The 55,848-nt window shown below is 64.8% G+C and carries 56 protein-coding genes and 1 pseudogene (2 of these 57 only partly in view); 35 read left to right on the top strand and 22 right to left on the bottom strand.

Annotation, left to right across the window (positions count from 1 at the left end; genetic code table 11):
- On the top strand, positions 1-65 hold the 3' end of the coding sequence (nth, locus tag JN302_RS01520) for an endonuclease III (RefSeq protein WP_202331357.1). 736 nt of this gene lie to the left of the window's left edge; the window shows 65 of its 801 coding nt (coding positions 737-801); the start codon falls outside the window, past its left edge; the stop codon is at positions 63-65.
- Here nth and JN302_RS01525 read toward each other — a convergent pair.
- Positions 59-511 carry a DUF2214 family protein gene (locus JN302_RS01525; RefSeq protein WP_202331358.1) on the bottom strand — a complete coding sequence of 151 codons (453 nt, stop codon included), beginning with the start codon at positions 509-511 and terminating at the stop codon, positions 59-61. The genes nth and JN302_RS01525 overlap by 7 nt on opposite strands.
- Positions 512-651: 140 nt before the next feature.
- Here JN302_RS01525 and JN302_RS01530 point away from each other — a divergent pair, with 140 nt between their 5' ends.
- Positions 652-885, top strand: a complete 234-nt coding sequence (locus JN302_RS01530) for a YdeI/OmpD-associated family protein (RefSeq protein WP_202331359.1) — start codon at positions 652-654, stop codon at positions 883-885.
- On the opposite strand, the gene JN302_RS01535 is transcribed toward JN302_RS01530, so the two are convergent.
- The gene (locus JN302_RS01535) at positions 886-1,608 is read right to left on the bottom strand and encodes a sulfate transporter family protein (protein ID WP_202331360.1); all 723 of its coding nucleotides are present in this window, start codon (positions 1,606-1,608) and stop codon (positions 886-888) included.
- A 316-nt stretch (positions 1,609-1,924) separates the two neighbouring features.
- Here JN302_RS01535 and JN302_RS01540 point away from each other — a divergent pair, with 316 nt between their 5' ends.
- Positions 1,925-2,917, top strand: coding sequence for an adenosine kinase (locus JN302_RS01540; RefSeq protein ID WP_202309791.1), 993 nt, complete (start codon positions 1,925-1,927; stop codon positions 2,915-2,917).
- On the opposite strand, the gene JN302_RS01545 is transcribed toward JN302_RS01540, so the two are convergent.
- From JN302_RS01545 to hrcA, 5 genes are all read right to left on the bottom strand, one after another.
- Entirely contained in the window at positions 2,914-3,549 is a 636-nt protein-coding gene (locus JN302_RS01545) for a trimeric intracellular cation channel family protein (protein ID WP_202309792.1), read from the bottom strand. The two genes, JN302_RS01540 and JN302_RS01545, sit on opposite strands and share 4 nt — an antisense overlap.
- Positions 3,550-3,646: 97 nt before the next feature.
- Positions 3,647-4,123, bottom strand: a complete 477-nt coding sequence (locus tag JN302_RS01550) for a GNAT family N-acetyltransferase (RefSeq protein ID WP_244846156.1) — start codon at positions 4,121-4,123, stop codon at positions 3,647-3,649.
- Positions 4,124-4,246: 123 nt separating this feature from the next.
- Entirely contained in the window at positions 4,247-4,888 is a 642-nt protein-coding gene (gene grpE / locus JN302_RS01555; protein WP_202331362.1) for a nucleotide exchange factor GrpE, read from the bottom strand.
- Between the two features lie 210 nt (positions 4,889-5,098).
- Positions 5,099-5,395, bottom strand: a complete 297-nt coding sequence (locus JN302_RS01560) for a putative quinol monooxygenase (RefSeq protein WP_202331363.1) — start codon at positions 5,393-5,395, stop codon at positions 5,099-5,101.
- Between the two features lie 15 nt (positions 5,396-5,410).
- A complete protein-coding gene (gene hrcA / locus JN302_RS01565) occupies positions 5,411-6,481 on the bottom strand; it encodes a heat-inducible transcriptional repressor HrcA (RefSeq protein WP_202331364.1) in 1,071 nt (356 codons plus the stop codon).
- Positions 6,482-6,642: 161 nt separating this feature from the next.
- Between hrcA and rph the strand changes: the two genes are divergently transcribed.
- The 9 genes from rph to JN302_RS01610 all read left to right on the top strand — a co-directional run bounded on the left by rph (position 6,643) and on the right by JN302_RS01610 (position 12,645).
- On the top strand, positions 6,643-7,359 hold the full coding sequence (gene rph / locus JN302_RS01570) for a ribonuclease PH (RefSeq protein ID WP_202331365.1): 717 nt from the start codon (positions 6,643-6,645) through the stop codon (positions 7,357-7,359).
- A gap of 13 nt (positions 7,360-7,372) precedes the next feature.
- Entirely contained in the window at positions 7,373-7,783 is a 411-nt protein-coding gene (locus tag JN302_RS01575; RefSeq protein WP_202331366.1) for a VOC family protein, read from the top strand.
- Positions 7,783-8,430, top strand: coding sequence for an RdgB/HAM1 family non-canonical purine NTP pyrophosphatase (gene rdgB / locus JN302_RS01580; RefSeq protein WP_202331367.1), 648 nt, complete (start codon positions 7,783-7,785; stop codon positions 8,428-8,430). The genes JN302_RS01575 and rdgB overlap by 1 nt, the downstream gene beginning before the upstream one ends.
- Positions 8,427-9,590: a radical SAM family heme chaperone HemW gene (hemW, locus tag JN302_RS01585; protein ID WP_202331368.1), complete on the top strand. Its 1,164-nt coding sequence runs from the start codon at positions 8,427-8,429 to the stop codon at positions 9,588-9,590. Before rdgB ends, hemW begins: the two co-directional genes overlap by 4 nt.
- Positions 9,591-9,682: 92 nt before the next feature.
- Positions 9,683-9,958, top strand: a complete 276-nt coding sequence (locus JN302_RS01590; protein WP_202309803.1) for a type II toxin-antitoxin system Phd/YefM family antitoxin — start codon at positions 9,683-9,685, stop codon at positions 9,956-9,958.
- The gene (locus tag JN302_RS01595; protein WP_202309804.1) at positions 9,955-10,377 is read left to right on the top strand and encodes a type II toxin-antitoxin system VapC family toxin; all 423 of its coding nucleotides are present in this window, start codon (positions 9,955-9,957) and stop codon (positions 10,375-10,377) included. Before JN302_RS01590 ends, JN302_RS01595 begins: the two co-directional genes overlap by 4 nt.
- 112 nt (positions 10,378-10,489) lie before the next feature.
- Positions 10,490-11,389, top strand: a complete 900-nt coding sequence (rsmI, locus tag JN302_RS01600; protein WP_202331369.1) for a 16S rRNA (cytidine(1402)-2'-O)-methyltransferase — start codon at positions 10,490-10,492, stop codon at positions 11,387-11,389.
- Entirely contained in the window at positions 11,379-11,744 is a 366-nt protein-coding gene (locus JN302_RS01605) for a YraN family protein (RefSeq protein ID WP_202331370.1), read from the top strand. The genes rsmI and JN302_RS01605 overlap by 11 nt, the downstream gene beginning before the upstream one ends.
- A 76-nt stretch (positions 11,745-11,820) precedes the next feature.
- Entirely contained in the window at positions 11,821-12,645 is an 825-nt protein-coding gene (locus tag JN302_RS01610; protein WP_202331371.1) for a cyclase family protein, read from the top strand.
- A gap of 82 nt (positions 12,646-12,727) precedes the next feature.
- On the opposite strand, the pseudogene JN302_RS01615 reads toward JN302_RS01610, so the two are convergent.
- Positions 12,728-14,098, bottom strand: a pseudogene (locus tag JN302_RS01615) (cytochrome P450).
- A gap of 234 nt (positions 14,099-14,332) precedes the next feature.
- On the opposite strand from JN302_RS01615, the gene JN302_RS01620 reads away from it, so the two are divergent.
- Positions 14,333-14,902: an NADPH-dependent FMN reductase gene (locus JN302_RS01620; RefSeq protein WP_202331372.1), complete on the top strand. Its 570-nt coding sequence runs from the start codon at positions 14,333-14,335 to the stop codon at positions 14,900-14,902.
- A gap of 29 nt (positions 14,903-14,931) precedes the next feature.
- Here JN302_RS01620 and JN302_RS01625 read toward each other — a convergent pair whose 3' ends face one another.
- Genes JN302_RS01625 through JN302_RS01655 form a run of 7 tightly spaced genes read right to left on the bottom strand, consistent with a single transcriptional unit; the run spans position 14,932 to position 21,533 of the window.
- Complete coding sequence (locus JN302_RS01625; RefSeq protein WP_202331373.1) at positions 14,932-15,264, bottom strand: hypothetical protein; 333 nt, start codon at positions 15,262-15,264, stop codon at positions 14,932-14,934.
- Positions 15,265-15,290: 26 nt separating this feature from the next.
- Positions 15,291-16,049 carry an alpha/beta fold hydrolase gene (locus tag JN302_RS01630; protein ID WP_202331374.1) on the bottom strand — a complete coding sequence of 253 codons (759 nt, stop codon included), beginning with the start codon at positions 16,047-16,049 and terminating at the stop codon, positions 15,291-15,293.
- Positions 16,042-17,046 (bottom strand): ABC transporter ATP-binding protein, encoded by a 1,005-nt coding sequence (locus tag JN302_RS01635; RefSeq protein ID WP_202331375.1) that lies wholly within the window; start codon positions 17,044-17,046, stop codon positions 16,042-16,044. Before JN302_RS01635 ends, JN302_RS01630 begins: the two co-directional genes overlap by 8 nt.
- On the bottom strand, positions 17,043-18,080 hold the full coding sequence (locus JN302_RS01640; RefSeq protein ID WP_244846157.1) for an ABC transporter ATP-binding protein: 1,038 nt from the start codon (positions 18,078-18,080) through the stop codon (positions 17,043-17,045). The genes JN302_RS01635 and JN302_RS01640 overlap by 4 nt, the downstream gene beginning before the upstream one ends.
- Entirely contained in the window at positions 18,077-18,952 is an 876-nt protein-coding gene (locus JN302_RS01645; RefSeq protein ID WP_244846158.1) for an ABC transporter permease, read from the bottom strand. The genes JN302_RS01640 and JN302_RS01645 overlap by 4 nt, the downstream gene beginning before the upstream one ends.
- Before the next feature lie 3 nt (positions 18,953-18,955).
- Positions 18,956-19,897 carry an ABC transporter permease gene (locus JN302_RS01650; protein WP_202331376.1) on the bottom strand — a complete coding sequence of 314 codons (942 nt, stop codon included), beginning with the start codon at positions 19,895-19,897 and terminating at the stop codon, positions 18,956-18,958.
- A 55-nt stretch (positions 19,898-19,952) separates the two neighbouring features.
- Positions 19,953-21,533 (bottom strand): ABC transporter substrate-binding protein, encoded by a 1,581-nt coding sequence (locus JN302_RS01655; RefSeq protein WP_202331377.1) that lies wholly within the window; start codon positions 21,531-21,533, stop codon positions 19,953-19,955.
- A 265-nt stretch (positions 21,534-21,798) separates the two neighbouring features.
- Here JN302_RS01655 and JN302_RS01660 point away from each other — a divergent pair, with 265 nt between their 5' ends.
- Positions 21,799-22,800 carry a LacI family DNA-binding transcriptional regulator gene (locus JN302_RS01660; protein WP_202331378.1) on the top strand — a complete coding sequence of 334 codons (1,002 nt, stop codon included), beginning with the start codon at positions 21,799-21,801 and terminating at the stop codon, positions 22,798-22,800.
- 102 nt (positions 22,801-22,902) lie between these two features.
- Here the strand turns inward: JN302_RS01660 and JN302_RS01665 are convergent, their stop codons facing one another.
- Positions 22,903-25,104, bottom strand: a complete 2,202-nt coding sequence (locus tag JN302_RS01665; protein WP_202331379.1) for a xanthine dehydrogenase family protein molybdopterin-binding subunit — start codon at positions 25,102-25,104, stop codon at positions 22,903-22,905.
- A gap of 14 nt (positions 25,105-25,118) precedes the next feature.
- Positions 25,119-25,580 (bottom strand): (2Fe-2S)-binding protein, encoded by a 462-nt coding sequence (locus tag JN302_RS01670; protein ID WP_202309812.1) that lies wholly within the window; start codon positions 25,578-25,580, stop codon positions 25,119-25,121.
- Positions 25,581-25,675: 95 nt separating this feature from the next.
- Here JN302_RS01670 and JN302_RS01675 point away from each other — a divergent pair, with 95 nt between their 5' ends.
- Entirely contained in the window at positions 25,676-26,647 is a 972-nt protein-coding gene (locus JN302_RS01675) for a LysR family transcriptional regulator (RefSeq protein ID WP_202331381.1), read from the top strand.
- A 178-nt stretch (positions 26,648-26,825) separates the two neighbouring features.
- Positions 26,826-29,273, top strand: a complete 2,448-nt coding sequence (gene gyrB, locus JN302_RS01680) for a DNA topoisomerase (ATP-hydrolyzing) subunit B (protein ID WP_202309814.1) — start codon at positions 26,826-26,828, stop codon at positions 29,271-29,273.
- Positions 29,274-29,323: 50 nt separating this feature from the next.
- On the opposite strand, the gene JN302_RS01685 is transcribed toward gyrB, so the two are convergent.
- Together JN302_RS01685 and JN302_RS01690 are read right to left on the bottom strand one after the other, a co-directional pair.
- Positions 29,324-30,067 carry a nucleotidyl transferase AbiEii/AbiGii toxin family protein gene (locus JN302_RS01685; RefSeq protein WP_202331382.1) on the bottom strand — a complete coding sequence of 248 codons (744 nt, stop codon included), beginning with the start codon at positions 30,065-30,067 and terminating at the stop codon, positions 29,324-29,326.
- 83 nt (positions 30,068-30,150) lie between these two features.
- Positions 30,151-30,411 carry a hypothetical protein gene (locus JN302_RS01690; protein ID WP_342215908.1) on the bottom strand — a complete coding sequence of 87 codons (261 nt, stop codon included), beginning with the start codon at positions 30,409-30,411 and terminating at the stop codon, positions 30,151-30,153.
- A 181-nt stretch (positions 30,412-30,592) separates the two neighbouring features.
- Here JN302_RS01690 and JN302_RS01695 point away from each other — a divergent pair, with 181 nt between their 5' ends.
- Positions 30,593-30,940, top strand: a complete 348-nt coding sequence (locus JN302_RS01695) for a hypothetical protein (RefSeq protein WP_202331383.1) — start codon at positions 30,593-30,595, stop codon at positions 30,938-30,940.
- On the opposite strand, the gene JN302_RS01700 is transcribed toward JN302_RS01695, so the two are convergent.
- Positions 30,933-31,699, bottom strand: a protein-coding gene (locus JN302_RS01700) for an IS5 family transposase (protein WP_446720670.1) whose coding sequence is annotated in 2 segments (ribosomal slippage) — positions 30,933-31,357 and positions 31,357-31,699 — 768 coding nt in all. Because the reading frame shifts where the segments join, the coding sequence is not laid out codon by codon here. The genes JN302_RS01695 and JN302_RS01700 overlap by 8 nt on opposite strands.
- 174 nt (positions 31,700-31,873) lie before the next feature.
- Here JN302_RS01700 and JN302_RS01705 point away from each other — a divergent pair.
- The 9 genes from JN302_RS01705 (at position 31,874) to JN302_RS01745 (ending at position 42,772) form a co-directional block, all read left to right on the top strand.
- On the top strand, positions 31,874-34,156 hold the full coding sequence (locus JN302_RS01705) for a LuxR C-terminal-related transcriptional regulator (protein WP_202331384.1): 2,283 nt from the start codon (positions 31,874-31,876) through the stop codon (positions 34,154-34,156).
- A 114-nt stretch (positions 34,157-34,270) separates the two neighbouring features.
- Positions 34,271-35,191, top strand: a complete 921-nt coding sequence (locus JN302_RS01710) for a TauD/TfdA dioxygenase family protein (protein ID WP_202331385.1) — start codon at positions 34,271-34,273, stop codon at positions 35,189-35,191.
- A gap of 82 nt (positions 35,192-35,273) precedes the next feature.
- Positions 35,274-36,335 carry a 3-keto-5-aminohexanoate cleavage protein gene (locus JN302_RS01715; protein ID WP_202331386.1) on the top strand — a complete coding sequence of 354 codons (1,062 nt, stop codon included), beginning with the start codon at positions 35,274-35,276 and terminating at the stop codon, positions 36,333-36,335.
- Positions 36,336-36,341: 6 nt separating this feature from the next.
- A complete protein-coding gene (locus JN302_RS01720) occupies positions 36,342-36,938 on the top strand; it encodes an RBBP9/YdeN family alpha/beta hydrolase (protein ID WP_202331387.1) in 597 nt (198 codons plus the stop codon).
- Positions 36,938-37,909 (top strand): quinone oxidoreductase family protein, encoded by a 972-nt coding sequence (locus JN302_RS01725; RefSeq protein WP_202309820.1) that lies wholly within the window; start codon positions 36,938-36,940, stop codon positions 37,907-37,909. Before JN302_RS01720 ends, JN302_RS01725 begins: the two co-directional genes overlap by 1 nt.
- Before the next feature lie 34 nt (positions 37,910-37,943).
- Positions 37,944-39,578 carry a 3-(methylthio)propionyl-CoA ligase gene (locus JN302_RS01730; protein ID WP_202331388.1) on the top strand — a complete coding sequence of 545 codons (1,635 nt, stop codon included), beginning with the start codon at positions 37,944-37,946 and terminating at the stop codon, positions 39,576-39,578.
- 430 nt (positions 39,579-40,008) lie between these two features.
- On the top strand, positions 40,009-41,001 hold the full coding sequence (gene dctP / locus JN302_RS01735) for a TRAP transporter substrate-binding protein DctP (RefSeq protein WP_202331389.1): 993 nt from the start codon (positions 40,009-40,011) through the stop codon (positions 40,999-41,001).
- 4 nt (positions 41,002-41,005) lie between these two features.
- On the top strand, positions 41,006-41,509 hold the full coding sequence (locus JN302_RS01740; RefSeq protein WP_202309823.1) for a TRAP transporter small permease: 504 nt from the start codon (positions 41,006-41,008) through the stop codon (positions 41,507-41,509).
- Positions 41,510-41,512: 3 nt separating this feature from the next.
- Positions 41,513-42,772 (top strand): TRAP transporter large permease, encoded by a 1,260-nt coding sequence (locus JN302_RS01745; RefSeq protein ID WP_202331390.1) that lies wholly within the window; start codon positions 41,513-41,515, stop codon positions 42,770-42,772.
- Between the two features lie 172 nt (positions 42,773-42,944).
- Here the strand turns inward: JN302_RS01745 and JN302_RS01750 are convergent, their stop codons facing one another.
- Positions 42,945-43,226, bottom strand: coding sequence for a hypothetical protein (locus tag JN302_RS01750; protein ID WP_202331392.1), 282 nt, complete (start codon positions 43,224-43,226; stop codon positions 42,945-42,947).
- 249 nt (positions 43,227-43,475) lie between these two features.
- Here JN302_RS01750 and JN302_RS01755 point away from each other — a divergent pair, with 249 nt between their 5' ends.
- The 4 genes from JN302_RS01755 (at position 43,476) to fabI (ending at position 48,827) form a co-directional block, all read left to right on the top strand.
- Positions 43,476-45,707: a DUF3141 domain-containing protein gene (locus JN302_RS01755; RefSeq protein ID WP_202331394.1), complete on the top strand. Its 2,232-nt coding sequence runs from the start codon at positions 43,476-43,478 to the stop codon at positions 45,705-45,707.
- A 157-nt stretch (positions 45,708-45,864) separates the two neighbouring features.
- On the top strand, positions 45,865-46,824 hold the full coding sequence (locus JN302_RS01760; protein WP_202331396.1) for a phosphate acetyltransferase: 960 nt from the start codon (positions 45,865-45,867) through the stop codon (positions 46,822-46,824).
- A 4-nt stretch (positions 46,825-46,828) separates the two neighbouring features.
- Complete coding sequence (locus tag JN302_RS01765) at positions 46,829-48,004, top strand: acetate/propionate family kinase (protein WP_202331398.1); 1,176 nt, start codon at positions 46,829-46,831, stop codon at positions 48,002-48,004.
- A 34-nt stretch (positions 48,005-48,038) separates the two neighbouring features.
- Positions 48,039-48,827: an enoyl-ACP reductase FabI gene (gene fabI / locus JN302_RS01770; RefSeq protein ID WP_202334148.1), complete on the top strand. Its 789-nt coding sequence runs from the start codon at positions 48,039-48,041 to the stop codon at positions 48,825-48,827.
- 127 nt (positions 48,828-48,954) lie between these two features.
- On the opposite strand, the gene JN302_RS01775 is transcribed toward fabI, so the two are convergent.
- On the bottom strand, positions 48,955-49,761 hold the full coding sequence (locus JN302_RS01775; RefSeq protein WP_202309829.1) for a transporter: 807 nt from the start codon (positions 49,759-49,761) through the stop codon (positions 48,955-48,957).
- A gap of 459 nt (positions 49,762-50,220) precedes the next feature.
- Between JN302_RS01775 and JN302_RS01780 the strand changes: the two genes are divergently transcribed.
- From JN302_RS01780 to JN302_RS01800, 5 genes are all read left to right on the top strand, one after another.
- Positions 50,221-51,927 carry a sensor histidine kinase gene (locus JN302_RS01780; RefSeq protein ID WP_244846159.1) on the top strand — a complete coding sequence of 569 codons (1,707 nt, stop codon included), beginning with the start codon at positions 50,221-50,223 and terminating at the stop codon, positions 51,925-51,927.
- 150 nt (positions 51,928-52,077) lie between these two features.
- The gene (locus tag JN302_RS01785; RefSeq protein ID WP_244846160.1) at positions 52,078-52,434 is read left to right on the top strand and encodes a response regulator transcription factor; all 357 of its coding nucleotides are present in this window, start codon (positions 52,078-52,080) and stop codon (positions 52,432-52,434) included.
- A gap of 136 nt (positions 52,435-52,570) precedes the next feature.
- Positions 52,571-54,157: an arylsulfatase gene (locus JN302_RS01790; RefSeq protein ID WP_202309831.1), complete on the top strand. Its 1,587-nt coding sequence runs from the start codon at positions 52,571-52,573 to the stop codon at positions 54,155-54,157.
- An 83-nt stretch (positions 54,158-54,240) separates the two neighbouring features.
- A complete protein-coding gene (locus JN302_RS01795; RefSeq protein WP_202309832.1) occupies positions 54,241-55,230 on the top strand; it encodes an HAD family hydrolase in 990 nt (329 codons plus the stop codon).
- Positions 55,227-55,848: the 5' portion of an AAA family ATPase gene (locus JN302_RS01800; protein ID WP_202309833.1), read on the top strand. The gene runs 368 nt beyond the window's last position; 622 of the gene's 990 nt are visible here — the first part of the coding sequence; the start codon lies at positions 55,227-55,229; its stop codon lies off the right edge, out of view. Before JN302_RS01795 ends, JN302_RS01800 begins: the two co-directional genes overlap by 4 nt.

Raw genomic sequence — 55,848 nt, forward strand, 5'->3', positions numbered from 1 at the left:
CGCCGCTGGTACCGCTCCCGCCGGTCGAAGTGATGGCCGAAGCGGTACACCAGGCCGGTCAGTAACCGACGCCGCGGGCCATGGTCGCGGCGAAGACCAGGATCAAGGCGAAGCACACAACCTGACCTTTGAGATAGCCGCGCAGACCGGCGATCTCGGATTCCGGCACGACATAGCCTGAAGTCGCCGCAGCCTGGCTACGCCAGCGCAGGATGCGCATCGTCGGCGGGACAGTAAGCAGGCCGACCGCCGCGAAGGCCGCCATCTTGGCCCAGAAGGCCCGGTAGTAGACGTAATATTCCCACCCCTTGAGACCGAAGAGCACACGGCCGATTCCGATCAGGATGATCAGGACCGCGAGACCGCCATAGGCACGGTCGACATTGGCGAGCAAAGCGAGGTCGCCCTTTGCCAGACCTGGGCGGATGAGCACGAATTCCACCGCGAGGACGGCGGCGAGCAGGAAGACGGCGAAATGGTGCGCAATCGCCAGAACGAGGTCGGTTTCCATGGCTGGGTCCTGAGCTGATGGGATCGGCGGGAATCGCGATTCATATCCTTACACGGTCGCCGGCCGGCAGCCGACAGCCGTCTGTCGGGAGCGAAGGACCCTCGGTTGACGGATATCAGCCGATTGGCGATGTTCTCCGCATGGCCCTGAAACGCGACCGCAATCCGATGCCCGACTTCGTCCGCGGCGCCCTTTTGGAGGACGCGTTGATGGAAGCTTGCGAAGCGAGGCCGGACTACCAGAAGAACGACTACCTCTGGTGGATCGCCAGCCCCAAGCGGGAAGCGACCCGCCGGAAGCGCCTCGCCCAGATGATCGACGAGCTGAAGCGCGGCGACGTCTACATGAACATGGCCTGGCGCGCCGGCCGCTGATCAAGCCCGGCCTGGCCGCAGCGCGGTTTCCTCGGCCGATACCATCTTGTGCAGATGCACCATCATGGCAGCGGCGAAGAGCGGCGTCAGCAGGTTGACGAGCGGGATTGCGAGGAAAACAGAGATCAGCAGCCCAGCCAGGAAGACCGTGCCCGCATGCTTGCGCCTGAGCGCCTTGGCCTCGGCCTCGGGCCGGAACCGCATGGCGGCGAATTCGAAGAACTCGCGACCGAGCAGATAACCGTTGACGAGGAAGAAGGCCGCTATGTTGATGCCCGGCATCAGCAGGAGCAGCAACGCCACGATGTTGCCGAGAATGACGACGCCGAAGAATTTGAGCGACAGCAAGATCGACCGCAGCAAGGGCACCGGCTTGCCGGGCATGTCGTTCGGATAATCGGTTCGCTCGACCACCTCGGCCACGTCGTCAAGGAACAATCCGGCGACGATCGCGGTGACCGGCGCCACGAGCAAAGCGAGCCCGAGCGCCAGGCCAATGCCGGCCAGGATCGCCGCGATGAAGGTCAGCCAGCCGGCCCAGGACGGAAAGCCCGGCAGGAGCTGGTCGATCCATGGCAAAGCCAGCCAGTCGAAGACCTCCTTCAGCCCGAACCAGAGACCGACCAGCGCAAGCAGCGTCAGGCCGAGCGACTTGAAGAAAACGCCGCGGAACTCCGGCGTGAACAGGCGCAGAAGAGCGGCGCGCGCGGCCTCGAAGATCATATCCACATCCCGCTTTCGTCAGCCGCCAGATAGGGGCCGCGTCATCATGCTGCAAGAAGGGTGGAAGTTCTGCACTTGCAAAATGCAGGAAGCCTGATAGCCCGCGTTTTCCACACCGCATGCGGCCCGCCGGCCGGGTGCGGAAGATGCAGGGCTGGACCCGCGCGTGGCCGGCATGGCAGATAGCTTTGCCGCCTAGAGCGTTTCCACCTTTCTCCGAGTGGCGGAAATGCTCTATCTTATTGTTTTTACGCAATTCCGAATGCGAAACCGCTGCGCATTTTGCTGGAATTGCTCTAGGTTCCTGGAGAGGTCGATGGCCGATTACGACGTCCTTTGCATCGGCAATGCCATTGTCGACATCATTGCCCAATGCGAGGAATCGTTCCTCACCGAGAACGGCATCATCAAGGGTGCGATGAACCTGATCGACGCCGATCGCGCCCAGTTGCTCTACAGCCGCATGGGCCCGGCGATCGAGGCGTCGGGCGGCAGCGCCGGCAATACGGCAGCCGGCGTCGCGAGCTTCGGCGGGCGCGCGGCCTATTTCGGCAAGGTCTCGCAGGATCCGCTCGGCGAGATCTTCACCCACGACATCCGTGCCCAGGGCGTCGCCTTCGATACCATGCCGCTATCAGGCAACCCGCCGACCGCGCGCTCGATGATCTTCGTCACGCCCGACGGCGAGCGTTCGATGAACACCTATCTCGGCGCCTGCGTGGAGCTCGGACCGGAGGATGTCGAGGCCGACAAGGCGAAGGGGGCCAAGGTCACCTATTTCGAAGGCTATCTCTGGGATCCGCCGCGGGCCAAGGAAGCGATCCGGCTGACGGCGCGGCACGCCCACGCCGCCGGCCGCGAAGTGTCGATGACGCTGTCCGACAGTTTCTGCGTCGATCGTTACCGCGACGAGTTCCTGGATCTGATGCGCTCGGGCACGGTCGACATCGTCTTCGCCAACAGCCACGAGATCAAGTCGCTCTACCAGACCTCTTCCTTCGAAGAGGCGCTGGCCGCAATCCGCAGGGACTGCAAGATCGCCGCCGTCACGCGCTCGGAAAAGGGCTCGATCATCGTGCGCGGCGACGAGACCGTGCCGATCCAGGCGACGACGATTCGCGAACTCGTCGACACCACGGGGGCAGGCGACCTCTATGCCGCCGGTTTCCTCCATGGCTACACGACGGGCCGCAGCCTGAAGGAGTGCGGCGACCTGGGCTCGCTCGCCGCCGGCCTGGTGATCCAGCATATCGGCCCGCGCCCGCACAAGAATCTCAAGGTGGAAGCCCAGCAGACCGGTTTGCTCTAACTTATGTCCTCCGGCCTTCGGCCGGGACGGCCTTTGTAGGGCGGAAAAGTCCAGCCGAAGTGCAGCGCGCCGCCGCGCACGGCAAAGGCGGCGGCAAAGGCGATCGCCGCGGCGGGAATGGCGGGAACGCCCGCAAAATGAGCCAGCACCGTGTAGGCGGCAGCGCCCGTCATGGCCGCGGTGACATAGATCTCCGGCCGCAGCAGCACGGAGGGCTCGCCGGCAAGCAAGTCGCGCATGATGCCGCCGAAGGTGGCCGTCAGCATGCCCATGACGATGGCGACGACGGAGGAACCGGTCGCAGCCAGCCCTTTATGGGCGCCCAGCACGGCAAAGGCGGAAAGCCCGAGCGCATCGAGCCACAACAGCAGCTTGTAGCGGGACTCCACGAGATGTGCCGTGAAGAAGACCAGGATCCCTACGGCGGCACAGACCAGCAGATAGCCGGAATTCCTGACCCAGAACACCGGCACGTCGAGCATGACGTCGCGCAGCGTGCCGCCGCCGATGCCGGTGACGCCCGCCAGAAAAAGAAAGCCGATGATGTCGAGTTGCTTGCGCGAGGCGGCCAGCGCGCCGGTTGCGGCGAATACCGCCACGCCGGCATAGTCGAAAAAAAGCGTCAGGTTCATGCCGGCGCCGCCTCCCCTCCCTACTGTTAGCCGAAGGGCGGAAGTGGAGATAGGGGGCCGCGTGAACTGCCGACGATCGCCACGCAGGAGCCGCCGATCAGTCGGGAAAACTCTCCCGGCGCCGCAGATAAGGTCTGAAGCCTGCCCTCTCGTAGGTGGCGACGGCGCGCGGATGATCGTTGGTATCGGTGTGCAACCAGACCCGCTGCGGCGACAAGGCCCAGCAGGCGCGAAGTGCACCGTCCAGCAAGTAGCGGCCGAGCCCCCTGCCCTGCGCCTCTGGCACCAGGCCGAAATGCACGAGTTCGACAGTGTCGCCGCCGAAGTCAGCGAATTCGCAAAGCCCGACAGGACGCCCCTCGGCCCGCAGCACATAGACGGGGTTCGAGGGCTCGGCGAGCAGACCGTCGAGCGTCGCCGCATCCATGCGCAGCCTCTGGTCCCACTGAACCGCTTCGCCAACAGCCCTGTAGATATCGAGATAGGCAGGGCGCGACAGGCGCTCGCGGGCCACGCCGACACCCGCGCCGGGCGCCTCGACTGGCGGCAGCGGCGGCGGAGAGATCATCTCCATGTAAGTGACCAGAAGATCGACCATAGAAAGCGAGCAGCGAGTAGATAGAGAATGCGAATTCCTCGCGGTCAATCTTCCCCGAGTTCTTCCCTATTCGCTACTCCCTATTCGCTATTGGCTCCCTCACGCATCCTTCTCGGCCTGCTCGTTGACCGGGCCGGGCTCGGCCGGCGCGTCGGCCGAGGCATGTTTCGGGCCGCCCTTGGCGACGCCGACCATCGCGGGCCTGAGCACGCGCTCGCCGATCGAATAGCCCGGCTGCACCACCTGCACGACCGTATTGGCCGGAACGTCGGGATTGGGAACCTCGAACATCGCCTGGTGGAAGTTGGGGTCGAACTTCTCGCCTTCCGGCGACAGCTTCTTGACGCCATGGCGTTCGAGCGCCGCAAGCATCGCGCGCTCGGTGATCTCGACGCCCTCGATCAGGGTCTTGAAGCCGGCATCCCCAGCGGCCCTGGCCTCAGCCGGGATCGCGTCGATGGCACGCCGCAGATTGTCCGAGACCGACAGCATGTCGCGGGCGAAATTGGCCATGGCATAGGAGCGCGCGTCATGGAGTTCACGCGCGGTGCGCCGGCGCAGATTCTCCATATCGGCCGCGGCACGCAGCGCGCGGTCCTTCAACTCCTCGTTCTCCTTCATCAGCTTGACGACGACCTCATAGTCGCCGCCGGTCTCAGCGCCCGCAGCTTCGTTGCCGTTCGCGGCCTCGTTCAGCGCGGTCTCATCGGGCGCGCGTTCGTCTTTTGCCTGGTCGCTCATCGCCGTCTCTCGAATAGTTCCTGAAGTCGCGCCCGATATCGATGTTCGGGTCGCAAAAATCAAGGGGCGGAGGGGACTCCACTCCTAGCCGAACCCACCCGAAGCGAAAGCTGCCAAGAGGGCTTGCGTGGCTTCGCCCACGCTTCACCTGCCTAAGCTCTTCTCTTGCCGCAGGCTTTTAGAAACCGCGGACACTTTGCCGAAACCTGCTCAGCCGGAAATGCCGACGCCGCCGACCGGTTCCGTCTCCACATGGGAATCGAACCCGGCGATCATCGGCCGCGCCTGGGCGATGGCCGCCTGCACGGCAGGCAGGGACAGCGAGGCCTTATGGCTCGCCGCATCATCCCAGACCTCCGTGATCCAGATCGCATCGGCATCGGCGGGATCCTTCGCCACGACGTAACTCAGGCATCCCGGCATCGCCTCGGTGCCCTCGAGCAGGATTGCGATCAGCGCATCACGTTCGCCGGGCCGGGCTCGCATCTTGCCGATAAGACCGAACATATTCTCCCCCGTGGTTCAGCGCATCATTCGGCTGATCAGTTGCGCCGTGTAGTCCACCATCGGCACGATGCGCGCATAATTGAGCCTGGTGGGGCCGATGACGCCCAGCGCGCCGATGACGCGCGCATCCTTGTCGCGATAGGGCGCCACCACCAGCGACGAACCCGACAGCGAGAAGAGCTTGTTCTCCGACCCGATGAAGATGCGAACGCCCGATCCCTGTTCGGCAAGGTCGAGCAGTTGCATGAGCCCGTCCTGAGTCTCCAGATCCTCGAACAGATGCTTCAACAGTTCGATATCGGCCTGGGCCGTGACGTTTTCGAGCAGATTGGCGCGGCCGCGCACGATGAGCCGGGCCGGCAACCCGCTTTCGGCGCCGGCCCAGACGGCGAGCCCGCGCTCGACCAGATCCTGCGAAAGCGTATCGAGCGCCGCCTTGGTCTCGTCCTTGAGCCGTGCGATGTCGCCACGCGCCTCGGCCAGCGTGCGGCCGCGTATATGGGCATTGAGGAAATTCGAGGCCTCGTGGAGTTGCGAGGCGGTGACGCCGGCCGGCAGGTCGAGCACGCGGTTCTCCACGTCGCCGGCCTGCGAGACCAGAACGGCGAGCGCCCGCGTGGGCTCGAGCTGGATGAATTCGATATGCTTCAGCGCCACCTCGTTCTTGGCGGCCACGACCAGACCCGCGCCACGCGACATGCCCGATAGCATCAGCGTGGCCTCGGTCAGCACATGCTCCAGCGTCGCGCCGCTGCCCGATGCCTTGACCTGGGCCTCGATCACCCGGCGCTCCTCGTCGGAGAGGTCGCCCAGTTCCATGAAGGCGTCGATGAAAAAGCGTAGGCCGCGCTGCGTCGGCAGCCGCCCAGCCGAAATATGCGGCGCATAGATGAGGCCGAGATGCTCCAGGTCGCTCATTACGTTGCGCACGGTGGCCGGTGACAGCGACTGCGGCAGCATGCGCGACAGGTTGCGCGATCCCAGCGGCTCGCCGTCCTTGAGGTAGCTGTCGACGATCTGGCGGAAGATGTCGCGCGAACGCGCATCGAGTGATTGCAGTGTCTGATCCACGACCGGTTTCGTCATCGACGAGGAAAGCTCCTGATGACCGATGATATAGACAGGCCGGCAGGGAACTCAACGGCCCGCGGCAAAGCGGTGGAAAGCCCGTTTTCCTTTGCGCTCGACCAGGCATGGGGCTAAAAGCGCGCACGATTCCGGTTTTCCAGGTGAAGAAAGACCCCTTGATGCGCCCCTCAAAACGCCAGTTCGACGAAATGCGCGCGATCTCCTTCGAACGCGGAGTGTCGAAGCACGCGGAAGGGTCGTGCCTGGTCAAGTTCGGCGACACCCATGTGCTGTGCACGGCCAGCCTCGAAGAGAAGGTGCCGGGCTGGATGCGCAATTCCGGCAAGGGCTGGGTGACAGCCGAATACGGCATGCTGCCGCGCGCCACCGGCGAGCGCATGCGCCGCGAAGCCTCGACCGGCAAGCAGGGCGGCCGGACGCTGGAGATCCAGCGGCTGATCGGCCGTTCCCTGCGTGCCGTCGTCGACATGCAGGCGCTCGGCGAGCAGCAGATCACCATAGACTGCGACGTGATCCAGGCCGACGGGGGCACCCGCACGGCGGCGATAACAGGCGGCTGGGTGGCGCTCCACGACTGCCTGCGCTGGATGGAGGCGCGCAGCATTGTGAACGTCTCCAAGGTACTGAAAGACCATGTGGCGGCGATCTCCTGCGGCATCCATGACGGCCAGGCTGTCATCGACCTCGACTATATCGAGGATTCCTCGGCTGGAACCGACGCCAATTTCGTCATGACCGGCAAGGGCGGCATCGTCGAGATCCAGGGCACCGCCGAGGGCGAGCCCTTCAGCGAGGAACAGTTCGCCGCGCTGATGGCGCTGGCCCGCAAGGGCATCACTCGGCTGGTGAGCCTGCAGCAGATGGCCGTGGCGTAGCGCCGGAGCCGAGATGACCCCGTCCGCCATCCTCGAATCAGCACTCTACGTGACCGATCTCGACGCGGCGGAGCGTTTCTACGGCGAAACACTGGGGCTGGCGCCGGTCGGCAAGGTCGCGGGGCGGCATGTCTTCTTTCGTTGCGGCCAGGGCGTCCTGCTGCTCTTCAACGCCGCGGCCACCCGTGTCCCTCCACCATCGGACGCAAGGCTGCCCGTGCCGCCGCATGGCACGGCCGGCCAGGGCCATCTCTGCTTTTCGGCGACAGCCGAGGAGATCGATCGCTGGAAGGCCCGTCTTCAGGCCGAGGGCATCGTCATCGAGGCCGATTTCCAATGGCCCCAAGGCGGGCGCTCTATCTATTTCCGTGACCCGTCAGGCAATTCGATCGAGTTTGCCGAGCCGCGTATCTGGGGTTTGTGATGCATCATCTGAACGACAAGAAGATCGTCGTGGCCAGCCACAATGAAGGCAAGCTGCGGGAATTTTCCGAGTTGATGGGGCCGTTCGGCTTCGAGGCGAAGTCGGCCAGGGAATACGGCCTGCCCGAGCCCGACGAGACCGGTACGACTTTCGAGCAGAACGCCTATATCAAAGCGCTCGCCGCTGCCCAGGCGACAGGCCTGCCCGCCCTTTCGGACGATTCCGGCCTCGTCGTCGATGCGCTGAACGGCCAGCCCGGCGTCTACACCGCGAACTGGGCGGAGAAGCCCGACGGCACACGCGACTTCGCCATGGCAATGCAGAAGACCGAGGACGCGCTCCGGGCGGCGGGCGCGGTCCAGCCCGCCGATCGCACCGGACGCTTTGTCGCCGTCATCTGCCTGGCTTGGCCGGACGGCCATGCCGAATATTTCCGCGGCGAGGCGGAAGGCAAGCTGGTGTGGCCGCCGCGCGGCCAACTCGGCTTCGGCTACGATCCGGTGTTCCTGCCGGATGGGCACCTGCGCACCTTCGGCGAGATGCCGGCAAGCGAAAAACACGGCTGGGCGCCTGGCCAGCCCGAGGCGCTTTCCCACCGCGCGCGTGCCTTCCAGAAGTTCGCCCGCGCTCGCCTCGGCTCGCCATGATCGAACGCGACGCCAGGGCGCCCGGCTTCGGCGTCTACGTCCACTGGCCGTTCTGCGCGGCCAAGTGCCCCTATTGCGACTTCAACTCGCATGTGCGGCACCAGCCGGTCGACCAGCAACGCTTCGCCCGCGCCTTCGCCGCCGAACTCGCTACGATGCGCGCCCGCACAGGGCAGCAATGCGTGACCAGCATCTTCCTCGGCGGCGGCACGCCGTCATTGATGAAACCCGAAACAGTGGCGGCGGTGCTCGATGCGGTCGCGGCCAACTGGACGATCACCGACGGTGCCGAGATCACGCTCGAGGCCAACCCGTCCTCGGTCGAGGCGGACCGCTTTCGCGGCTACCGCGCGGCCGGCGTGAACCGCGTCTCGCTCGGCGTGCAGGCCCTCGACGACCGCGACCTGAAGTTCCTCGGCCGGCTGCATAATGTCGCCGAAGCGCTGCACGCAATCGGCCTCGCCCGCGAGATCTTTCCGCGCCTTTCCTTCGACCTCATCTATGCGCGTCCGGGCCAGACGCCGGAGGCGTGGCAAGCCGAGCTCGAACAGGCCATCGGCCACGCCGCCGACCATCTCTCGCTCTACCAGCTGACCATAGAGGAAGGCACGCCCTTCCATGCGCTGCATGCGGCGCGCAAATTCTCCATCCCCGACGGCGAGCACGCGGCCGAACTCTATGCCGTGACGCAGGAGGTGACGGCCGAGCACGGCCTGCCAGCCTATGAGATCTCCAACCATGCCCGGCCAGGTGCGGAAAGCCGGCACAACCTGACCTATTGGCGCTACGGCGAATATGTCGGCGTAGGCCCCGGCGCGCATGGCCGCTTCGTCGAGAACGGCCGCCGGGTGGTGACCATCGCCGAACGCATGCCGGAAACCTGGCTGAACCTGGTCGAGGCCAAGGGCCACGGCGTGACGGGAGGCGAGGTGCTGTCGCGCTCCGAGGAGGCGGACGAGTTCCTGCTGATGGGCCTGCGGCTGGCCGAAGGCATCGACCTTGCCCGCTACGAAGCCTTGTCGGGTAGGGCACTTGCCACGGCCCGGCTGTCGATCCTGCAGGAGGAGGGGCTGGTCGCGGCGATCGGCAATTCACGCCTGCGCGCAACCGCTGCCGGCATGATCGTGCTCGACGCAGTGGTCGCCGACCTCGCGCGGTGATGGTGGCCAGAAGACCCTATTGTCGGGCTATTGAATATCGGCCCTGCGAAGCCATATAGTCATGTTGGTCACGTTGGCTATGGAGGCTCGAGATGACTACGCCTGAGACAGGCCCGGCCGAAGCTGCAACGTGGACTCTGGCGCGGGCAAAGGCAAAGCTCTCCGAGGTCGTTGACCGCGCCCAGGCTGAGCCCCAGTTGATCACACGCAACGGCAAGCCGAGTGCGGTGATCGTCTCAGCCGAAGAATGGGCGCGCAAGACAACGCGCAAGGGAAGCCTTGCCGACTTCCTGCTCAATTCACCATTGCGTGGCACCGATATTGAGATAGATCGGCATCACGACGCACCGCGTGACATAGCTCTGTGAGCTACCTGCTGGATACCAACGTCCTGTCTGAAGTCCGACGTCCGGCGCCAAGCCCAAAGGTTCTCGCCTGGCTCGATGAAGTCGATGAGGACAGGTCGTTCATAAGCGTCATTTCACTCGCTGAGCTTCGTCGTGGCGTTCTCCTGATGGACGATGGGCGACGAAGGGAGGCGCTCGCTGCCTGGCTGGTGCATGATCTCCCCGACCGTTTCGCCGGCCGGATCCTACCAATCGACCCTGAGACCGCCGAGCGATGGGGAGATCTCATGGCCGAAAGCCAGAAGATCGGAAGGGCGCTTTCAACGATGGACGGGTTCCTGGCCGCGACCGCACTGGGCAGGCAACTCACTCTGGTGACGCGAAACACCAAGGACTTCGCGTCCTTTGGGGTTCCTCTTCTCAACCCATGGGAGCTGTAGCCGCTGCCTGGGTCGGAACTTGCCAAGCAAGCTTGCAGAGCTGACGAGTGCTTTGCAACATGCCCCCGGCCATGTCAAAGAATGGCCGATAAGAACCCACGAGAGGCCACGGGTGCAGCAGACCGAAGCCAAGCGCTCCTATGTGATCGCCCAGACCGAGATCGCCGCGCGGCCGCTCGAGCCGGCGCTCTATCTCGTGGCCACGCCGATCGGCAACCTCGCCGACATCACGCTGCGCGCACTGGAGACGCTCGCGGGCGCGGATGTCGTGGCCTGCGAGGACACGCGCGTCACCCGGGTGCTTCTCGATCGTTACGGCATCAGGCAGAAGCCGGTGGCCTATCACGAGCACAATGCGGCCGAGGCCGGGCCGCGATTGATCGAGGCGCTTAATGGCGGCAGGAGCGTCGCGCTCGTCTCCGACGCCGGCACGCCGCTGGTCTCGGACCCTGGTTTCCGCCTCGTCGGCCAGGCGCTCGAAGCCGGGATCCGCGTCGTCCCGGTGCCGGGCGCGTCGGCCGTGCTCGCAGCGCTCACCGCTTCGGGCCTGCCTTCCGACGCCTTCCTCTTCGCCGGCTTCCTGCCGGTCAAGGACGGACAGCGGCGCTCGCGGCTCGACGAGTTGAAGCCGGTGCCGGCAACCCTGATCTTCTTCGAATCACCGCGACGGCTGGCCGACGCGCTGGCCGCCATGGCCGGCGTGCTGGGCGAAGCCAGGCAGGCGGCGATCGGCCGCGAGCTGACGAAGACTTTCGAAGAGATGCGCACCGGCACGCTCGGCGTGCTCGCTGCGCACTACGCCGAGGCCGAAACGCCGAAAGGCGAGATCGTCATCTGCGTCGGCCCGCCGACAGCCGCGGCCGAAACCGCACCCGAAGCGGTCGACCGGTTGCTCCTCTCCCTTGCTGAAGAGATGCCGGCGTCCAAGGCGGCGGCCGAAGCCGCCCGCATGACCGGCGGCAGGAAACCCGAGCTCTACCGGCGCCTGCTGGAACTCAAGAATGCCGGCTGACCGCCTCAGGGCCTATCGCCGCGGCCATCGCAGCGAATGGATGGCGGCGCTGGCGCTTCTCGTCAAAGGCTATCGCATCGTGGCGCGGCGCTTCCGCACGAAACTCGGCGAGATCGATCTCGTCGCGCGTCGCGGCGACCTCGTGGTCATCGTCGAGGTCAAGGCGCGGCCGACGCTCGCCGAGGCCATGGACGCGATCGGCTGGGCTTCGCAGTGTCGCATCGAGGCTGCGGCCGACCTGTGGCTCGCCCGGCAGCCCGACCATAGCAGGCTGTCGATACGTTTCGACATGGTCGCGGTGCTGCCACGCCGCTGGCCGGTGCATGTCGAGAATATTTTCCAGGGCCGGAACTGAGGCGGCAACAGTCGAGCTTGCCGCGCTGCCGTTTCGGGCTACTCTTCCTTCGAAACCAAACCCGGGAGAGAGCCAGATGTGCCATCACTGCGTCATCGAGAAGGTGAAATCCGACATGCTGAACCGCCGCAGCTTCTTTGCCGGCGGGCTCGCCGCGGCTGGAGCGGCGGCGATCGCGGCGACGGCCGCGCCGACGCCGCTTCTGGCGCAATCCGCTCCGGCCAGGGCTGAGGACCTGACGCATGAGCTGTTGGACAAATTCCCTACCTATTTTGGCGGCCAGCAGCTCTTTATCGAACAGAAATTCAACTTCAAGGAACACACTTTCAATCTCAACGAATGGCGCATCAACGAGCATACGGGCACGCATATCGACGCGCCGCTGCATTTTTCCGCCGACGGAAAATCGGTGGCCGAACTGCCGGTGGAGGATCTGATCGCACCGCTCGTGGTCGTCGACATCCGCGCCAAGGCGGCGGAGAACCCGGATGCGCAGGTTACCCCCGACGACCTCGAGGCCTGGATATCTGCCAATGGCGAACTGCCTGATGGCGCCGTGGTGGCCATGCTGTCGGGCTGGGGCGCGAATGTCGCCAACGACAAGTTCCGCAATGTCGGCGACGACGGCAAGACGATGCACTTCCCGGGGTTCCATGCAGAGGCAGTGCAGCAGTTGCTCGAAACGTCGACCAAGGCCATCGCCGTCGACACGCTGTCGCTCGACCACGGCCCCTCGCCCGATTTCATCGTGCACAATACCTGGCTGCCGGCCGGCCGCTACGGCATCGAGGGTGTCGCCAATCTCGACCGGCTTCCGGCCAAGGGCGCGACCATCATCGTCGGCGCACCGAAAGTGAGGGGCGGCACCGGCGGCCCGGCACGGGTGTTCGCGCTGGTCTGAGGCTGGACCGCCGCCAGCGCCCCGCGAAGGAGGCTCGGGGAACACCGCTGCTACGCGCGCGAGTGCGCTTGGTGCCGGCGATCTATCGCCTGGTCACCGCCATCGGCAGGCCGCCTTCCGGCTGCGTGGTGAGCTTCTGAACGGGCCAAGGCCTGGTTTCGCCGACGGTATCGAAACGGTAGAGCTTGAGCAGGACCGCGAGCGCAATCACCGCCTCCTGCATGGCGAAGCTCGCGCCGATACAGACGCGCGGGCCCGCACCGAAGGGAAGATACTGGAACCGGTCGATCTTCTCGCGGTTGCCGGGATGGAAACGCTCCGGCAGGAAGGCCTCGGGATTGTCCCAGTTCTTCCGATGGCGATGCACCGTCCAGGGCATCACAAGCACCTGGGCGCCCCTGGGCAGCACCAGGTCCCTGTAATGGTCCGTCTCCACCGGCTCGCGATTGATCGACGGCGCCGGCGGATAGAGCCGCAGCGCCTCCTCGAAGGCGGCCCGCGTCAGCGGCATCGCCTCCAGCCACTTGACCGGGTCAGGCTCGCGCGCCGTGACCGCGTCGATCTCTGCCTCGATCCGCTTGCGCTCCCAGGGCGCCTCCGCCAGGCAGTAGATCGTCCAGCCGAGTGCGCGCGCCGTGGTCTCGTGGCCGGCGCCGATGAAGGTGATGATGTTGTCCTAGATCTCCGCGCGGTTCAGCCCCTCGGGGCCTTCGGCACGCAGCAGAAGCGTCAGGAAATCCTCGGCCACGCCGTCCGGATCGCGCCGCATGCGTTCTTCCCGCATGGCGACCGTGTCGGACACGATCTTGCGGAAATAGGCCATGGTCTTGCGCCCGCGCAGCCTTGTGACGCGCGGCAACCAGTCGGGCGCGCGCAGCAGGTCCAGCGGATCGACGCGCCCCATCGTCTCGAACAGCCGGTCGATCTGGTGGGAGAAGCTGCCGGGCTCGCCGGCGATCTCGCCCGAGAACAGCGTCTCGGCCAGGATCTCGTAGGTGAGCATGGTCATGTCGCGGGCGACGTCGGTCGTGCCGACGAGATCGTCGTAGCGTGTGGCGAATGCTTCCGAGCACCGCAACATCGAGCCCGCGAAACCGTGGATATGGCGCGGCGTGAAAACCGGCGCCATGGCCTTGCGCGAGCGCTTCCAGACCTCACCCTCGGCGGTCAGCAGCCCGTCGCGCAGGATCGGGCGCAGGATCTTCTGGCGCACGGTCGCCATCTTGTAGTTCCTGGCATTGTCCACCAGCACGTGGCGGATGAGGCCAGGATCGTTGGCGATGACAAGCGGCCCGCCGATGCCCGAGACGGAAATCCACGGCTCGTTGTAGGAGGGCTCGCCCCACAATTCGAGCGGGTTGCGGTAGACGATGCGGATCATCTGCAGCGTCGACGGCGGGCTGGTGCGCGGTTTTGGCGCAGGCGGCACGAAAGGGGCGGGCACGGTATCCATGGCTCAACATCAATGTAGGAGCCGCCGCAGCGCGCGTCCATGCCGCGATAAGGCAGCCGGCCGTGCATCGACCGAACGCGCCTGGGGACGAACATCCGGGCAGCCGCAATCGATTGGGGATCAATAGTTACCCGAAGTTCAGTCGGTCACCTCGAAGTGCCTTCTTGCTTCGCATGTGAAGCATCGCCTATGTGCTGGTCACCATTGGATACTCTCGACCAAAAGGAAACCGACTTGGCACATCAGCTCAACATCGTCGTCGCCAGCACGCGACCCGGACGCGTCGGCCCGGTCTTCGCCCGCTGGATGGACAGGTTCGCCAGGGAACATGGCAAGTTCGACCCGGTGCTGGTGGACCTCGCCGAATTCAACCTGCCGATCTTCGACGAGCCGAAGCATCCACGCCTGGGCGAGTATGATAACGAACACACCAAGGCCTGGTCGCGCTCGGTGAATGCGGCCGACGCCTTCGTCTTCGTTACGCCCGAATACAATTATTTCGCGCCGCCGGCGCTGGTGAACGCGATCAGCTACCTGACGCGCGAATGGCAGTACAAGCCCGCGAGCTTCCTGAGCTATGGCGGCATATCGGGCGGCCTGCGCGCCGTGCAGGCCGAGAAGCAGCTGCTGTCGACCCTGAAGGTCGTGCCGATCCCGGAAGGCGTGCCGCTGCCGAACTTCCCGCAATTCCTCGATGCGGACGGCGCCTTCGCGCCGACCGATATCGTCGCGACCGGTGCGGCGACGATGCTCGACGAGCTCTATCGCTGGAGTGAGGCGCTGAAGCCTTTGCGTTCCGCCTGAGCGTTCACATCAGCCAACGCGCTTCGCAATCACGGCATCAGGGCCACGGGCATCCGTTCGCGGCCCGCTGCAACGAGCGCATCGATCAGCCGGTGCACGCGCAGCGCCTCTTTGCCGGTTACCTGGGGCTCACGACCCGACGAAATGGCTTCGATGAAATCGGACATGACGGCTCGATGGTAGTCATGCGGGAAGGCCATGGGGTCGGCGCCGAAACCGGCCGCACTGCCGTCGGGTTTGACCTCGACCTTGCGCCCGTCCTGGAATGCCACGGACAGCGCGGTGCCGGCGGGCGAGGCGGTGCCCTTCGCGCAGGTGAGCTCGATGCGCTCCGGGAAACCCGGATAGGCCGAGGGTCGCATCGATCGTCCCGAGCAGCGCCACGTCTCTATGAAACGATCAAATCCGAGCGATTGCCGTTCCGTCCTGGGCCGGCATCGACCCGGTCGTGCAAAGACAACCACTCACTCAGCAACTCGTTGATGAGAAGCGGATGCTCGAGCGGTGCGCAGTGGCCGCAGTTTTCAAGGACCGTAATGTGGGAGCCAGGTATCGCTTCGTGAATTTCCCGAGCGCATTCTGGGGGCGTCACCGTGTCATGGTCGCCTACCAGGACGAGTGCCGGGCAATCGACCAATCTGAGCATATTACGTGAATCGGGGCGATTGATGATTGCCCGCTGCTGCCTGCGATAGGCCTCGAGCCCGAGTTCCACCGAAGCGTCACGCAGGCCGGCGCGGACTTCCGGGTCGACGGCCTCGAAATCGAGGCAGGCCTGGGACATGGTGCGACGGTTCGAGACGGCCATGCCCTCTCGTTCGGCAAGCTCGAGAACCTCCATGCGGCGGGCAGTACTGGCAGGGTCTTCCGGCCGGACGGAGGTGGAAATGAGGGTGAGGCTCAGCAGCCGTCCGGCCAGTTGGGGCAGCATCTGCAAGGCGATGTAGCCGCCCATCGACCAGGCCGCGAGGTGGAAGCGCGCCGGCAATTGCTCGAGGACGCGGTCGGCCATCGCGGCGATGGTGTCGCAATGCTGATGCCGTTGCGGCACGATCACCCGCCGTGACGGGCTGAAATAGCGTGTCTGGTTCACCCATGAGCGATGGTCGGACTGTAGCCCGGGTAGAAGGACGAGCGGCTCAGACATGGACAACCTCTGATGCGGCGGTAGGCGAAAGCAGAGCTTCGGCGTGGTGGCAGGCGACGCTCTGGCCACCGATGTCGCGTAGCGCCGGCACCTCATCGGTGCAGCGCGCGGTGGCGTGGGCGCAGCGGGTGCGGAAATGGCAGCCGGAGGGCGGAGCGAGCGGGCTCGGCATTTCGCCTGCCCAGGCCGTGCGCCGGCCTCGTGCGGCCGGTGTCGGGGTGGGCACGGCGGCAAGCAGGGTCCGTGTGTAGGGATGGGCCGGGCGGGAAAACACCGCCTCGGTGGTTGCCAGTTCGACGATGCGGCCCAAATACATCACCGCAACGCGGTCGGCGACATGAGCGATGACCGACATGTCGTGCGAGACGAAGACGAGGGTCAGGCCCATCTCGGCCTGCAGCCGGATGATCAGATTGAGAATCTGAGCCTGGATGGAGACGTCGAGCGCCGAAACCGCCTCGTCGGCGACGATGAGCCGCGGGTTGAGCGCGATGGCGCGGGCTATGCCGATGCGCTGGCATTGCCCGCCGGAGAGTTCGTGCGGGAAATGATCGAGCAGATGGGTGCCAAGACCGACCTGCCGCGCCAGCTCTTCGACCCGTGCCTCGATCTCGTCAGGCGTGCCGGTGCGATAGTTGCGCAGCGCCTCGCCGATGATGGCGCGGGCCTTCATGCGTGGATTGAGCGAGGCGTAGGGGTCCTGGAACACCATCTGGAAGTTGCGACGCGCCTGTTTCAGCGCTCGCTTGTCCAGCGTCGCCAGCTCGATGCCGTCGAGGGACACGGCGCCACGGCTCGGCGCTTCAAGCTGCACGATCAGGCGGGCCAGCGAGGACTTGCCGCAGCCGCTCTCGCCGACGAGGCCGAGCGTCTCACCCTCGAATACGTCGAGCGAGACGTCGTCGACGGCGCGCAGTTTCCGGCGCGGCAGGAATAGTCCGCGCCGGGCCAGCGGGTAATCCTTGCCGACATGGCGCAGGGACAGGAAGGCGCTCATGCCCAGCTCCTGACGATGTCGTGGTCGCGCATCGCTGCGAACACCGCCGCCTCGCGAATGCATGACGAGCGGTGACCAGCCTCGATTTCCCGTGCCGGGGGCAGGGAGGCGGTGCAACCCGCCTCGGCAAAGCCGCAGCGCGGGGCGTAGACGCAGCCCTCCACCGGCCGGTCGAGGCGCGGCACGGTGCCGACGATCTCGGTCAGGGTTCCCCGTCGCGCTGCGCCATGCCCGGGCAGCGAACGCAGCAGGCCGGCGGTGTAGCCGTGCGAGGGCCGGGCGAAGATTCGCTCCACCGGCCCTTCCTCGACGATGCGACCGGCATACATCACCATCATCCGGTCCGCCGTCGCAGCGACCACTCCGAGGTCGTGGGTGATGAGCAGCACGCTCATGCCCAGTTCGGTCTTGAGGTCGGCGATCAGTTCGAGGATCTGCGCCTGCACGGTGACGTCGAGCGCGGTGGTCGGCTCGTCGGCGATCAGCAGTTCCGGATCGCAGGCCAGCGCCATGGCGATCATGACACGCTGGCGCTGGCCACCTGAAAGCTCGTGCGGGTAGGCATTGAGCCTGTTCCCGGCGTCGGGGATGCGCACCAGGTCGAGCATCTGCCGCGCCCGGGCATAGGCCTCGCGCCGACCAACTCGCTTGTGTCGCCGCACCGTCTCGGCGATCTGCATGCCGACGGTATGCACCGGGTTGAGCGAGGTCATCGGATCCTGAAACACCATGCCGATGCGGTTACCTCGAATGGTCTGCATGCTGCGCTCGGGGAGGCCGATGAGATCCGTCCCGGTGAGACGGATCGCGCCGGAGGTGATCCGGGCGCTGCTTTTGGGCAGCAATCTCATCAGCGCCATGGCCGTCACGCTCTTGCCGCATCCGGACTCGCCGACGAGGCAAAGCGTCTCTCCCCTAGCGAGGCCAAACGACACTCCGTCGAGGGCATGGATGCGGCTGGGGCCGTTCGTGAACTCCAGGCTGAGATTGTCGACCACGAGCACGGGCGGCTGCGACTGGAACAGCATGTTCATAGGCCCGATCTCCGCGACTTTCGTGGATCGAGCGCGTCGCTCAGCCGGTCGCCCAGGATATTCACCGCCAGCACAAGCAGCGACAGCAGCACGCCCGGATAAAGCATCAGCACCGGATGGATGCGGAACTGCTGACGGGCGTCGGCCATCATGCCGCCCCAGCTCGGCACTTCGGGCGACAGCCCGACGCCGAGGAAGCTGAGCACGGCCGAGGCGATGATCGCCGAAGCACAGACATAGGTGGCCTGCACCAGCACCGGCCCCAGGGTGTTGGGAAGGATGTGCCGCCACACGAGCGGCAAGCCGGAGGTGCCGATCGAGATGGCTGCGGTGACGTGCAACTGCCGGCGCACGCCCAGCACCACCGAGCGCACCAGCCGCACCATGCGCGGGACCTCAGGGATCGTAATGGCGACGATCACCGTCAGCAGCCCGGCACTCATCAGCGAGGCGAAGGCAATGGCGAGCAACACGGCCGGGATTGCCATCATCGCGTCGGTCAGGCGCATGACCACGGCGCCACCGATGGAGCTGAGGCCGGCATAGATGCCGATGGCGACGCCGAGCAGCGTGACGAGGATGGCGACCAAAAAGCCGACCGCCATCGAGACCCGCGTGCCATAGACGGCGCGGGCATAGACGTCGCGACCCAGATGGTCGCGCCCCCAGATGGCGCTGTCGCTCGGTGGCTTCAGGCGTTGTGCCGGATCGATCTTCAACGGATCGCCGGCGAGCAGCGGTGCGAAGATGGCAATCAGCACGAAGGCGAAAAGCAGGGCACAGCAAACGACTGTCGCCGGGTTGCGGCGGGCGTAGTCGAGCCAGCGAGAGACAGGCGATGGCCCTACGGAGGAGGTGCCGAGCATGCTCATGGCTCAGCCCCTCACGCGCGGGTCGAGCAGCGCGTAGCTCATGTCGACCAGGATATTGACGACGATCAGCACGGCGGCAAAGAACAGGATGACGCCCTGCACGATCGGGTAGTCCCGCCGGGTGACGGCATCGACGGTGAGGCGGCCAATGCCGGGGATATTGAACACGGACTCGGTCACCACCACACCGCCCACCAGGGTAGCGAGCCCGATACCGATGACAGTTACTACCGGTACGCCGGCATTCTTGAGCGCATGGACGATGAGAATGCGCAGCGTCGGCAGGCCCTTGGCCCGCGCGGTGCGGACGTGGTTTTCATTGAGCACGTCGAGCATGGCGGCACGGGTGACGCGGGCGATGAGAGCGGCAAAGACCAGTGCCAGCGCCACGGAGGGCAGCGTCACGCTGCGCAGCGTGTCGAGCGCGCCATTTTTGAGCGGGCTGTAGCCCTGCACCGGGAACCACCCGAGGTTGACCGCGAAGACATAGGTGAGAAGGTAGCCGATGACGAAGACCGGCACCGAGAAGCCGAGCACGGCAAAGCCCATGATCGAGCGGTCGATCCAGGTGTTCGCCTTCCAGGCGGCGATCACTCCGAGCGGCACGGCGATCATCACGGTGATGATCAGCGTCACTGTCGCCAGCACGAAAGTCGGTTCGATGCGCTGCGCGATCAGCTTGGTCACCGGCTGGCCGGAATAGATCGAGACGCCGAGATCGAGCTGCAGCGCGTTGCCCACCCAGATGGCAAAACGCGTCAGAAGCGGTTCGTTGAGATGCAGGCGCTCGCGGATCTGTTCGACCTGGGCGGGTGTGGCATTGTCGCCGGCAATCAGCAGGGCGGGGTCGCCCGGCGTCAGGTTCACCAAGGAGAAGATGAAGACCGCCACCATCAGCAGGATGGGAATGGCCGAGAGCACCCGGCCGATTACATAGGCAAACATGAACGACCTCCCCGGCAATGCCGCCCGGTGAATCCGGGCGGCGCGATAGGCGAGCTTACTGCTTGCGGCTCACATTCCAGAAGAACGGAACCGGGCTGTCGATGAAGCCTTCGAGGTTGGAGGCGACACCCTGGGCCAACGAGGCCTGCCCGAGCGGGACGAAGGGCACGAGGTCATAGGCGACCGTCTGCATCTTCTCGGCCAGCGACTTCTTTTCGGCGGGGTCCGATGTAACCGCGAAACGAGTGCGCAGGTCGCGGAGCTCAGCCGAGTCCGCCCAGCCGAACCAGCCATCGAGGCCGGCACCCGCGACGTAGACATTGGTCATCGGGTTGGACTGGTCGACATAGCCCCAGCCGGTGAAGAACACGTTCCAGCCGCCATTGGCGACCGGTTCCTTGCTGGCGCGGCGGGTCGACACCGATGCCCAATCCGTCATCTTCTCATCAACCGCGAAACCAGCCTCCTCGAGCATGGGCTTGAGCACCGAATAAGCGTGGTCGTGGAACGGAATGTCGGTGACGTGCGGCAGGAACACAGGCGTGCCGTCATATCCGGCCTCCGCCAGCAAGGCTTTCGCCCTGGCCGGGTCGCGCGTCATGATGCGGTCGGTGTTGACGGTGCTCTCATAGGGCGAGCCACAGAAGAAGACGGCCGCGCAGACCTGGTAGAGTTGCGTCTGTTCGCCAAAGATGGCCTGCATGAACGGCGTCGGCTCCAACGCCCACTGCAGTGCTTCACGCACCTTGGGATCGTCGAAGGGCGGGTTGAGGTGGTTGACCACCAACTGCAGACTGTTGCCGGCCTGAGGGTTGGCGAAGATGTGTGCCGTTTCCGATCCCTCGAACAGCGGGATCAGGTCGGCGGCCACGTCCTCGATCCAGTCGATTTCACCGTTGAGCAGCGCATCGACCGCCTGCGAAGAGTCCGGGATGTAGCGGATTTCGATGCGGTCGAATTTCGCCACCTTGCCACCGGCCGCCATGCTGGCAGGCTCGGAACGCGGCACGTAGTCGGCGAACTTCTCATAGACCGCGACGCTGCCCGGCACCCACTCATCGACCATCATCCTGAACGGGCCCGAACCGATAGGCTCGGTCACGGGCACCGTCGGGTCGTTGGCCGCCAACCGCGCCGGCATGATGAACGGTACGTTTGACGAGATCTTGCCCAGCGCCGGCAGGACCTGCGCCCACGGTTCTTTCATCTGGAGTACGAGGGTCTTGTCGTCGGTCGCGGTCAGCGCTTCGGCCTTGTCGAACAGGATCTTGCCAAGCCCATCCACCTTGCCCCAGCGCTGCAGCGACGCCACGGCATCGGCGGCGGTCACGGGCGAGCCGTCATGGAACTTAAGGCCGTCGCGCAGCGTGATCGTGTAGGTCAACTGGTCGTCCGACAGCGTGTAGCCTTCGGCCATCTGCGGCTGCACGGCAAAGTTCGCGTCGAGCGCAAACAGCGTGTCGTAGATCAGGTAGGCGCTGTTGCGAATGGTGAAGTTGGTCGTGGCGATCGGGTCGACCGAATTGATGTCGCCATTCATACGCAGTCGCAGGACTTCCTCGGCGGTTGCGCCGAATGTGCCCCCCAGCATCAGCGAGGCGGCGATCGCCGTCAAAGCCAGTGATTTCAGTTTCATGAACTCCCTCCCAACCGCCCGTTAGGCGGCACAAAACGTTACGCGCTTTCCACAATCGCAGTTTCCTAAAGGTTCAAGGTGTCACGGACCTTCAGAACGCGTAACGTTTTGTGTTTAGCTTGCAATATTGGTATGTGCAAGTGCCCTGTGCGGCGCAGCCCGACGCGGATATCCCGAAAATGGGCGGTTTGCCGCTTGGAACTACGCTCTGCCATTGACGAAACGTTTTGTGTCAGGTTGAAGAAGCTGGAGTTCGGAGCATCGAATGTCGACCATTCGCGACGTCGCACGCATAGCCAAGGTCTCGATCACCACAGTCTCGGCCACGCTCAACGGCACGGCTCCGGTGAGCGAGGAACTGCGCGCTCGCGTCTGGGCCGCCGTCGGGGAGGCGGGCTACCACCCCGATCCGGTGGCGAGAAACCTGCGCAAGGGCGTCTCAAATACCATTGGTCTGATCGTCCCCGACATTGCCACGCCCTGGGCCGCCCATCTGGCCAAAGCGATGCAGTCGGCGCTGTCGGATCGGGGCTACAATATGTTGTTCGCCAGCAACGAAGATGACCCGGTGCGCGAGTTTCGCGAGATCGAGCTGTTTTCGGCGCATCGCGTCGCCGGCCTGATTGTGGCGCCCACCAGCCAGGGAGCGGATTATCCGTCGCGTCTGGCTGCCGCCATCCGCACCCCGGCCGTTCTCGTCGATCGGGTGATCCCTGACAGCCGCTTCGATGCAGTGGTCGACGACAACCATCTGGGCGCACAGCTGGTGACGCGGCACCTACTCACTCTCGGGCACCGCGACATCGCCTTCCTCGTTGGTCGGCCCGGCATCTCGCCGTCCGACGAGCGCTTCGATGGTTTTTGCCAGACTATGGCCGCGGCCGGCGTTTCAGTGCGCGACGACCTGGTGCGACGGTCGTGCTACAGGTCCGACCACGCCTTCACGGCGGTACAGCAATTGATGAATATGGCCAGGCCACCCACGGCCATCGCCTGCATCAACATCGCCCAATTGCTCGGCACCATGGCAGGTCTCAAGAATATCGGGCTCAGCGTGCCGAACGATGTTTCGGTGGTCAGTTTTGACGGGTTCCATCCTGCCGAAGGCTGGGCCCCCAGCATCACGTCGCTGCATCAGGACATCGCGGCGATCAGTACCCGGGCATCCGAACTGCTAACGACCCGGATTGCCGGCGACGCTGCCACCCCGCAAATCGTCCGAATCCCGCCACGCCTCCAGATCCGCGAATCCTGCCGCGCGATTTGAGGCATATTTCCTTGCCTCATCTTGCCAGACCAACGCAGGCGACGCAGTGCTTTAACTACGGAGGGAGTGCGGCGATCGCCCGCCGGCTGAACAGCGCAGCGGCTACGACGTCTGCTCCAGGGCCCTGCGGATCGGCAGTGACCGAACCCTCTTGCCACCAGCGGCGAAGAGCGCGTTGCAGAGCGCTGGTGCTGCCGGCGGCAGGCCCGGCTCGCCGAGCCCTCCCCAAGCCCCGTCGCTCGCTACGAAGTGCACCTCGATGATGGGCGCTTCGGCCATGGTCATGATCGGATAGTCCGGGAAGTTGGCTTCGACGACCGCGCCAGCGTCCAGCGTGATCTCCTCGAACAACGCCGCGCCCAGCCCCATCAATATCGCGCCCTCCACCTGAGCGCGCGCGGTGTCGGGGTGGATGACCGTGCCGCAGTCGACCACCGCGACGACCCGGTGGACATGCGGCATGCCGTCAGGACGGAGCGACACCTCGACCACCTCGGCGACGATGGTGCCGTAGCTTTCGGCGATGGCGATGCCGCGGCCATGGCCGGTGGGCAATGCCGTTCCCCAGCCGGCCTTTTCGGCCACGGTCTCCAGCACCTTGCGCTCGCGCGAGCCCGCCGGCAGCAGGGACCGCCGGTACTCGAAGGGGTCCTGCCCCGCGGAATGGGCGAGTTCGTCGACAAAACTCTCCATCCAGAAGGCGTGCTGCGTATGAGCGACGGCTCGCCATGTCCCGGTACGGACATGGGTGGCGAAATCGATCGCCCGGATCGACTGGTTCGCGATCGTGTAGGGCAGCGCAAAACCCTCGTTGCGCGTGGGACCGGCGAGGAAGGTCTGCAGCCAGGCCGTCGGCCGCCCGTCCCGCCCCAACGATGCCTTCATGACGGTCGCGAGCGCGGGCCTGTAGGCACCGTGGGTGAATTCCTCCTCCCGCGAAAGGATCAGCTTCACCGGACGCGGCGAGGCGGCCCGCGCCAGCGGCACAATTTGATCGAGATAGTCGGCTGAGACCGGAATCCGCCGGCCAAAGGACCCGCCCGCCGCCAGGCCATGGAAGGTCACCGCGTCACCGGAAAGACCCGAGAGCTCGACAAGTTTCGCCTTGGTGCCGAGCGCGTCCTGCTCGCCGCCCCAGACCGTCAGCCGGCCCTCGGCGAATTGGGCGGTGATGTTGATCGGCTCCATCGCTGCGTGATGGAGGTAGGGGACCCGGTATGTCGCCGTAACTCGGCGCGTCTCGGCGGCCGCCTCGAACGCCTCGACGGTATCGCCGATGTCGACCATGTCGGTTCCGTCGATCTCGGAAAGTGCCCGGTCCTGCGCGGCATGCAAGGCGATCCCATCCAGGACCTTTGCATCTCCGTTAGAGAAACGCAGCTCCAGAGCGTCCACCGCCCGGCGCGCCTGCCACCAGCTCGGCGCGACGACAGCCGCCGCATTGTCGAGCGGCAGGACGTCGACGACGCCTGATATGGCCTTGGCGGGAGCAAGGTCGGCATCGATGAGCCGCCCGCCATGGACAGGCGCCGACCGAAGCGCGGCATACAACATGTCGGGGAGCTTCAGGTCGATGCCATAGCCGAAACTGCCGTCGGTCTTGGCCGGAATGTCGAGACGTCCCGGCGACGTGCCGGCGATGCGCCATTCGCCCGGCTGCTTGAGCGGCGCGCCGTGCGGCACCGGAAGCCGCGCCGCCGCCTCCGCGAGCTCGCCGAAACGCGCGCTGCGGCCGGAGGCCTGATCGGAGACAATGCCGTCGCGCACCGAGATCTGTGCGGCAGGCACGCTCCAGCGCGTCGCCGCTGCCGTCACCAACATGGCGCGGGCCGCCGCCCCCACGCGCCGCATGCCGAAGCGGCCGGTCATGCGCACGGCGGTCGAGCCACCGGTGATCTGCAGGTCGATGACGCGTGCGATCTCCTCGAAGGCCATGTCGACCGCGCCGTCGACCAAAGGAAACTTCCGGTCCTCGATGATCCAGCCACGGGCCAGGAACTGGTTGGCGAAAGTCTTCTCCCCCGGCGCCCGCTCCGTCCTGACCTTGGACCAGTCGGCGTCGAGTTCCTCGGCGGCAAGCATGGCGAGCGCGGTATGCGTGCCCTGCCCCATGTCGATATGCGGCACATAGACGGTCACCGTGTCGTCCGTCGATATCTTCAGCCAGCCGGCGAGAAGATGTTCGCCCTCGCCCTGCACCTGGCCGATGGCGGCGCGCTCGTAGCTCGCCGCCCAGGCCCGGTATCCGAGCACGAGACCACCGGCCGCGGCAGCCGAGCCGAAAAGGAAGGTCCTGCGGCGCATCTGTGTCCCCTCCGTCAGGCCTCGGATGCAAGCGAACGGATCGCTGCGCGGATGCGCGGATAGGTGCCGCATCGGCAGAGATTGGTGATCGCCGCGTTGATCTCGTCATCCTCGGGCCGCGGGTTTTTGACGAGCAGGGCGGCCGCGGCCATGATCATGCCGGACTGGCAATAGCCGCATTGCGGCACCTGCAGCCTTTCCCAGGCTTGCTGGACCGGATGTCGCCCAGCATCGTTCGACGCCGCGAGCCCTTCGATTGTAATGATCTCGGCACCGGCTGCGGCCCCGACAGGCAGCGAGCAGGATCGTGTGGCAACACCATCGACATGCACGGTGCAGGCGCCGCAGGCGGCAACCCCGCAACCATATTTGGTGCCGCTGAGCCCGACGTCTTCGCGCAGCACCCAGAGCAGCGGCTTCTCCGGCTCGCCCGCGAAGTCGAAAGGCTGACCGTTGATGGTGAGGCGGATCGACATCGGCAACTCCTTCTCCGCTTCCGCGGCATCTTGCTCGGATGGCCAGACTCCCACCTCTTCCCCGCGGCGATAATCCGTCATAGTTTGCACGAACCATGAAGCATGACTTCACAATCGCTGAACGCGACCTTGACGGCATACCGGCCTTCCTCTTGGTCGCGCAGCGGCGCAGCTTTCGCGCGGCCGCGGCCGAGCTCGGCGTTTCACCTTCGGCGCTCAGCCAGACGATCAAGGCCCTGGAGGCGCGGCTGGGCATCGCGCTCTTCCACCGCACCACCCGCAGCGTCGGCCTGACCGAGGCGGGCGAACGCCTCCTCGAACATGCCCGCCCGGCGATGGCCGGGCTGCGCGAAGCGCTCGATGCAGCCCGATCGCTCTCCGGACGCCCGTCCGGCCTGTTGCGCATCAATGCCTCGCGCGGCGTGATCGCCAGCCTGATCGGGCCGGTCCTGCCCTCCTTCTTCGCCGCCCATCCCGAGGTGGAGGTCGAGGTATTCGCCGATGACGGCTTCACAGACATCGTGGACGGCGGCTTCGACGCCGGTTTCCGGCTCGGCGAGTCGCTTCAGGCAGACATGGTGGCGGTGCGCGTCAGCCCGCCCTTCCGCTTCGTGGTCGTCGGTGCGCCGGACTATTTCGCGCGGCGCGGGCGGCCGACGTCGCCGGAAGAGCTGAAGCAGCACGACTGCATCCGCTTCCGCCAGATGAGCTCGCAAGGCATCTACCGCTGGGAGTTGGAACGGGATGGCCATGCCTTCGAAGTCGCGGTCGACGGCCCGTTGATCGTCAACGACACAGCGGTGAGCATCGCCGCCTCTCTCGACGGCATCGGGCTTTCCTATGTGGCAGAGCCCCTGGTCGAGCAAATGGTGGAAGAAGGCAGGCTCGAGCTGGTTCTGCAGGGCTATATGCCGCAGACGCCGGGCATCTTCCTCTATTATCCGAACCGGTCGCACGCACTGCCCAAGCTACGGGCTTTCGTCGCGCATATGCGTCGTGCATTGGCGGATTACATGAAGGCGCGCGAAGGCCCTGGCGAGGGTCGCAAACGCCTGCCGGGCGGGTGACGGATCCGGTCTTTTCCGCGTCACCCCGAACGCAGCGGGAAAGCCCGTCTTTCCCGCCGGAAATACCGGAAAAACTTGGAAAAACGGGTCCGAACGCCTATATTCTGAAGGTCATGGGACGCGCGATTCGGACGGGATTCGACGCGTCCTTTTCACGGGATCAAATCGAAAGCACTTCATGAGCGATCAGTCCGAGAATCTTCCCGGCGCGAATGCCGAGTACGGCGCAGATTCCATCAAGGTTTTGAAGGGTTTGGATGCCGTCCGCAAGCGGCCGGGCATGTATATCGGCGACACCGACGACGGCTCGGGCCTGCACCACATGGTCTATGAGGTGGTCGACAACGCCATCGACGAGGCGCTGGCCGGCCATGCGACGCTTGTCACGGTGACGCTCAACCCCGACGGCTCCTGCACGGTGACCGACAACGGCCGCGGCATTCCGACCGACCTGCACCCCACGGAAGGCGTGTCGGCGGCCGAAGTGATCATGACCCAGTTGCATGCCGGCGGGAAGTTCGACCAGAACTCCTACAAGGTGTCCGGCGGCCTGCACGGCGTCGGCGTCTCGGTGGTCAACGCGCTGTCGGTCTGGCTGAAGCTCAAGATCCGCCGCAAGGGCCGCATCCATGAGATGAGCTTCACCCATGGCGATGCCGACGCACCGCTGAGGGAAACCGGCGACGCCGGCGACGAGACCGGCACGGAAGTCTCCTTCCTGCCCTCTTCAGATACCTTCACCATGGTCGAGTTCGACTACAGCACGCTGGAGCACAGGCTGCGCGAGCTTGCCTTCCTCAATTCCGGCGTGCGGATCGTGCTGACAGACAAGCGCCACGCCGACGTGAAGACGCAGGAACTGCTCTATGACGGCGGGCTGGTGGAGTTCGTCAAATATCTCGACAGGGCTAGGAAGCATTTGATCGAGCCGATCGCGATCCGCGCCGAGCGCGACGGCGTCACCGTCGAGGTGGCGATGTGGTGGAACGATTCCTACCACGAGAACGTGCTCTGCTTCACCAACAACATCCCGCAGCGCGACGGCGGCACCCACCTCGCGGGGTTCCGTGGCGCGCTCACGCGCCAGGTGACGGGTTATGCCGAAACCTCGGGGATGACCAAGAAGGAAAAGGTCGCCCTCATCGGCGACGACTGCCGCGAAGGCCTGACGGCCGTGCTTTCGGTGAAGGTCCCCGATCCGAAGTTCTCGTCGCAGACCAAGGACAAGCTGGTCTCGTCGGAAGTTCGTCCGGTCGTGGAGAGCCTCGTCAACGAGGCGCTCGGCACCTGGCTCGAGGAGCATCCCTCCGAGGGCAAGGTGGTGGTGGAGAAGGTGATCCAGGCAGCGGCCGCCCGCGAAGCCGCGCGCAAGGCGCGCGACATCTCGCGCAAGAGCGTGCTCAATGTCAGTTCGCTGCCCGGCAAGCTCGCCGACTGCCAGGAGCGCGATCCGGCCAAGTCGGAGCTCTTCATCGTCGAGGGCGACTCGGCCGGCGGCTCGGCCAAGAGCGGACGCTCGCGCCAGAACCAGGCGATCCTGCCGCTGCGCGGCAAGATCCTGAATGTGGAGCGGGTGCGCTTCGACCGCATGTTGTCGTCGGACATGATCGGCACGATGATCACCGCGCTCGGCACCGGCATCGGCAAGGATGAAGGCGGCTTCAACGCCGACAAGCTGCGCTATCACAAGATCATCATCATGACCGACGCCGACGTCGACGGCGCCCATATCCGCACGCTGCTCTTGACCTTCTTCTTCCGGCAGATGCCGGAACTGATCGAACGCGGCCATCTCTTCATCGCCCAGCCCCCGCTCTACAAGGTGACCAAGGGCAAAAGCGCGCAGTATCTGAAGGACGAGACCGCCTTCGAGGACTTCCTGATCGAAACCGGCCTCGACGAGGCGACATTGTCGCTGTCATCAGGCGAGATCCGTGCCGGCCAGGACCTGCGCGCCGCCGTCCAGGACGCTCTCGGCGTGCGAAGCCTGATCAACGGCATCCATTCGCGCTACAATCGCGCGGTGGTCGAGCAGGCGGCAATCGCCGGCGGGCTCAACCCCGACATCGCCGGAGACCCGGCGCACGCCGCGGTCATGGCCGAGACGATCGCGCGCCGCCTCGACGAGATCGCCGAAGACACCGAGCGTGGCTGGCAGGGCCGCACCAACCCTTCCAACGAGGGACCCGGCGGCTACATCTTCGAGCGCACGGTGCGCGGCGTGAAGGAAGCCGCCGTGCTCGACATGGCGCTGCTCAATTCGGCCGATGCGCGCGCTCTCGACCGCTATGCGGCCCGTCTCGGCGAGGTCTATGCGGCACCGCCCGTGCTGCGCCGCAAGGATGTGTCGGAACGGCTTTCCGGCCCGCTGGCCCTGCTCGACGCCGTCTTCAGCAGCGGCCGCAAGGGCCTCACCATGCAGCGCTACAAGGGTCTCGGGGAGATGAACGCCGAGCAGCTCTGGGAGACGACGCTCGACCCGAATGTCCGCTCCCTGCTGCAGGTGAAGGTGACCGACGCGACCGATGCGGACTCGCTCTTCGCCCGCCTCATGGGCGACGAGGTGGAGCCGCGTCGCGATTTCATCCAGGAGAACGCGCTGAGCGTGGCCAATCTCGACGTATAGCTGCCTGACTTTCGACGATCGCGTATTGTCCGGCATTGGAACGCGGAAAGTTACCTCACGTGGTCATTTCCCTCGGAGGGATTGAGATCTATTTTCGCCGCCGGCCAGATCCTTTGAAAATCATCTCTCAGGGACGCAATGGCCCGGGCAGCCACGTCATGGTCCATCTGGAGGGCTTCGGCTGCGTTTCGCAGTTCGTCGCGACTATGTAGCCTATTGACGACCCAGACTGCTTTTCTTTCGATATCCTCCCCGTATGCCGTGACCGCTTTGGCCAAGGCATCTTCGGGAATGGGGCCGTATGCCTCGACCAGTCTGCCGAGGTCGATGGCGTCCCGATAGGCTGTAGAGCGATCCATGCACCTATCCGAATTTGAAAGCAGCTTTTCCGAAAACATGTCGCGGACGAGCAGCGTTGGAACCTGGAGCACGGGATCGATATCGCCATCGACATCGATCCGAGACTCCCGAACGATTTCGAATTTTATGAGCTGCGCGCGATATTCGAGGAACATTCTGATGCCGTACTGATCGGCCCGGATGTCGCGAACGCTCTTTACTTCATTGGGAAACAGGGTGCTCGGACCTTTGCCGATAAGAGCGTTCCTCAAGTCCCGATAGCCGTTGGTATCGGAGCAGAGGAAGTCCACGTCCAAGGAGCAACGGTACTCGCCCAGCCTCAGGACAATCGCCGTCCCGCCTCCGAACCAGCACTTGCTGTCCATCAGCATCTGATGGTTCATGCGCCGGAGGGCATCGCCTATGATTTCATGTTCAGGCCTGTTGAACGTCATCCGTCTATTCCTGCATGGCCAGGTCCATACCTGCATGGCCAAGTCCATAGCAGGATGCACGACGGAATGCCGGGTACAAGTAACTAGACCAACCTAAGGCCGTGGCCGTATTTGTCGCAGAGTTCCCTTAGCAGCCGGGTCTCTTCTTCGGTCAGGTGTTCATGATCGACGAAGCGCCAGTTCCGTTCGTACAGCGCGAAAACCTCGTCGTCAGCCATAGGACGACGGGGATCACGGTTCCACGCGAGCTTGGTCAGCTCGGGGAACTCAGCAGGGATGATCTCGACGGTCTGCATTGCCATAACGCGCTTCATATAGTCGAAATCCGCCGAGATCTCAAACAACGCCCACGATTGCCATTTGCGCGCCGGCGACTAGTCTTTACCGGCCAGGGGAGTTGGACATGCTCGGGTCGCAACGTCTGGACGCCCTGCTGGCGCAGCCGGCCAGGGCGCCGGGCGCCGGACAGCTGCAGAAGACGGAGGAAGATTGGAGGAAAACCCCGGCATAGCGGCAAGCGTCACCTTGAAGATCCTGCCGCCACGGGTTCGGCGCGACGCACTGGTCCGGCCGCGGCTTTCGCTCGGCAGGGACGGGCTCTTGGCCGAGCCATCCGTGGTCGTGCATGCGCCGGCCGGTTTTGGCAAGACCTCGCTGCTGGCACAGTGGCGCCGCGAACTGCTCGGTATCGGCGCGTCGGTTGCCTGGCTCTGGGCAAGCGAGACCGACAACCCGACGGAACTGCTCCATGGTTTGATCCTGTCCTTTCGCGCCGCCGCGCTGCGGCCAACCTTCGGCCATACGCTGATGGGGGTGACGGACAGCAAAGGCATCGAGCAGTATTCGGAATTGCTAGGGCCTGTGATCAGTTGAGGAGAATGACGGCCGCGGCGAGGTGTATGGCGCCGAGGAAGTTGGTTGCGCGCTTGTCGTAGCGGGTCGCGATGGCACGGTACTGTTTGAGCTTTGCGAAGAAGTTCTCGATGAGATGCCTGGCCTTGTAGAGCTCTGTGTCGTAGCGGCGTGGTTGTTTTCGGTTTGATCGCGGCGGAATGACGATATCGACACCGGCGCTTTGAAGCAGATCGAGCACACGCTCTTTGGCATCGAATGCCTTGTCGGCGATGAAGGCGGTGATCTTGTCGAACAGGTCAGGCAAAAGCGCATCGGCTCCGCACAGATCATGCTTCTGGCCAGGCGTCAGATGAAAGCCGGTCGGATTGCCCAAGGCGTCACAACGGGCGTGGATTTTGGTGCTCAGCCCACCCTTGCTGCGCCCTATGGCTTCGCGTTCCCGGTCCCCCCTTTTGCGCCGGCGCTGTGTTGATGGGCGCGCACGATGGTCGAATCGATCATGGCGTATTCATTGTCGGCGTCTTCGGCGAGAAGTTCGAAAACCTTCTGCCAGACCCCGCTTTTGCTCCAGCGTGTATGGCGCGTATGAATGACCCGGAAGTGGCCGAACCGCTCCGGCAAGTCACGCCACGGGATTCCGGCCCGATAGCGATACAAGACCGCCTCCACGAACAGCCGGTTATCCTTGGCGGTGCCGCCGACATGACCTTCACGGCCAGGCAAGAAATCTCTGATGCGCTCCCATTGATCATCACGCAAGGCATAACGACGTGCCATCCGGTCGGCGCCCCCTGATTCGCCGACACCTCAAGAATCACATCTCCGGTGATTTGGGAATCTGGAGGCTTCTGTGAGGTCCGCGGGCGCGGCATCGATGCCGCCGATCTGTGTCGGGCGGACCTCATTGATCGCAACTGATCACAGGCCTTAGCCGAAATCACGCAATCGGCGGTGGATGCAGCCTTTATCGTGGACGAGGCCGACCGGCTGCCCGCCGACTCGCGCGAGGCGCTGAGCTATATCCTGCGCAACCTGCCCGGCAACCTGCGGATCTTTCTCGGCATACGCTCCATGAGCGGATACGAGATCGACGACCTGATCGCCTACGGGCAATGCGCCACGGTGACGACGTCGGCTCTAAGCTTCCAGCTCGACGAGTCGATCGAACTCTTCCGACAGCGGTTCGGCGACGGCTTCGATCCGGACATCGCGGCGCAGATCCATGAACTGACCGCCGGCTGGCCGCTCGGTCTGCAGCTTGCAATCTCCGCGGGTCTCAATGCGCGCTCCGCGGCGTCGCTGGCCAGCGAGTTAGCCGGCAGCGCCGGCGATTTCCAGGAGCGTTTCGTTGCCTTGCTTCTCGCCAATCTCGACAGCGAGGACGTCGACTTCCTGACGCGCATCTCCATCCTCGACGACTTCACCCACGATTTCTGCAGCGTTGTGACCGGCACGGCGGATGCGCGCCCCCGGCTCGATCGGATCGCCCGCACCACCCCGGTCGTGCAACTGGCCGAGCGCAGCGACTGGATGCGGCTCCATGCCGTTGCCCGGGAAGCGCTGCTTCTGAAATTCGCCGATCTGCCGGCTGCCGAGCGCCATGATCTGCACCGGCGGGCGGCGGAATGGCTGGCGACGAACGGCATGCCTGCCAAGGCGGCAGAGCATCTCCTGGCAATCGGCGAAACCGACCCGGCGCTCGATCTGGCGGAGCGCAGTCTCTACGATTCTCTAATGACGCGCGGACAACTCGGCCAGGTGCGAAACTGGCTGGCGGTGGTGCCGGACGAGGGACTGGACCGGCGCCCGCGCCTCCTGCTCGCGGCGGCCTGGGCGCTGGCCCTGAGCGAGCGCCACGACGAAGCAAGCTGCCTGGTCGACCGGATCATGGCCGGCGCCGGCGATGACGCATCATTGCGCTGCGAATGCGCGCTCATCCTCGGCGGTGCGGCCGCCTATGCCGACGATCCCGACCTGTTTGCGCGCCTGCACGACCCCTGGGCGCTCGATCCGCCACTCTCCGATCCGCTGCTGCTCAAGATCCACGCCAACCGCTTCGCATTCCGCGCGCTGCTCGATGGCGAACCGGCGCTGGCCCGCCTGCGTCAGCAGCGCGCACCCCGGCCGGGCAGCCTGCCGGAAATGAGCTATCTGTCGCGCTGGAACGACTTCATCATCGGCCTTAGCTACCTCTGGGAAGGGCAGGTGCGCCTGGCCGAGAAGATCATCCGCCCGGCCCTGCTGCAATGCGAGGCCGATCTGGGGCGGCGTAATGCCTTCACCTCGATGATGGCGGCGCTGCTTGCCGCTGCCATGTGGGAGCGCGATCAGCCGGAGGAAGCACGGGTGCTCCTTGCCGACCGCATGGACGTGCTGGAAAAGAGCGGCCTCCCGGAAGCGCTCATGCTCGCCTACCGCACGCTCATCCGCATCGCCTGGTCGCAAGGGGACGAGGACCGGGCGCTGGAGCTGCTAGGCGCGCTCGAGGCGGTGGGCCTGCATCGCCACCTGCCACGCCTGAGGGTGATTAGCCTGGTCGAGCAGGTGCGCCTGCACGCACGGGGCTTTCGCGGCGAGACCTGCCGGAATCTGGCTGCCCGGCTGGACGCTTTTCTGGACACCAACACAGCCCAGCACGGCCCGATGTGGCGGCGCAGCATCGCCATCCAAGTGGAGCTTGCCCATGGCTATGCGGCGGTTGCGGCCCGCGACTGGCGCGCCGCGACCGCTCCTTTCGAACGGGCCAACGAACTTGCCCGATCCTACAAGCAGGAACGCCTCGTGATCGAAACGCTGGGCATGCGGGCGCTGATTTTGGAACGGCTCGGCGAGAACGCGCAGGCGCTCATGCGCGAAGCGCAGGAACTCGCCAGAACCTACGGGTTGCAGCGCGTCTTTGCCGATGCCCACCCAATGCTGGGCGATCTGGCCCGGCGGCTGCTGGCCGGTACCGGCGGGTCCGAGCCGGCGGCCGGCATTCCCCGGACCGCGCCGGAACCACCGGCAGAGCGGAAGGCCGCGATGACCACGCACCGAGCCTCGGTGCTGACCCCCAAGGAGTGGGAAGTGCTCGAACTTCTCGCCCGCTCACTCTCGAACAAGGAGATCGGACGAGCCCTCGACATCCATGAGGAAACCGTGAAGTGGCACGTGAAGAACCTGTTCGTGAAGCTCGACGCCGGGTCGCGCAAGCATGTCGTGTCGCGGGCCCGCCTGATGGGCTTTCTCGCCTGACCACCCCCTTCCCCCCCTTCAAGTGGGGGGCATGCGCCGATGCCCCGGGCTATATTGGGATCAGATAGGACCAGCCGGGAGAAATCGGCCGTCCGATCGGTGTCAGGAGGACCGATGAGCCTTGAATCCGAAACCAGGCAGCCTGCTGCCCCCGCGAAGGTATCGCCAACAGCTCTGATATCCGAAATCAAGGTCGAGCCGCTGACCTGCACGATCGGGGCGGAAGTGCTCAACATGAATCTCGGCGTCGCCTCGCGTGATGCCGGGATGATGCAGGCGATCCGCACGCTGCTGCTCAAGTATCGGGTGCTGTTCTTCCGCGATCAGGACGTAAGCCGCGCCGAGCATGTGGCGTTTGCCCGCCATTTCGGCGAGCTGGAGGATCATCCGGTTGCCGGAAACGATCCCGACCATCCGGGTCTGGTGCGTATCTACAAGACGCCCGACAAGCCAAACGACCGCTACGAGAACGCCTGGCACACGGATGCCACCTGGCGCGAGAAGCCGCCGATGGGTTGCGTCCTGCACTGCGTCGAATGCCCCGAAGTGGGCGGCGATACGATGTGGGTGAACATGGTCGAGGCCTATGCGCGCCTGCCCGAGACGGTGAAGGCGCAGATCGAGGGCCTGCGGGCCCGCCATAGCATCGAGGCGACCTTCGGCGCCACCATGCCGATCGAGAAGCGTCTGGCGTTGAAGGCGCAGTATCCCGATGCCGAGCATCCGGTGGTGCGCATCCATCCGGAAACCGGCGAGAAGGTGCTGTTCGTCAACGCCTTCACCACGCATTTCACCAACTACCACACGCCTGAGAACGTTCGTTTCGGGCTGGACTATGCTCCGGGGGCCGCGCAACTGCTGCACTATTTGATCAGCCAGGCCTTCGTCCCCGAGTTCCAGGTGCGCTGGCGGTGGAAGCCGAACAGCTTCGCCTTCTGGGACAACCGGTCGACGCAGCACTATGCGGTGATGGACTATCCGCCGTGCCACCGGAAGATGGAGCGTGCCGGCATCGTCGGCGACTTACCATTCTGAATTCCTGCCGGGCCATTCTGCTGCCCTGAATTGCTGCCGGCCCGACCCAAACATCGTCAATCGAAACTGGAAAGGATTCGCCATGAATTTCCTCGATGGCTCGCTGTTCCCCGAAAACCAGGAACCGCTCGTGATCACGGCCGCGCCCTACGGGCCCGAATGGGAACCGGAGGATTTCCCGCAAGACATTCCGATCTCGATGGACGAGCACGTCCAGAAGGCCGTCGACTGCTACAATGCGGGCGCCACCGTGCTGCACCTGCATGTGCGCGAAGAAAACGGCAAGGGCTCCAAGCGCCTGTCCAAGTTCAACGAACTGCTCGAGCGGCTGCGTGAAGCCGTGCCGGAGATGATCCTGCAGGTCGGCGGGTCGATCTCCTTCTCACCCGAAGGAGAAGGCGCCGAAGCCAAGTGGCTCTCGGACGACACCCGGCACATGCTGGCCGAGCTGACGCCGACCCCCGACCAGGTGACGATCGCGATCAACACCAATCAGATGAACATCGTCGAGCAAATGACGGATGCCGACATCGCCGGCACCTCGATCGCCGAGCCGGACCTCTACCGTGCATATCGCGAGATGACGATCCCCGCGGGTCCGGAATGGGTCGAGGAACACATCCGCCGGCTGTCGGAAAAGGGCATCCAGACCCACTTCCAGCTCGCCAACATCTGTCAGCTCGAGACCGTCGAGCGGATGATGCGCCGCGGCACCTGCAACGTCCCGCTGATCTTGACCTGGGTTGCGCTGGGCGGCGGTTTCGATGCGCCGAACATCTACAACCTCGCGAATTTCGTCCGTGCCGTGCCGGATGGGGCCGTGCTGACGCTCGAATCCTCGATGCTGAACGTGCTGCCGCTCAACATGATGGCAATCGCCATGGGCCTGCATGTCCGCTGCGGTATCGAGGACAATATCTGGACCCAGGACCGTTCGCGCAAGATGGGCTCGGTCGAGCAGATTGAGCAGCTGGTGCGGATCTCCCGCGATTTCGGCCGTCCCATCGCCGACGCCAAACAGGCGCGCCGCATCTACCGGATCGGCGAGTTCTACTCCTCCACCGACGAGACGCTGGCCAGGAATGGCTTTTCGCCGAACCGGAAGTCCGGGCAGCGCGGTTTCCTGATGCAGGCTGCCGAGTAGTCTAAGATGGCCGAGGCGACCGTGTTGATCGTGCCGGGGCTGCGTGGCCATGTCCCCGAACACTGGCAGACACTGCTGGCGCAGCGGTTGCCTCGCGTCAGGGCCGTCGAGCCGATGGGCCGGACCGACCTCGATTGCGGCGCGCGTTGCGCCGCAATCGAACGGGAGGCGCAGTCCATCGACGGTCCGGTGATCATCGTCGCCCACAGCGGCGGCGTGATCATGGTCGCGCATTGGGCTCGACACACGCGCCGCCAGATGCGCGGCGCCCTGCTGGCGACCCCACCCGATTTCGAGACGCCGATGCCCGAGGGCTATCCAACGATGGCGGAGCTCGACGCAAACGGCTGGCTGCCGGTGCCGCGCGATCCCTTGCCCTTCCCGAGCGTCGTCGCGGCAAGCCGGAACGACCCGCTGGGGAAATTCACGCGCATCGAGGCAATGGCGCTCCGCTGGGGCAGCGAGTTCGTCGATCTCGGCGCGGTCGGACATCTCAACCCCGCATCGGGCTTCGGCGACTGGCCGGAGGCCGAGCGGTTGATCGGCCTCCTGGACACAGAGCAGGCCACGGATACATCCACCATAAAGGCGAGGAACCGCTGATGGCTCGAGCAATCCGCTTCTACGAAACCGGGGGACCGGAAGTCCTGAAGCTCGAAAACGTCGAGGTCGGCGAGCCCGGTCCGGGAGAAGCCCGCGTCCGGCACTCGTACATCGCGGTCAACTTCATCGACATCTATTTCCGAACCGGACGCTATCCCCTTGAACTGCCGAACGGGCTTGGCTCGGATGCGGTGGGCGTGGTGGAGGCGGTTGGCCCCGGTGTCGAAGACATCCGCCCCGGCGACCGGGTCGGCTATCTCCTCGGGCCGCAGGGTGCCTATTCGGAAGTCCGGGTGATGCCGGCTGACGTGCTCATCCCGCTGCCCGACGGAATTTCCGACAGCACCGCCGCCACCCTCGTCATGAAGGGCATGACGGTGCAGTACCTGTTCCGCCAAGTCTACCCGCTGCATGGAGGCGAGACGATCCTCTACCACGCCGCGGCCGGCGGCGTGGGCGTACTCGCCTGCCAATGGGCGCGGGCCCTGGGTGTCGAGATGATCGGCACTGTCTCGACCGACGAGAAGGCCGAGATTGCCCGCAAGAACGGCTGTGCGCATGTCATCGTCACCTCGCGCGAAGACATTGCCGCACGGGTGCGCGAGATCACCGGCGGCAAGGGCGTGCCTGTCGTATACGACTCGGTCGGGAAGGACACGCTGATGGCCTCGCTCGACAGCCTGCGGCCGCGCGGGACGCTGGTCAGCAACGGCACCTCCTCGGGTCCCGTCGTGGTGGATTCGACCCTGCTCGCCGTAAAGGGTTCGATCTGGATGACCCGGCCGGCGATGGTCCACTACGCGACGCCGCGCGCGCATATGCTCGACATGGCCAAGGAGCTGTTCGACATGGTGCTTGCGGGAAAGATCGTCAGCGCCCCCAGCCAGACCTACGCGCTCGAAGACGCGGCCGAGGCGCATGTCGCGCTCGAGGGCCGCAAGACCACGGGCGCGACCGTGATCGTGCCCTGATCGATCACTGTCCCGACCTACAGAAGGACCTCCCATGCTCGGCCAGATGATGCACCGACCGCTACTGATTTCGTCCCTGCTAACCCATGCCGAACGCCACCACGGGGAGCAGGAAGTCGTGTCGCGCCGGGTCGAAGGCGACACGCACCGCTACACCTACCGCGACATGGCAGCCCGCGCCCGGCAAATGGCCGACGCGCTTGCCGCCCGCGGGCTCGGCTTCGGGGACCGGGTGGCGACACTGGCCTGGAACGGCTACCGGCATATGGAGCTCTACTACGCGGTGTCCGGCTCGGGCGCGGTCCTGCACACGATCAACCCGCGCCTGCATCCCGACCAGGTGGCCTGGATCGCCAATCATGCCGAGGATCAGATCCTGTTCTTCGACCTGACGTTTCTGCCGATCATCGAGCAGATCGCCCGGCAGGCACTCACGGTCCGCGCCTTCGTCGCCATGACCGACCGCGAGAACATGCCCAACGCGCCGCACATCCCGAAGCTCCTTTGCTACGAGGACCTGATCGCGGAAGGCAGCGACGCCTTCGACTGGCCGGAGTTCGACGAGAATGCCGCCGCCGCCCTGTGTTACACCTCGGGCACCACGGGCAATCCCAAGGGCGTCCTCTACAGCCACCGCTCGTCGATCCTGCATTCCTATGCCGCGGCGCTGCCCGATGCGATGAACTGCTCGGCGTGCGACACCATCCTGCCGGTGGTGCCGATGTTCCATGTGAATGCCTGGGGTCTGCCCTATGTGGCCTGCATGGTCGGCGCAAAGCTGGTGTTCCCGGGTCCCTGGCTCGACGGGAAGTCGCTGCACGAGCTGCTGGAAGCCGAGCGCGTCACGCTTTCGGCCGGGGTGCCGACCGTATGGCAGGGCCTGTTGGCGCATGTCGAGGCCACCGGCAGCCGGTTCTCGTCCATGTCGCGCACGGTCATCGGCGGCTCGGCCTGTGCGCCTGCGATGATCAAGGCGTTCCAGGACCGCTACGGGGTCAGCGTGCTGCATGCCTGGGGCATGACAGAGATGAGCCCGCTCGGCACCGTCTGCGCCCTGAAACCCGTGCACAAGGAACTCCATGACACGGCGCGACTGGCGCTTCAGGCCAAGCAAGGGCGCGTGGTCTTCGGCATCGACATGAAAATCGTGGACGAAGACGGGCAGGCTCTTCCGCATGACGGCAAGTCCTCGGGTGAACTGATGGTGCGGGGCCCGTGGATCACCTCGGGCTACTTCAAGGGCGAGGGCGACGACGTATTGGTCGACGGGTGGTTCCCCACCGGGGACATCTCGACCATCGATGCCGACGGCTTCATGCAGATCACCGATCGCAACAAGGACGTGATCAAGTCGGGCGGCGAGTGGATCGGCTCCATCGAACTCGAGAACATCGCCATGAGCCATCCGGACATCGAACTGGCCGCCTGCGTTGCCGCCCGTCATCCGAAATGGGATGAGCGGCCCCTGCTGATCGTCGTCAAGAAAACCGGGGCCGAGCTAACCGAGGCCGAACTGCTCGACCATTTCCGCGGCAAGGTCGCCCGCTGGTGGGCGCCGGACGGCGTCATCTTCGTGGACAAGATTCCGCTGGGCGCCACCGGCAAGGTGCAGAAGAACAAATTGCGCGAGGCCTTCGGAAATCACCTGATTTCGCACAAGGCTGGCTGAGGAGGGGGATGCCCCCCTGTCGAGTGGGGGGACGCAAGCCGGACGGAAGCGTAGATTTCGCCTGTCGGACAAGTCCGCACCGGTCCGGTCCCAACCGGCCAACAAGAGGAGGAGGCCCCATGGAAAGGATCCTTTGCGGACTCGGCGGCAGGTCGATGCCGCTCTGCGCGCGCATCGCCCGGATTGCCGCGATACGCGAGGAACGGCCCAGCGGGTGCCCTATGGCCTGTTCCGCCGGCGCTCTCATCTGCGCGGAGGGCAGCACGAAAACACCACTTTGCCCCTGTTTGCGCGCCAGAGGCATTACCGACCTCGGCTCAGGCTCGCAGCCTGACCGGTACGCTGTCCTCAAGGACGCACGCTAGCGCGACATGATCTGATGTTTGCACCGCTGGGGCGAAACGCCCAGCTATCCTACAGGAGGAATCCCATGAAGAAACTGAGTCTGGCGGCCAGCCTTGCCGCTGCACTTTGCGTGGCACAGGCGGCCGATGCGACCGAATTGCGCCTTGGCATGGCGGCGCCTGCCGCAACACCTTGGGGAAAGGTCACCGAGAAATTCGCGGCAACGGTTGCCGAACTCTCCGGCGGCGAGGTCACCATAAGCATCTACTACAACAACGAGCTCGGCGACGAACAGACGATGGCGCGACAGCTGCCGCGCGGTCGTCTCGACATGGCGCTTCTGTCCAACGTCGCCGCCTCGCTGCTGGTCCCGGAATACGGGCTGCTGCTGTCGCCCTATGCCTTCGACAGCCTCGCGGAGGCCGACTGCGTGACCGACGCCCACCTGTCCAGGACGTTCGACGCTGCGTTCCAGTCGGCGGGCGCTGTCCTGCTTTCGAGCATCGAGGTCGGGCAGATGGTGATCATGTCGCAAAAGCCGTTCCGCATCCCGGCTGACATGGTGGGCCAGAAGGTCCGCACCTCGCCGACGCCGACCGATACGGACTACATCGACGCCACCGGTGCTGCGGCCGTGCCGCTCGGCACCGTCGATTCCATGCCCGCTCTGAAGACCGGCGCGGTCGTGGCCGTCACCACGCCGATCGTGATGGGCGTGGCAGCAGGCTATGCGGCTGAGGCGCCGCAGATCACGCTGACCGGACATGGCCACCAGCTCGGTGCGCTGCTGGTCTCGAAAAAGACGTGGGATGCGCTTGGCGACAAGGAACGCGCCGCGATCACCGAAGCTGCCCAGACGATGGACGAACTGCGGCCCGCCGTCCGCGCTGCGGAACAGGCGCTGCTGGAGAAAGCCAAGACGGCGGGCGCCATCGTCCACACGCCGACCTCGGACGAGAAAGCCGCCTGGAAGAGCTTCGCCGCACAAGCCCAGGAGCAGATCCTCTCCGACCTCGGCGACAACGCCCCGCAGGTCTGGGCCGACCTGCTCTCGGCCAAACAGGCATGCGCCAAGTAAGTCGATGCGTATCTTTCTTTCGCTTCTGGAAAGGATCGAGGGCCTGGTGGCCACGGTGGCATATGTCATCGTGGCGGTCCTCCTGATCGGCGACATCGTCGCGCGCGAGATCCTCGGAATTCCCTTGCTCGGCACGCAGGCGATTGCAGTCCTTGCGGCCATCGTCGCGGGGTTCGTGGGGCTGTCGCTGGCGACGGCGGCCGGTTCGCATCTGCGCCCGGAGGCCTTCGACAAGGTGTTGCCCAGACGGTTCGACAGCTATCTGGAGCGCGCCTCCGACCTGGTCGCGGCGGCCTTCTACGTCGCCATCGCCTGCTTCGCGATCCTATTCGTCACCGAATCGAGAGCGGCGGGAGACCGCATCGCCGTGCTGTTCTTTCCGCTCTGGCCGGTGCAGCTGGTCATGCCCATCGCCTTTTTGTCCTGCGCCATCCGGCACTTCTTCTTCGCGATCGATCCGAAGCTCAAGAGCCGGTCACAGCCTGGGCAGCAATTCGCGGAGGGCTGACGGATGGCCGCGATCGGACTCCTGCTGCTCGCTCTCCTGCTGCTCGTGCTGCGCCAGAACATCGTGGTGCTGCTGCTCGCCATCGCCGGCTATGTGCATCTGGTGTGGGGCGACGGTCGCCTCGAATATCTCGTCGAGGATATGTGGATCAGCCTCGGCAGCGAGGTTCTGTTGTCGATCCCGATGTTCCTGATCGCGGGAAACATCATGACCCGCGGATCGATCGCGAAGCGGCTGATCCGGATCACGACGCTGCTGACCGATCCGCTCCCCGGCGGGCTCGGCATCGCGACGATCCTGTCCTGCGCGCTCTTCGCGGCGATCAGCGGCTCCTCGCCGGTGACGCTGCTTGCGGTCGGGTCGGTCCTCTATCCGGCCCTGCTCGCTCAGGGCTACGACAAGAAATTCGCGCTCGGCGCCATCACCTCGGCCGGAACGCTCGGGATCATCATCCCGCCATCGATCCCGCTGATCATCTACGGGCTCGTGACCGAGCAATCCATCGCCGACCTCTTCATCGCCGGCATCGTCCCCGGCCTCGTGTTGACGGCGATGCTCGCGATCTATTCCTACTGGGTGAACAGGGCCCGCCCCTCGAAATCCTTCGACGGGGCCGCGTTCCTTTCGGCGCTGAGGGAGGGCATCTGGTCGCTGATGCTGCCGGTGGTGCTGCTTGGCGGCATCTATTCCGGTTACTTCTCGCCGACCGAGGCCGCCGCGGTGGCGCTGGCATACGGGCTGTTGGTCGAGTTCTTCATTCACCGGGAGCTGACCTTCGCGGATTTCCGGGCGACGACCCTCGACACGGCGAGGATGCTGGGCATGCTGTTCCCGATCATCGCCGTGGCGCTCAGCCTCAAGTCGATCCTGACGATCATGCGCGTACCCCATGAGCTCGCGCTCTGGATGACCGATGTCACCACGAGCAAGGTGGCTTTCCTGATCGCGGTGAACCTGCTGCTTCTGGTCGTCGGCTGCTTCTTCGACGTGATCTCGGCGATCCTCATCCTGGGGCCACTGCTGCTGCCCCCGGCCGTTGCGTTTGGCATCAACCCGATCCAGTTCGGAGTCATGATGGTGATCAACCTCGAGATCGGCTTCCTGACGCCGCCCATCGGGCTGAACCTGTTTGTTGCGATGACGGCGTTTCGCGAGAAATTCCAGCTGATCTGCGTCTCGGTCCTGCCATTCGCCGCTGTGATACTCGCGGTTCTGATGCTTGTTGCCTTCGTACCCGAGCTCTCGACCATACTGTTGCGATAGCGACGGGCCGCGCAGAACAGTCTTTTTGCAGCCCATCTCGGCCCGGAAGCTCCTCGTTGTGCCGGGCTTTGATATCAACCCGACTGGACGTGTCCAGCATCCAGTCGGGTGGGCGGCGAGTTGCCGCCCGGATTGAAGTAGACATTGGTGTAGCCGAGCACGCCCGGCGGTGTCAGTTTCGGATGCGAGTCATGACGATGGCGGAAACGGGCGCCGGTCCCTCGACGTCTCTCATGATAAGCGTCCAATTCCCGTCGGGGCCGGCCACGACCGAGCCCATGTCGATCGGCGCGCCGTCGGCACCTATGAGCGTGACCGTCACTGTCGAGCTGGTCGGCGACCTTCCGGTGAAGATCGGCGAGAGATAGAGCAGTTCCTCGACTTCCTCGTCCTCGTCCTCTTCGTCCTCGCCGAGCACCCGGCTGATCTCGATCGGATCCGGCGCCGCATTCACATATCGCGATCCGTGGCGCTTGCGATCAGGCGATAGTTGGACCTTGGGGCAACGCGGCCGCGTGTTCCCAGGTGCGACCCGGAGGCCGCTACCCTCGCGAATCTTGACTGTTGCACGCACGCGAAGAAAAAATATCGTTACATTCGCCAAGTATATTTGATGGAGATCAATGCCCTGCGATCAACCGTAGGGAGTTTACAGTCCCTTGGCGCCTTGTCAGTCCGCCGGTGCCTTGTCGCGGAGATGCAAATGCTTGCTGAAGCTGCTTCCTATGGACTCGACGCCTGGCAGCGTTCCATCCTCTTCCTCGATGTGATGCGGCGCAGGGCCGTCCAGTATGACGAGCATGCGTCGGAAGCCGTGCCCCATGTGCTCGACTTCGATGCCGAACTCGTCTGTGACGGCCGCGAGTTCGCGCGCCCCGTCAACTATCTCCTCGTGCGCATCGTCCCCCCGCAGGGCGTCGAGATCGACAGCCGCAAGCGGCCATTCGTGGTCGTCGATCCAAGGGCTGGGCACGGACCCGGAATCGGCGGCTTCAAGGCCGACAGCGAGATCGGCGTGGCGACGAAGGCCGGCCACCCGTGCTACTTCGTGGGCTTCCTGCCCGATCCCGTGCCGGGCCAGACCATCGAGGACATCGCCGAGGCGGAGGCGCGGTTTCTCGAGATCGTGAGCGATCGCCACCCCGGGGCCGAAGGCAAGCCCTGCGTGATCGGGAACTGTCAGGCCGGCTGGGCGATGATGATGGTGAACGCCCTGCGGCCGGAGCTTTTCGGCCCGATCATCGTCGCGGGCTCACCGCTCTCCTACTGGGCGGGCGTGAAGGGTCAGTACCCGATGCGCTATTCCGGCGGCCTGCTCGGCGGCTCATGGCTCACGGCCCTCGCCGGGGACCTCGGGCAGGGTGTCTTCGACGGCGCCTGGCTGGTGCAGAACTTCGAGAACCAGAACCCGGCGAACACGCTGTGGACCAAGCAGTACAATCTCTACTCGCAGATCGACACGGAGGCCGAACGCTATCTCGGCTTCGAGAAATGGTGGGGCGGTCATGTCCTGCTGAACGCCGAGGAAATGCAGTGGATCGTCGACGAGCTCTTCGTCGGCAACAAGCTCGCCGCCGGTGAGATCCGCACTTCCGACGGTGTCGCCATCGACCTGCGCAACATCCGCGCGCCGATCGTGGTCTTCTGCTCGAAGGGCGATAACATCACGCCGCCGCAGCAGGCGCTCGATTGGATCCTCGATCTCTATGACAGCGTCGACGAGATCCGCGCCCACGGCCAGACGATCGTCTACACCATCCACGACACGATCGGGCACCTCGGCATCTTCGTCTCGGCCGGCGTTGCAAAGAAGGAGCATGACGAGTTCGCCTCCAACATCGACTTCGTCGACGTGCTGCCGCCCGGGCTCTACGAAGCCATTCTCGAACCGAAGGATGCCACGATCGAAAACGCCGAGCTCGTTACCGGCGAATGGGTGATGCGCTGCGAGCCGCGAACGCTGGACGACATCCGCGCCCTTGGTGGCAACAATCTCGAGGACGAGCGCCGCTTTGCTGCCGCTGCCCGGCTTTCCGAGATCAACCTCGCACTCTATCGCGCCCTCGTGCAGCCATGGGTCAAAGCGACGATGACGCCGCCAGTGGCCGAAGCAGTGCGTCGAATGCACCCGCTGCGCCTCCAATACGAGCTCTACGGCCCGCGCAATCCTTTCATGGCATGGGTGGAAACCGCGGCTGGCCGGGTCCGCGAGGAGCGGAGCCCGGTCGCTGGCGACAATCCGTTCCTCAAGCTCCAGCAGCAGGCTTCTGAGCAAATCGTCGAAGGCCTCGATGCCTGGCGCAAGACTGCCGAGCGGCTGTCGGAGGAGACTTTTCGTGCCCTCTACGGAGCGCCGACCCTGCAAGCCGCGCTCGGGATCGACACCGGGTCGCAGCGCCCGCCGCGCAAGGCAGCGAAGAGCCTGCTCCACAATGCCCTGGTCGAACGGCGGATCGCGGAACTCAGGGCGGCCATAACCCAGGGCGGGCTGCGGGAAGCACTGCTGCGCTCAATGGTCTATGTCGGCATGGCCCGCGGCAGGGTCGACGAGCGCAGCTTCGAGGCGATCCGCCGGATCCGCGAAAAGGCCCCCCGCGCCGCTGAAGTGACCCTCGCCGAATTCAAGGCGCTGCTGCGCGAGCAGTTCTTCATGGTGCTGATCGACGAGGATGCCGCACTCGCAGCGCTTCCAGGTCTTTTGCCTGAAGGCCGCGACGAGCGCCGCGACGCGCTGGATCTGCTTACCAATGTGCTGACGGCATCCGGGCCGCTGACCGACGCTGCAGCGGAGCGGATGAAGCGGATCACCGAGCTTTTCGCCATCGGAACAAGCAAGGGGCGGAGCTCGAAGATCGAACGTGTCGAATCCGAGACGAGCGGTGCTTCGACCAGTGAATCCGCGGCGCAGGGTTCGCAGCCGAACGTTTCGCATTGAACAAGGAATTCGGGGATGAAGCGCCATGCCGGCGATGGCCCCGATCGGAAACAAAGAGATGGACCGGCACCCTCGGGATGGCCCGATGCCAAGCTCAGTCCCGTCTGTCTCGTCGAAGCGTTGCGAAGGACGGCCTTCGCAGGAGTGAGGAACAGTCATGTCGGAAGTCCCGCAGGAACCGTCAAGGGTCTCTTCCAAGTACGACCGGCTGATCGCCGCCGCACAGGTGGAGGAGCCAGCCCGAACGATCGTAGCCCATCCCTGCGACGAGACTTCGCTGCAAGGGGCGCTTCAGGCCGCCGCCGCCCGGCTGATCCTGCCGGTCCTGGTCGGTCCCGAGGCAAAGATCCGGGCCGTTGCGCAGGCGCACCACCTTGACCTTGCCGACTGCGAGATCGTCGACGCACCGCACAGCCACGCTGCCGCAGCCCAGGCCGTCGCTCTTGTCCGCGAGGGCAGGGGCGAACTTCTGATGAAGGGCAGCCTGCACACCGACGAACTGATGCGGGAGGTGACCGCCTCGGCCACCGGGCTCAGGACCGAGCGCCGGATCAGCCATGTCTTCATCATGGACGTGCCCGGCCACGCCGACACGCTCTTCATCACCGACGCCGCGATCAACATCTTCCCCGATCTCGACGCCAAGCGCGACATCATCCAGAACGCCATCGACCTCTTCATCGCGGTCGGCCTGGGCCAGCCGCGGGTGGCGATCCTGTCGGCGGTGGAAATGGTCACGACCAAGATACCTTCGACCATCGAGGCTGCTGCGCTGTGCAAGATGGCCGAGCGCGGCCAGATCACAGGCGGATTGCTCGAGGGCCCGCTCGCCTTCGACAATGCCATCGACCCCGAGGCCGCGCGCATCAAGGAGATCGCCTCGCCGGTGGCGGGCCACGCCCAGATCCTCGTCGTTCCCGATCTCGAAGCGGGTAACATGCTGGCGAAGAACCTCACCTTTCTCGCCCATGCCGACGCCGCCGGTCTCGTGCTCGGCGCCAGGGTGCCGATCGTGCTGACCTCGCGGGCGGACTCGGTGCGCACGCGCCTCGCCTCCTGCGCCGTTGCCTCCCTCTACGCCGCCGCCCGGCGTCGCGTCACCCAAGTGGCGGCATGAACCGATGGACGCGATCCTCGTCATCAACGCCGGCTCCTCGAGCCTGAAGTTTCAGATCTTCGGCCTTGTCGATGGCGCACCGGTCCGCCAGGTGCGCGGGCAGGTCGAGGGCATCGGCACCCGACCCCGCCTGGGCGCCGCTGCCGCCGACGGCACCGCGCTTGTCGATCAGGGCTACGCGCCTGAGGAGATCCGCGACCTGCCCGCCGCGCTCGCCACGACCAGGCACTGGCTCGGCACCCTGGACGGCTTCGAACTGCGTGCCATCGGGCACCGCGTCGTCCACGGCGGCCCGGACTTCTCCGGTCCTGTCCTGATCGACGCGGCCGTGCTCGACCGGCTCGCCTATCTCCAGGATCTCGCGCCGCTGCACCAGCCGAACAATCTCGCACCGATCCGGCTCGCCATGGAGATCAACCCGGACGTGCCGCAGGTCGCCTGCTTCGACACGGCTTTTCACCGCGGCCACGCCATGCATTCCGACTGCTACGCACTGCCGCGAGCCCTCTACGAAGAAGGCGTGCGCCGCTACGGCTTCCACGGCCTCTCCTACGAATACATCTCCGAACGGATGCGCGAGATAGCGCCTGCCGCCGGCCGGGTCATCGTCGCCCATCTCGGCAGCGGTGCCTCGATGTGCGCGCTCCACGATGGCCGCAGCATCGAGAGCACCATGGGCTTCACCGCCCTCGACGGCCTGCCGATGGGCACGCGGCCAGGCCAGCTCGACCCCGGCATCGTGCTCTATCTGATCGACCAGCGCGGCATGAGCGTGAAGGAAGTCACCGACTTGCTCTACAAGGAGTCCGGCCTCAAAGGCCTCTCGGGCATCTCCAACGACATGCGCGACCTGCTGGCGAGCGACGACCCGCATGCCGGCCTGGCGCTCGACCACTTCGTCCACCGCTGCGGGCTGAGCGCCGGCATGCTCGCCGCCGCGCTCGGTGGCCTCGACGCTTTCGTCTTCACCGCCGGCGTCGGAGAGAACTCGGCCGCCATCCGCGCCCGCATCGCCGAACGCCTGGCCTGGCTCGGCGCCAAGGTCGACGCAGCCGCCAACGATACCGGTGCCACTTGCATCTCAACGCCAGCGAGCCGCGTCGGGCTATATGTCATCCCAACCGACGAGGAACTGATGATCGCCCGGCACACGCTCGCCTTCATTGCCGCCCCGACCTGAATCGCCGGAGATCGCCATGTCGCATGAGACCGCCATATCCATCCCCACCGTCAAGGCCGGCAAGATCCTCGAGGGCCGCAAGGGCCTGATCGTCGGCATTGCCAACGACCGCTCGATTGCCTGGGGCTGCGCCCGTGCCTTCCGCGCGTTCGGCGCCGAGCTCGCCGTCACCTATCTCAACGACAAGGCGAAGCCGCACGTCGCGCCGCTTGCCGAGGCCCTCGATGCCCCGATCTTCATGCCGCTGGATGTGAGCGTGCCCGGCCAGCTCGAGGCGGTCTTCGACCGCATTTCCGAGACCTGGGGCGAGCTTGACTTCCTGGTACACTCGATCGCTTTCTCGCCCAGGGACACGCTTCAGGGTCGGGTCACCGACGTCCCGCGCGACGGCTTCCTGACGACCATGGACGTCTCCTGCTGGTCCTTCATCCGCATGGGTCACCTCGCCGAACCGCTGATGAAGAATGGCGGCACGCTCTTCGCCATGACCTACTACGGCTCGCAGATGGTGGTGGAGAACTACAACATCATGGGTGTCGCCAAGGCTGCGCTCGAGGCCGCCGTCCGCTACATGGCCGCCGAGCTTGGACCCAAGCGAATCAGGGTACACGCGATCTCTCCCGGTCCGCTCGCCACGCGCGCCGCCTCGGGAATCCCCGACTTCGACGAGCTCCTCGCCAAGGCAAAGTCCAAGGCCCCTTCGCGCGAGCTCGTCGACATAGACGATGTCGGCGCCGCAACCGCCTTCCTCGCCCACGACGCCGCGCGCCTCATCACCGGCCAGGTGCTCTATGTCGACGGAGGATACCACATCATGGACTGACACGGTCTGTCCGGTGACGGTGGCGCCTCGTCACCGAGTGCCGTCTGCGACGGCCCCATCATGTGAAGTCATGCGCCGATTGCGCCCGAGGTCGGGTCTTCCCCATCGGGCTCTCGCGGGTTCGCTCCTATTTCTTCGGAAACAGGAACGTAACCGCGGCGCGCGCTCCGAAGCCATCCGGCCCGCCCTCAGGAGTTTCGGCCCAGTATCGGACGCCGGCCTGCAGGCTGACCGGCTGGTGTCCGAACTTCACCAGCTTGCTAATCATGAAGTTGACCGGCACTGACCAGGCCTCGTTGGTCCAGTCGTAGGTGGATTCCGTGTTGAGCGCGAAGGTCCAGGCATCCGCCGTGGTATAGCTGACGAAAGGCTGCAGGAATGTGGAATTCACGTCCGGTCGCGCTTCCGGTCCGGCGAATGACCAGATGTGGTTGGCCAGCATACCGTAGGTCCATGGTCCCGTTTGCTTCAGGACCACGCCGGTCGGTCCAGCGCCCCATTTGTCGCCGCCCAGCAGCGGGTCGGTGCCTGTCGGAATCAGGAACGCCGGTCCGGCACCCCAGATGATGCCGCCGGGCCCCGGTGCCTTGGGCGAGAAGAACAGGCTCTGCACCGTGTCGCCGAGCCCCGACTGGGTGCCGGACGGGCCGGCGATGTCGTCCTGCCAGATGACCGGCAGGATCGTGCGCGAGATGATGTTCCAATCCTCGTTGAGCGAGATCGGGATGACCGGCTGGATGTTCAGCGTCACCTTGTCGCCGTCATTCGGCCCGAAGCCGGAATCGTAGTTGAACTGAAACGGCACGCTGATCAGCGAGGCGACAGGGTTCGACAACTGCTTGGCGAGGTCCGCTTCCTGGGCCCTGGCGGATGTGCCGGCAGCTATGACCGTCAGCGACGCCAAGAGACCAAGGATAACTCTACCCGACTTCATCGCGCTTCTCTGTTTCTTTGCGGGCAACGGTGCCATGGATCGAAGCGCCGAGCAATTGCCCGGGCGATGCCGACCCTGCTTGCCGAATTGATAGCGCAGGCAGGATGGTGTGATAGTTGGACCTTGGTGCAACGCAGCTTCGGCATTAAGCAATGGTTCGAACGCCGAGAGGGCCCGATAGCCTCCCCAGGCTTCTTTCGTGTGTCCCGGAAACGGTCATGACCGTGTCAAACAGGGGACACGAGAGACCCTTATGGCTTCCGTTCTCCCTGTCGGCTAAGTTCAGCCAGCCGTTGCATCGATGGAATCGTCTTGTCGCGCCGACCGCTTTTCTTTCAGATCTTGATCCTGTTGCTTTGTCTGGCTCCGACGCCGGGCAAATTCTCCGCAGCCAGAGCCACCGAAGGAACTGCCAAGCGGATCCTCATCGTCTACGAGAACGAGAGCACCCTTTTCGCCGTGACCGAAGTCTCCCGCGGCCTGCGAGAGGGCCTCGTCGGCGATGCGCCCACACGGATCGAGCTCTACAGCGAACATCTCGATTCCGTCCGCTTCCCCGGTCCGGGCCATCTGGATCGGCAGGCGCAGTTCCTGGCGGCCAAGTACAAGGGGATTCCGCTCGACATCGCATTGGCCGCCGGGCCCGGCGCGCTCCTGTTCATGCTCGAGCACCGCGACGCGATCGCGCCGGGCGCGCCCCTTGTGTTTGGCGGGATCACCGACGCGACGCTGAAATCGCTCTCGCTGCCGGCCGACATCTGGGGCGTGGTCAGCCGGTTCGACCCGGTCGGAACGATCGATCTGGCGAGGCGTCTCCAGCCGACGGCGAAGCGCATCGTCGTCATGACCGGCTCGTCCGATTTCGACCGCCAGTGGGAAGCGCGAGCCCGAAACGAACTGACAGGGAACTATCGCGGACTGAGCGTCGAGTATGTTTCGGGGCTGACGCTGGACGGCTTCAAGGACGTCGCGAACCGACTGCCCGCCGATACGATTCTGCTGATCCTCACCATACTCCAGGATGCGGCGGGCCGCTCCTTCATCCCCCGCGACGCGGCGGCCGAGATCGCTCCGGCATCGGTTGCGCCGGCCTATGCCGTCTACAGTTCCTTCATCGGCACCGGCGTGGTGGGTGGCTTCGTGGAAACGTTCGAAGGTATCGGCATCGACATGGCTGACCTTGCCAGCCAGATCATTTCGGGCGCACCGCCGGAGCGACGGACCGAAGCATCGACCAGCCGGCCGGTCGTCGACTGGCGGCAATTGGAACGCTGGGGTATCGGTAGCGACCTTCTTCCCGCGGACACGCAACTCGAATTCCATGAGCCGCCGGTTTGGGAACGATATCGCTTCGAGATCATAGCGGCTCTTGCAGTCATCGGGCTCCAGGCGGCCACGATCGCCGGCCTCGTCATCCTTGACCGGCGCCGTCGCATCGCGCAGGAGGAACTCGCCCTGGAACGGCTGGAGCTGGCCCATCTTTCGCGTATCACGCAGCTCGGCCAGCTCTCGGGAGCCTTCGCCCACGAACTGAACCAGCCGCTCACCTCGATCCTCGCGAATGCCGAAGCAGGAGCCCGGCTGCTGGCCATGAAGCCGCCCGACCTGAACGAAGTGAAGGATATCCTCGAGGACATCGCCGACGAGGACAGGCGCGCAGCCGGCATCATCACGCAGTTGCGGCAGCTCATGGTGAAAGGAGAGGCGGCGCTCGAGCGGGTGGATCTCAACAAAGCGGTTGCCGCGACGATGGAACTGGCGAGGAGCGAACTGGTTGCACGCCAGACGCAGGTCGACTTCCGACGGGAGGAGAAAGAACTGCCCGTCCGCGGCAATCTTGCGCAGCTGCAGCAGATCGTGCTGAACCTGATCCTGAACGCCACCGAAGCCATGCGTCATCTTCCGCCGGGGGGACGTGAAATCACGATCGAGACGCGGACATTGCCAGGCGGTGCACGTCAGTTGTCGGTTTCCGATCGTGGGCCGGGAATTTCGCCCGAGATGAAGGATAAGGCCTTCAAGCCTTTCGTGAGCGGTGGAGCGACAGGCATGGGCCTCGGACTGCCCATCTGCCGTTCGATCGCATCGGCGCACGGAGGCACTCTCGCTTTCGACGACCATGAGGACGCCGGCACTCGGGTGATCCTCACCCTGCCGCCGGTCTAGCAGAACCAACCGGCAAGCCACCGCGCATATGGCGAACAAGGCAGGAAGCTGGGATGCGCATCGATCCGACGGCCGCATGGGACCCAAGGCCAACTACGACGACCCGCTCGCATGTGGTACAGGATGGGAATGGAACGTGTTGCATCAGTGGTGGCCATCGTCGACGATGACGACTCGGTTCGTCGTGCACTGCGCCGGCTCGTCACGTCGCTTTCCCACCAGTCGCGCACATTCGCATCGGGCGAAGAATTCCTCGACGCCTTGTATGAAGCCACGCCCGATTGCGTCTTGCTGGACCTGAACATGCCCGGATTGAAAGGGCTGGACGTCCTGCATCGCCTCCGGAACGAGGGGCGGCAAGTCCCCGCCATCATCATGACCGGCTTCGACCAGCACGGGATGCGGGAGAGATGCCTTGAAGCGGGCGCGGCCGCCTATCTGGTCAAGCCGCTCGGGCGGGCGGCCGTGGCGTCGGCGATCGAGGAGGCGACAGCGGCTTCGGAGTGACCCATTGCCACTCACAGCCCGCCGCATTGCCCCAAGGTCCAACTTACTTGACGTCATCTTACCTGAATAATCCGCATCGGACCCTTCGCGGGCGTGCGAGGACGCGGCGCCGGCAGGGGTAGATCAGGAGGCATCGATGAAACTTGCAGCCTTGACAACCAGGCTCAGCGCCGCGGTGTTTACACTCGGCGCAGCTTACCTTGCCCCGTCCGACCCTGTCGCGGCGCAAGAACAGGCTCAGAAACCGAACATTCTGGTGATCTGGGGGGACGATATCGGGACCTGGAACATCAGCCACAACAACCGTGGCGTGATGGGATATCGAACGCCCAATATCGACCGGATTGCCGCGGAGGGCGTGTCTTTCACCGACTATTACGGACAGCAGAGCTGCACCGCCGGACGCGCGGCCTTTCTCGGCGGCAACGTGCCGGTCCGGACCGGCATGACCAAGGTCGGCCTGCCCGGCGCCCCGCAGGGCTGGCAGACAACCGACGTCACCATCGCCACGGTGTTGAAATCGCTCGGCTACGACACCGGCCAGTTCGGCAAGAACCACCAGGGCGACCGCGACGAGCATCTTCCGACGAACAACGGCTTCGACGAGTTCTTCGGCAATCTCTACCATCTCAACGCCGAGGAAGAGCCGGAGAACCGCGACTATCCCGGCGACATGAAGCTGGCCGACGGCCGTACCTTCCGCGAAGCCTTCGGCCCGCGCGGCGTGCTGCGCGCGTCTGCCGACGGCAAGATCGAGGATACCGGGCCGCTGACCCGCAAACGAATGGAGACCGTGGACGAGGAGACGCTAGCCGCGGCCGTCGACTTCATGGATCGAAAGACCAAGGAAGGCAAGCCCTGGTTCACATGGTGGAATGCTACCCGCATGCACTTCCGCACGCATGTGAAGGAGGACAATGTCGGCATCTCGGGGCCGAGCGGCAACAACTATCACGACGGCATGGTCGAGCATGACCGGATGGTCGGCCAGCTCCTCGACAAGCTCGACGAACTTGGCGTCGCCGACAACACCATCGTCTTCTACTCGACCGACAACGGCCCCCACTACAACACCTGGCCGGATGCCGGCACGACGCCCTTCCGCAGCGAGAAGAACTCGAACTGGGAAGGCGCCTATCGCGTACCTGCCTTCGTCCGCTGGCCCGGTCATTTCCGCAAGGGTGAAACCGTGAACGGGATCGTCGCCCATGAGGACTGGCTGCCGACCGTCGCAGCCATCGCCGGCAATCCGAACATCAAGCAGCAATTGGCCGACGGCGTGGAACTCAACGGCCGGACCTACAAGAACTATATCGACGGCTACGACATGACGGCCTATCTCTCGGGCGAGGCTGAGGAGTCTCCGCGTCACGAGTTCTGGTACGTCAATGACGATGGCCAGATCGTCGCCGCGCGTTATGACGACTGGAAGGTGGTGTTCCTGGAGAACCGCGGCGAGGCCTTCGGGGTCTGGCGCGAGCCCTTCACGGAACTGCGTGTTCCCCTGCTCTTCAACCTGCGGCGCGACCCGTTCGAGAAGGCGCAGCACAACGCGAATACCTACAACGACTGGTTCCTCGACCGGGCTTTCGTGCTCGTGCCGATCCAGGCGCTGGCCGCGCGCTTCCTGCAGACCATGCAGGACTACCCGCCGAGCCAGGCGCCGGGATCGTTCAACCTCAGCGCCATCGAGGCGAAGATCAAGGCCGGAACCGGCAACTGAACCGACAAGGACAACGATCGGGACGCCGGGACCGGCGTCCCGATCACTGCCTGCCTTGCAGCCATGTCGATGGGAACCTGAAGATGGCCAAGATATCCGTCACCGCGGCATTCGCAACATTGCAAGTTCTGCTGATCGCGCTACCCGCCCTTGCCGACCCGTTGCCCTCCTGGAACGACACCCGGGCCGAAGCCGCGATCATCGAATTCGTCGAGCGCGTCACCGATCCGGTCTCGGATGATTTCGTGCCTGCCGCCGACCGCATCGCGGTATTCGACAATGACGGCACGCTGTGGAGCGAACAGCCGGCCTATTTCCAGGCCCTCTACGCACTCGACCGCCTCAAGCAGAAAGCCGAGAAAGACCCGTCCATACTGACTTCGGACACGCTCAAGGCGGCGGCCAAGGGTGATCTGAAGGGCGCGATGGCCGGAGGTCAGGAAGGGCTGATCGAGATTCTCGACGTTTCCCACTCCGGCATGTCGGTGGGCGATTTCGAGGCCGACGCGCGTGAGTGGCTGACAACCGCCAAGCGTCCGCAATCCGGGCTTGTATATGCAGACATGACTTATCAGCCGATGCTGGAACTTCTCACCTATCTCAGGGACCAGGATTTCGCCACTTACATCGTCTCGGGCGGCGGCGTGCATTTCATCCGCGCCGTTTCCGAAGAAGCCTACGGAGTGCCGCCCGGACAGGTGGTCGGCACCGAGGGCGACACCCGCTACGAGGCGAAGGGCGACAAGCCGACCCTCATGAAGTTCGGCGGCATCTCATTCATCGACGACAAGGCCGGCAAGCCCGTCGGTATCGACCGCCATATCGGCAAGCGCCCGATCTTTGCTGCCGGCAATTCGGACGGAGACTTCGAGATGCTCGAATGGACGACGTCAGGGGAAGGCCCGCGCTTCGGTCTGCTCGTGCATCACACCGACGCCGAGCGCGAATTCGCGTATGACCGCGAAGGTCACGTTGGCGTGCTGAACAAGGGCCTGGACGAGGCCGAGAAGCGCGGCTGGTTGGTCGTCGACATGGCAAAGGACTGGAACCGGATCTGGTCGGGCAAGCAATGACACCACGCGAGCAGATCGAGGAACTGCGCACCCGCATGGGTGCAGCCATCGTCGGCCAGCGCGCTGTGATCGAACGGCTGCTGATCGGGCTTCTTGCCAATGGCAACCTGCTCGTCGAGGGGTTGCCCGGCCTTGCCAAGACGCGGGCGATCAAGGCGCTCGCGCACAATCTGGAGGCAAGGTTCAGCCGCATACAGTTCACGCCCGATCTCCTGCCGTCTGATGTGACGGGAACGGAGGTTTATTACCAGTCGGGTGAAAAGGGCGAATTCCGCTTCGAGCAGGGCCCCATCTTTGCCAATATCGTGCTGGCGGACGAGATCAACCGCGCCCCAGCCAAGGTGCAGGCCGCGCTTCTGGAAGCCATGGAGGAACGCCAGGTCACGGTATCGGGCAAGACCCATGTGATGGAGCCGCTGTTCATGGTGATGGCGACGCAGAACCCGATCGAACAGGAGGGCACCTATCCGCTGCCCGAGGCGCAGATGGACCGATTCCTGATGCATGTGCTCATCACCTATCCGCCGGTGGAAGACGAAGTGGAGGTGATCCGGCTGGTGCGCGGCGAAGAGATTGCCGCGCTGGAGGCGCAGCATGTCAAGGCATCCTCCACCAAAC

The organism is Mesorhizobium sp. L-8-3 (assembly GCF_016756615.1).
Lineage (GTDB): Bacteria > Pseudomonadota > Alphaproteobacteria > Rhizobiales > Rhizobiaceae.

What these genes read in the sequence shown, in the direction of transcription:
- JN302_RS01525 (WP_202331358.1), bottom strand. Translation starts at nt 511, where the DNA reads ATGGAAACCGACCTCGTTCTGGCGATTGCGCACCATTTCGCCGTCTTC.
- JN302_RS01530 (WP_202331359.1), top strand. Translation starts at nt 652, where the DNA reads ATGGCCCTGAAACGCGACCGCAATCCGATGCCCGACTTCGTCCGCGGC.
- JN302_RS01535 (WP_202331360.1), bottom strand. Translation starts at nt 1,608, where the DNA reads ATGATCTTCGAGGCCGCGCGCGCCGCTCTTCTGCGCCTGTTCACGCCG.
- JN302_RS01540 (WP_202309791.1), top strand. Translation starts at nt 1,925, where the DNA reads ATGGCCGATTACGACGTCCTTTGCATCGGCAATGCCATTGTCGACATC.
- JN302_RS01545 (WP_202309792.1), bottom strand. Translation starts at nt 3,549, where the DNA reads ATGAACCTGACGCTTTTTTTCGACTATGCCGGCGTGGCGGTATTCGCC.
- JN302_RS01550 (WP_244846156.1), bottom strand. Translation starts at nt 4,123, where the DNA reads ATGGAGATGATCTCTCCGCCGCCGCTGCCGCCAGTCGAGGCGCCCGGC.
- grpE (WP_202331362.1), bottom strand. Translation starts at nt 4,888, where the DNA reads ATGAGCGACCAGGCAAAAGACGAACGCGCGCCCGATGAGACCGCGCTG.
- JN302_RS01560 (WP_202331363.1), bottom strand. Translation starts at nt 5,395, where the DNA reads ATGTTCGGTCTTATCGGCAAGATGCGAGCCCGGCCCGGCGAACGTGAT.
- hrcA (WP_202331364.1), bottom strand. Translation starts at nt 6,481, where the DNA reads ATGACGAAACCGGTCGTGGATCAGACACTGCAATCACTCGATGCGCGT.
- rph (WP_202331365.1), top strand. Translation starts at nt 6,643, where the DNA reads ATGCGCCCCTCAAAACGCCAGTTCGACGAAATGCGCGCGATCTCCTTC.
- JN302_RS01575 (WP_202331366.1), top strand. Translation starts at nt 7,373, where the DNA reads ATGACCCCGTCCGCCATCCTCGAATCAGCACTCTACGTGACCGATCTC.
- rdgB (WP_202331367.1), top strand. Translation starts at nt 7,783, where the DNA reads ATGCATCATCTGAACGACAAGAAGATCGTCGTGGCCAGCCACAATGAA.
- hemW (WP_202331368.1), top strand. Translation starts at nt 8,427, where the DNA reads ATGATCGAACGCGACGCCAGGGCGCCCGGCTTCGGCGTCTACGTCCAC.
- JN302_RS01590 (WP_202309803.1), top strand. Translation starts at nt 9,683, where the DNA reads ATGACTACGCCTGAGACAGGCCCGGCCGAAGCTGCAACGTGGACTCTG.
- JN302_RS01605 (WP_202331370.1), top strand. Translation starts at nt 11,379, where the DNA reads ATGCCGGCTGACCGCCTCAGGGCCTATCGCCGCGGCCATCGCAGCGAA.
- JN302_RS01610 (WP_202331371.1), top strand. Translation starts at nt 11,821, where the DNA reads ATGTGCCATCACTGCGTCATCGAGAAGGTGAAATCCGACATGCTGAAC.
- JN302_RS01625 (WP_202331373.1), bottom strand. Translation starts at nt 15,264, where the DNA reads ATGCGACCCTCGGCCTATCCGGGTTTCCCGGAGCGCATCGAGCTCACC.
- JN302_RS01630 (WP_202331374.1), bottom strand. Translation starts at nt 16,049, where the DNA reads ATGTCTGAGCCGCTCGTCCTTCTACCCGGGCTACAGTCCGACCATCGC.
- JN302_RS01635 (WP_202331375.1), bottom strand. Translation starts at nt 17,046, where the DNA reads ATGAGCGCCTTCCTGTCCCTGCGCCATGTCGGCAAGGATTACCCGCTG.
- JN302_RS01640 (WP_244846157.1), bottom strand. Translation starts at nt 18,080, where the DNA reads ATGAACATGCTGTTCCAGTCGCAGCCGCCCGTGCTCGTGGTCGACAAT.
- JN302_RS01645 (WP_244846158.1), bottom strand. Translation starts at nt 18,952, where the DNA reads ATGAGCATGCTCGGCACCTCCTCCGTAGGGCCATCGCCTGTCTCTCGC.
- JN302_RS01650 (WP_202331376.1), bottom strand. Translation starts at nt 19,897, where the DNA reads ATGTTTGCCTATGTAATCGGCCGGGTGCTCTCGGCCATTCCCATCCTG.
- JN302_RS01655 (WP_202331377.1), bottom strand. Translation starts at nt 21,533, where the DNA reads ATGAAACTGAAATCACTGGCTTTGACGGCGATCGCCGCCTCGCTGATG.
- JN302_RS01660 (WP_202331378.1), top strand. Translation starts at nt 21,799, where the DNA reads ATGTCGACCATTCGCGACGTCGCACGCATAGCCAAGGTCTCGATCACC.
- JN302_RS01665 (WP_202331379.1), bottom strand. Translation starts at nt 25,104, where the DNA reads ATGCGCCGCAGGACCTTCCTTTTCGGCTCGGCTGCCGCGGCCGGTGGT.
- JN302_RS01670 (WP_202309812.1), bottom strand. Translation starts at nt 25,580, where the DNA reads ATGTCGATCCGCCTCACCATCAACGGTCAGCCTTTCGACTTCGCGGGC.
- JN302_RS01675 (WP_202331381.1), top strand. Translation starts at nt 25,676, where the DNA reads ATGAAGCATGACTTCACAATCGCTGAACGCGACCTTGACGGCATACCG.
- gyrB (WP_202309814.1), top strand. Translation starts at nt 26,826, where the DNA reads ATGAGCGATCAGTCCGAGAATCTTCCCGGCGCGAATGCCGAGTACGGC.
- JN302_RS01685 (WP_202331382.1), bottom strand. Translation starts at nt 30,067, where the DNA reads ATGACGTTCAACAGGCCTGAACATGAAATCATAGGCGATGCCCTCCGG.
- JN302_RS01710 (WP_202331385.1), top strand. Translation starts at nt 34,271, where the DNA reads ATGAGCCTTGAATCCGAAACCAGGCAGCCTGCTGCCCCCGCGAAGGTA.
- JN302_RS01715 (WP_202331386.1), top strand. Translation starts at nt 35,274, where the DNA reads ATGAATTTCCTCGATGGCTCGCTGTTCCCCGAAAACCAGGAACCGCTC.
- JN302_RS01720 (WP_202331387.1), top strand. Translation starts at nt 36,342, where the DNA reads ATGGCCGAGGCGACCGTGTTGATCGTGCCGGGGCTGCGTGGCCATGTC.
- JN302_RS01725 (WP_202309820.1), top strand. Translation starts at nt 36,938, where the DNA reads ATGGCTCGAGCAATCCGCTTCTACGAAACCGGGGGACCGGAAGTCCTG.
- JN302_RS01730 (WP_202331388.1), top strand. Translation starts at nt 37,944, where the DNA reads ATGCTCGGCCAGATGATGCACCGACCGCTACTGATTTCGTCCCTGCTA.
- dctP (WP_202331389.1), top strand. Translation starts at nt 40,009, where the DNA reads ATGAAGAAACTGAGTCTGGCGGCCAGCCTTGCCGCTGCACTTTGCGTG.
- JN302_RS01740 (WP_202309823.1), top strand. Translation starts at nt 41,006, where the DNA reads ATGCGTATCTTTCTTTCGCTTCTGGAAAGGATCGAGGGCCTGGTGGCC.
- JN302_RS01745 (WP_202331390.1), top strand. Translation starts at nt 41,513, where the DNA reads ATGGCCGCGATCGGACTCCTGCTGCTCGCTCTCCTGCTGCTCGTGCTG.
- JN302_RS01755 (WP_202331394.1), top strand. Translation starts at nt 43,476, where the DNA reads ATGCTTGCTGAAGCTGCTTCCTATGGACTCGACGCCTGGCAGCGTTCC.
- JN302_RS01760 (WP_202331396.1), top strand. Translation starts at nt 45,865, where the DNA reads ATGTCGGAAGTCCCGCAGGAACCGTCAAGGGTCTCTTCCAAGTACGAC.
- JN302_RS01765 (WP_202331398.1), top strand. Translation starts at nt 46,829, where the DNA reads ATGGACGCGATCCTCGTCATCAACGCCGGCTCCTCGAGCCTGAAGTTT.
- JN302_RS01775 (WP_202309829.1), bottom strand. Translation starts at nt 49,761, where the DNA reads ATGAAGTCGGGTAGAGTTATCCTTGGTCTCTTGGCGTCGCTGACGGTC.
- JN302_RS01790 (WP_202309831.1), top strand. Translation starts at nt 52,571, where the DNA reads ATGAAACTTGCAGCCTTGACAACCAGGCTCAGCGCCGCGGTGTTTACA.
- JN302_RS01795 (WP_202309832.1), top strand. Translation starts at nt 54,241, where the DNA reads ATGGCCAAGATATCCGTCACCGCGGCATTCGCAACATTGCAAGTTCTG.